General features: G+C 72.7%; 51 protein-coding genes and 2 pseudogenes (1 of these 53 running past the window's edge). 27 read left to right on the top strand and 26 right to left on the bottom strand.

Features of this window, described 5'->3' with window-relative positions; translation table 11 throughout:
• Positions 1–19 precede the first annotated feature (19 nt).
• A complete protein-coding gene (locus tag ACF09C_RS02925; RefSeq protein ID WP_392087932.1) occupies positions 20–1,057 on the top strand; it encodes an NUDIX domain-containing protein in 1,038 nt (345 codons plus the stop codon).
• A gap of 24 nt (positions 1,058–1,081) precedes the next feature.
• Here ACF09C_RS02925 and ACF09C_RS02920 read toward each other — a convergent pair whose 3' ends face one another.
• Both ACF09C_RS02920 and ACF09C_RS02915 read right to left on the bottom strand, forming a co-directional pair.
• The gene (locus ACF09C_RS02920; protein WP_392087930.1) at positions 1,082–1,762 is read right to left on the bottom strand and encodes an MBL fold metallo-hydrolase; all 681 of its coding nucleotides are present in this window, start codon (positions 1,760–1,762) and stop codon (positions 1,082–1,084) included.
• A gap of 93 nt (positions 1,763–1,855) precedes the next feature.
• A complete protein-coding gene (locus ACF09C_RS02915) occupies positions 1,856–3,220 on the bottom strand; it encodes a dipeptidase (RefSeq protein ID WP_392087928.1) in 1,365 nt (454 codons plus the stop codon).
• 109 nt (positions 3,221–3,329) lie between these two features.
• Here ACF09C_RS02915 and ACF09C_RS02910 point away from each other — a divergent pair, with 109 nt between their 5' ends.
• Positions 3,330–4,790, top strand: coding sequence for a geranylgeranyl reductase family protein (locus ACF09C_RS02910; protein ID WP_392087925.1), 1,461 nt, complete (start codon positions 3,330–3,332; stop codon positions 4,788–4,790).
• On the opposite strand, the gene ACF09C_RS02905 is transcribed toward ACF09C_RS02910, so the two are convergent.
• Positions 4,774–5,235 carry a nitroreductase family deazaflavin-dependent oxidoreductase gene (locus tag ACF09C_RS02905; RefSeq protein WP_392087923.1) on the bottom strand — a complete coding sequence of 154 codons (462 nt, stop codon included), beginning with the start codon at positions 5,233–5,235 and terminating at the stop codon, positions 4,774–4,776. The genes ACF09C_RS02910 and ACF09C_RS02905 overlap by 17 nt on opposite strands.
• Positions 5,236–5,382: 147 nt before the next feature.
• Between ACF09C_RS02905 and ACF09C_RS02900 the strand changes: the two genes are divergently transcribed.
• The 3 genes from ACF09C_RS02900 to ACF09C_RS02890 all read left to right on the top strand — a co-directional run bounded on the left by ACF09C_RS02900 (position 5,383) and on the right by ACF09C_RS02890 (position 8,391).
• A complete protein-coding gene (locus tag ACF09C_RS02900) occupies positions 5,383–6,108 on the top strand; it encodes a TetR/AcrR family transcriptional regulator (RefSeq protein WP_392087921.1) in 726 nt (241 codons plus the stop codon).
• 367 nt (positions 6,109–6,475) lie between these two features.
• Positions 6,476–7,714 (top strand): sensor histidine kinase, encoded by a 1,239-nt coding sequence (locus ACF09C_RS02895; protein ID WP_392087918.1) that lies wholly within the window; start codon positions 6,476–6,478, stop codon positions 7,712–7,714.
• An 11-nt stretch (positions 7,715–7,725) separates the two neighbouring features.
• Positions 7,726–8,391 carry a response regulator gene (locus ACF09C_RS02890; protein WP_392088679.1) on the top strand — a complete coding sequence of 222 codons (666 nt, stop codon included), beginning with the start codon at positions 7,726–7,728 and terminating at the stop codon, positions 8,389–8,391.
• A gap of 23 nt (positions 8,392–8,414) precedes the next feature.
• Here the strand turns inward: ACF09C_RS02890 and ACF09C_RS02885 are convergent, their stop codons facing one another.
• The gene (locus ACF09C_RS02885) at positions 8,415–9,176 is read right to left on the bottom strand and encodes a maleylpyruvate isomerase family mycothiol-dependent enzyme (protein ID WP_392088677.1); all 762 of its coding nucleotides are present in this window, start codon (positions 9,174–9,176) and stop codon (positions 8,415–8,417) included.
• A gap of 61 nt (positions 9,177–9,237) precedes the next feature.
• Positions 9,238–10,476 (bottom strand): MFS transporter, encoded by a 1,239-nt coding sequence (locus ACF09C_RS02880; RefSeq protein ID WP_392087916.1) that lies wholly within the window; start codon positions 10,474–10,476, stop codon positions 9,238–9,240.
• 291 nt (positions 10,477–10,767) lie between these two features.
• Between ACF09C_RS02880 and ACF09C_RS02875 the strand changes: the two genes are divergently transcribed.
• Together ACF09C_RS02875 and ACF09C_RS02870 are read left to right on the top strand one after the other, a co-directional pair.
• Entirely contained in the window at positions 10,768–11,994 is a 1,227-nt protein-coding gene (locus tag ACF09C_RS02875; RefSeq protein ID WP_392087914.1) for an ROK family protein, read from the top strand.
• 111 nt (positions 11,995–12,105) lie between these two features.
• Complete coding sequence (locus tag ACF09C_RS02870; RefSeq protein ID WP_392087911.1) at positions 12,106–12,870, top strand: SAM-dependent methyltransferase; 765 nt, start codon at positions 12,106–12,108, stop codon at positions 12,868–12,870.
• Here ACF09C_RS02870 and ACF09C_RS02865 read toward each other — a convergent pair.
• Complete coding sequence (locus ACF09C_RS02865) at positions 12,848–13,438, bottom strand: DUF4865 family protein (RefSeq protein ID WP_392087909.1); 591 nt, start codon at positions 13,436–13,438, stop codon at positions 12,848–12,850. The two genes, ACF09C_RS02870 and ACF09C_RS02865, sit on opposite strands and share 23 nt — an antisense overlap.
• 29 nt (positions 13,439–13,467) lie before the next feature.
• Entirely contained in the window at positions 13,468–14,055 is a 588-nt protein-coding gene (locus ACF09C_RS02860; RefSeq protein WP_392087907.1) for a TetR/AcrR family transcriptional regulator, read from the bottom strand.
• Positions 14,056–14,238: 183 nt separating this feature from the next.
• Here ACF09C_RS02860 and ACF09C_RS02855 point away from each other — a divergent pair, with 183 nt between their 5' ends.
• Genes ACF09C_RS02855 through ACF09C_RS02845 form a run of 3 tightly spaced genes read left to right on the top strand, consistent with a single transcriptional unit; the run spans position 14,239 to position 17,965 of the window.
• Positions 14,239–14,517, top strand: coding sequence for an SHOCT domain-containing protein (locus ACF09C_RS02855; RefSeq protein ID WP_392087905.1), 279 nt, complete (start codon positions 14,239–14,241; stop codon positions 14,515–14,517).
• Positions 14,514–15,416, top strand: a complete 903-nt coding sequence (locus ACF09C_RS02850; protein WP_392087903.1) for an ABC transporter ATP-binding protein — start codon at positions 14,514–14,516, stop codon at positions 15,414–15,416. The genes ACF09C_RS02855 and ACF09C_RS02850 overlap by 4 nt, the downstream gene beginning before the upstream one ends.
• Positions 15,413–17,965 carry an ABC transporter permease gene (locus tag ACF09C_RS02845; protein ID WP_392087900.1) on the top strand — a complete coding sequence of 851 codons (2,553 nt, stop codon included), beginning with the start codon at positions 15,413–15,415 and terminating at the stop codon, positions 17,963–17,965. The genes ACF09C_RS02850 and ACF09C_RS02845 overlap by 4 nt, the downstream gene beginning before the upstream one ends.
• 122 nt (positions 17,966–18,087) lie before the next feature.
• Here ACF09C_RS02845 and ACF09C_RS02840 read toward each other — a convergent pair whose 3' ends face one another.
• Positions 18,088–18,687, bottom strand: a complete 600-nt coding sequence (locus tag ACF09C_RS02840; RefSeq protein ID WP_392087898.1) for an ATP-binding protein — start codon at positions 18,685–18,687, stop codon at positions 18,088–18,090.
• Between the two features lie 250 nt (positions 18,688–18,937).
• Positions 18,938–19,264 carry a hypothetical protein gene (locus ACF09C_RS02835; RefSeq protein WP_392087895.1) on the bottom strand — a complete coding sequence of 109 codons (327 nt, stop codon included), beginning with the start codon at positions 19,262–19,264 and terminating at the stop codon, positions 18,938–18,940.
• 198 nt (positions 19,265–19,462) lie between these two features.
• Here ACF09C_RS02835 and ACF09C_RS02830 point away from each other — a divergent pair, with 198 nt between their 5' ends.
• Complete coding sequence (locus ACF09C_RS02830; protein ID WP_392087894.1) at positions 19,463–20,593, top strand: PLP-dependent cysteine synthase family protein; 1,131 nt, start codon at positions 19,463–19,465, stop codon at positions 20,591–20,593.
• Here the strand turns inward: ACF09C_RS02830 and ACF09C_RS02825 are convergent.
• The 3 genes from ACF09C_RS02825 to ACF09C_RS02815 all read right to left on the bottom strand — a co-directional run bounded on the left by ACF09C_RS02825 (position 20,553) and on the right by ACF09C_RS02815 (position 22,445).
• A complete protein-coding gene (locus tag ACF09C_RS02825) occupies positions 20,553–21,053 on the bottom strand; it encodes an SRPBCC family protein (RefSeq protein WP_392087892.1) in 501 nt (166 codons plus the stop codon). The genes ACF09C_RS02830 and ACF09C_RS02825 overlap by 41 nt on opposite strands.
• Before the next feature lie 139 nt (positions 21,054–21,192).
• Entirely contained in the window at positions 21,193–21,624 is a 432-nt protein-coding gene (locus tag ACF09C_RS02820) for an SRPBCC family protein (RefSeq protein ID WP_392087890.1), read from the bottom strand.
• Positions 21,621–22,445 carry a DeoR/GlpR family DNA-binding transcription regulator gene (locus tag ACF09C_RS02815; protein WP_392087888.1) on the bottom strand — a complete coding sequence of 275 codons (825 nt, stop codon included), beginning with the start codon at positions 22,443–22,445 and terminating at the stop codon, positions 21,621–21,623. The genes ACF09C_RS02820 and ACF09C_RS02815 overlap by 4 nt, the downstream gene beginning before the upstream one ends.
• Before the next feature lie 149 nt (positions 22,446–22,594).
• Between ACF09C_RS02815 and ACF09C_RS02810 the strand changes: the two genes are divergently transcribed.
• Entirely contained in the window at positions 22,595–25,105 is a 2,511-nt protein-coding gene (locus ACF09C_RS02810) for a hypothetical protein (RefSeq protein ID WP_392087885.1), read from the top strand.
• On the opposite strand, the gene ACF09C_RS02805 is transcribed toward ACF09C_RS02810, so the two are convergent.
• From ACF09C_RS02805 to ACF09C_RS02785, 5 genes are all read right to left on the bottom strand, one after another.
• Positions 25,075–27,522, bottom strand: a complete 2,448-nt coding sequence (locus tag ACF09C_RS02805) for a right-handed parallel beta-helix repeat-containing protein (protein WP_392087882.1) — start codon at positions 27,520–27,522, stop codon at positions 25,075–25,077. The two genes, ACF09C_RS02810 and ACF09C_RS02805, sit on opposite strands and share 31 nt — an antisense overlap.
• A gap of 82 nt (positions 27,523–27,604) precedes the next feature.
• Positions 27,605–28,213: a hypothetical protein gene (locus tag ACF09C_RS02800; protein ID WP_392087880.1), complete on the bottom strand. Its 609-nt coding sequence runs from the start codon at positions 28,211–28,213 to the stop codon at positions 27,605–27,607.
• A 97-nt stretch (positions 28,214–28,310) separates the two neighbouring features.
• The gene (locus ACF09C_RS02795; protein WP_392087878.1) at positions 28,311–29,135 is read right to left on the bottom strand and encodes an MOSC domain-containing protein; all 825 of its coding nucleotides are present in this window, start codon (positions 29,133–29,135) and stop codon (positions 28,311–28,313) included.
• A 36-nt stretch (positions 29,136–29,171) separates the two neighbouring features.
• On the bottom strand, positions 29,172–29,645 hold the full coding sequence (locus ACF09C_RS02790) for a DUF6643 family protein (RefSeq protein WP_392087875.1): 474 nt from the start codon (positions 29,643–29,645) through the stop codon (positions 29,172–29,174).
• A gap of 380 nt (positions 29,646–30,025) precedes the next feature.
• The gene (locus ACF09C_RS02785; protein WP_392087873.1) at positions 30,026–30,733 is read right to left on the bottom strand and encodes an alpha/beta fold hydrolase; all 708 of its coding nucleotides are present in this window, start codon (positions 30,731–30,733) and stop codon (positions 30,026–30,028) included.
• A 220-nt stretch (positions 30,734–30,953) separates the two neighbouring features.
• Between ACF09C_RS02785 and ACF09C_RS02780 the strand changes: the two genes are divergently transcribed.
• Complete coding sequence (locus ACF09C_RS02780; RefSeq protein ID WP_392087870.1) at positions 30,954–31,256, top strand: hypothetical protein; 303 nt, start codon at positions 30,954–30,956, stop codon at positions 31,254–31,256.
• A gap of 64 nt (positions 31,257–31,320) precedes the next feature.
• Here the strand turns inward: ACF09C_RS02780 and ACF09C_RS02775 are convergent, their stop codons facing one another.
• The gene (locus ACF09C_RS02775) at positions 31,321–32,538 is read right to left on the bottom strand and encodes a glycosyltransferase (RefSeq protein ID WP_392087867.1); all 1,218 of its coding nucleotides are present in this window, start codon (positions 32,536–32,538) and stop codon (positions 31,321–31,323) included.
• A 58-nt stretch (positions 32,539–32,596) separates the two neighbouring features.
• On the opposite strand from ACF09C_RS02775, the gene ACF09C_RS02770 reads away from it, so the two are divergent.
• On the top strand, positions 32,597–33,382 hold the full coding sequence (locus tag ACF09C_RS02770) for a glutamate racemase (protein ID WP_392087865.1): 786 nt from the start codon (positions 32,597–32,599) through the stop codon (positions 33,380–33,382).
• 219 nt (positions 33,383–33,601) lie between these two features.
• The gene (locus tag ACF09C_RS02765) at positions 33,602–34,177 is read left to right on the top strand and encodes a hypothetical protein (RefSeq protein WP_392087862.1); all 576 of its coding nucleotides are present in this window, start codon (positions 33,602–33,604) and stop codon (positions 34,175–34,177) included.
• Between the two features lie 45 nt (positions 34,178–34,222).
• On the opposite strand, the gene ACF09C_RS02760 is transcribed toward ACF09C_RS02765, so the two are convergent.
• The gene (locus ACF09C_RS02760; RefSeq protein WP_392087860.1) at positions 34,223–35,299 is read right to left on the bottom strand and encodes an O-antigen ligase family protein; all 1,077 of its coding nucleotides are present in this window, start codon (positions 35,297–35,299) and stop codon (positions 34,223–34,225) included.
• Positions 35,300–35,646: 347 nt separating this feature from the next.
• On the opposite strand from ACF09C_RS02760, the gene lnt reads away from it, so the two are divergent.
• The 4 genes from lnt (at position 35,647) to ACF09C_RS02740 (ending at position 40,779) form a co-directional block, all read left to right on the top strand.
• Complete coding sequence (lnt, locus tag ACF09C_RS02755; RefSeq protein WP_392087858.1) at positions 35,647–37,248, top strand: apolipoprotein N-acyltransferase; 1,602 nt, start codon at positions 35,647–35,649, stop codon at positions 37,246–37,248.
• Positions 37,249–37,389: 141 nt separating this feature from the next.
• The gene (locus tag ACF09C_RS02750; protein WP_392087856.1) at positions 37,390–37,872 is read left to right on the top strand and encodes an NUDIX domain-containing protein; all 483 of its coding nucleotides are present in this window, start codon (positions 37,390–37,392) and stop codon (positions 37,870–37,872) included.
• A 56-nt stretch (positions 37,873–37,928) separates the two neighbouring features.
• Positions 37,929–38,777, top strand: a complete 849-nt coding sequence (locus ACF09C_RS02745; RefSeq protein WP_392087854.1) for a 3-hydroxybutyrate dehydrogenase — start codon at positions 37,929–37,931, stop codon at positions 38,775–38,777.
• A 106-nt stretch (positions 38,778–38,883) separates the two neighbouring features.
• Positions 38,884–40,779, top strand: coding sequence for a helix-turn-helix domain-containing protein (locus ACF09C_RS02740; RefSeq protein ID WP_392087852.1), 1,896 nt, complete (start codon positions 38,884–38,886; stop codon positions 40,777–40,779).
• A 63-nt stretch (positions 40,780–40,842) separates the two neighbouring features.
• On the opposite strand, the gene ACF09C_RS02735 is transcribed toward ACF09C_RS02740, so the two are convergent.
• From ACF09C_RS02735 to ACF09C_RS02725, 3 genes are all read right to left on the bottom strand, one after another.
• Entirely contained in the window at positions 40,843–42,216 is a 1,374-nt protein-coding gene (locus tag ACF09C_RS02735; RefSeq protein ID WP_392087851.1) for an MFS transporter, read from the bottom strand.
• A 223-nt stretch (positions 42,217–42,439) separates the two neighbouring features.
• Positions 42,440–42,967 (bottom strand): GNAT family N-acetyltransferase, encoded by a 528-nt coding sequence (locus tag ACF09C_RS02730; RefSeq protein WP_392087849.1) that lies wholly within the window; start codon positions 42,965–42,967, stop codon positions 42,440–42,442.
• A 232-nt stretch (positions 42,968–43,199) separates the two neighbouring features.
• Positions 43,200–45,185, bottom strand: coding sequence for a galactose oxidase-like domain-containing protein (locus ACF09C_RS02725; protein WP_392087847.1), 1,986 nt, complete (start codon positions 45,183–45,185; stop codon positions 43,200–43,202).
• A gap of 342 nt (positions 45,186–45,527) precedes the next feature.
• On the opposite strand from ACF09C_RS02725, the gene ACF09C_RS02720 reads away from it, so the two are divergent.
• Positions 45,528–47,795: a Dyp-type peroxidase gene (locus ACF09C_RS02720; protein ID WP_392087845.1), complete on the top strand. Its 2,268-nt coding sequence runs from the start codon at positions 45,528–45,530 to the stop codon at positions 47,793–47,795.
• Between the two features lie 66 nt (positions 47,796–47,861).
• Positions 47,862–48,011, top strand: a pseudogene (locus ACF09C_RS02715) (3-hydroxyacyl-CoA dehydrogenase family protein); the annotation flags it as partial.
• 198 nt (positions 48,012–48,209) lie between these two features.
• Here the strand turns inward: ACF09C_RS02715 and ACF09C_RS02710 are convergent.
• Positions 48,210–48,818: an SMI1/KNR4 family protein gene (locus ACF09C_RS02710; protein ID WP_392087843.1), complete on the bottom strand. Its 609-nt coding sequence runs from the start codon at positions 48,816–48,818 to the stop codon at positions 48,210–48,212.
• Between the two features lie 34 nt (positions 48,819–48,852).
• Between ACF09C_RS02710 and ACF09C_RS02705 the strand changes: the two genes are divergently transcribed.
• On the top strand, positions 48,853–49,422 hold the full coding sequence (locus ACF09C_RS02705; RefSeq protein ID WP_392087841.1) for an SMI1/KNR4 family protein: 570 nt from the start codon (positions 48,853–48,855) through the stop codon (positions 49,420–49,422).
• A 140-nt stretch (positions 49,423–49,562) separates the two neighbouring features.
• Positions 49,563–51,005, top strand: coding sequence for an NF041680 family putative transposase (locus tag ACF09C_RS02700; protein ID WP_392087839.1), 1,443 nt, complete (start codon positions 49,563–49,565; stop codon positions 51,003–51,005).
• 272 nt (positions 51,006–51,277) lie between these two features.
• Here ACF09C_RS02700 and ACF09C_RS02695 read toward each other — a convergent pair.
• Positions 51,278–51,352 (bottom strand): annotated as a pseudogene (locus ACF09C_RS02695) (GNAT family N-acetyltransferase); the annotation flags it as partial.
• 100 nt (positions 51,353–51,452) lie between these two features.
• Between ACF09C_RS02695 and ACF09C_RS02690 the strand changes: the two are divergent.
• Together ACF09C_RS02690 and ACF09C_RS02685 are read left to right on the top strand one after the other, a co-directional pair.
• On the top strand, positions 51,453–51,638 hold the full coding sequence (locus ACF09C_RS02690; RefSeq protein ID WP_392087837.1) for a hypothetical protein: 186 nt from the start codon (positions 51,453–51,455) through the stop codon (positions 51,636–51,638).
• Positions 51,639–51,692: 54 nt separating this feature from the next.
• Entirely contained in the window at positions 51,693–51,905 is a 213-nt protein-coding gene (locus ACF09C_RS02685) for a hypothetical protein (protein ID WP_392087835.1), read from the top strand.
• A 119-nt stretch (positions 51,906–52,024) separates the two neighbouring features.
• Here the strand turns inward: ACF09C_RS02685 and ACF09C_RS02680 are convergent, their stop codons facing one another.
• The gene (locus ACF09C_RS02680; RefSeq protein WP_392088675.1) at positions 52,025–52,855 is read right to left on the bottom strand and encodes an NAD(P)H-binding protein; all 831 of its coding nucleotides are present in this window, start codon (positions 52,853–52,855) and stop codon (positions 52,025–52,027) included.
• A 96-nt stretch (positions 52,856–52,951) separates the two neighbouring features.
• On the opposite strand from ACF09C_RS02680, the gene ACF09C_RS02675 reads away from it, so the two are divergent.
• Complete coding sequence (locus ACF09C_RS02675; protein WP_392087833.1) at positions 52,952–53,974, top strand: AraC family transcriptional regulator; 1,023 nt, start codon at positions 52,952–52,954, stop codon at positions 53,972–53,974.
• Between the two features lie 352 nt (positions 53,975–54,326).
• Here the strand turns inward: ACF09C_RS02675 and ACF09C_RS02670 are convergent, their stop codons facing one another.
• Positions 54,327–54,659, bottom strand: a complete 333-nt coding sequence (locus tag ACF09C_RS02670; RefSeq protein ID WP_392087832.1) for a hypothetical protein — start codon at positions 54,657–54,659, stop codon at positions 54,327–54,329.
• 235 nt (positions 54,660–54,894) lie between these two features.
• Between ACF09C_RS02670 and ACF09C_RS02665 the strand changes: the two genes are divergently transcribed.
• Positions 54,895–55,556, top strand: the 5' end (the start) of a protein-coding gene (locus ACF09C_RS02665) for a hypothetical protein (RefSeq protein ID WP_392087830.1). It continues 1,150 nt past the right edge of the window; 662 of the gene's 1,812 nt are visible here — the first part of the coding sequence; the start codon lies at positions 54,895–54,897; its stop codon lies beyond the right edge, outside the window.

Raw genomic sequence — 55,556 nt, 5'->3', positions numbered from 1 at the left:
CTACCGAAGAGGGGGAATCGTGATCGTCTGGATCAACGGTGCGTTCGGCGCGGGCAAGACCAGCACCGCGCGTGAGCTGGTCGATCTGATCCCGAACAGCACGTTGTACGACCCCGAGCTCACCGGCGGCCTCCTTGACCTGCTGCTGCCGAAGGAACGGCGGGAGGAGGTGGACGACTTCCAGGACCTGCCGATGTGGCGCCGGATGGTGGTGGACACCGCCGCCGCGCTGCTGGCCGAGGTGGGCGGTGTCCTCGTCGTCCCCATGACACTGATCCGGCAGGAGTACCGGGACGAGATCTTCGGCGGCCTCGCGGCGCGCCGGATCGAGGTGCGGCACGTGGTGCTCACCCCCGAGGAAACGATCCTGCGTGCCCGCCTCGACAGCCGGGCCGCGGGCGAGGACGATCCGGAGGGCGCCGAGCGCGCCCGGCTGTGGTGCCACGCCAGGATCGAGCCCTTCCGCGCCGCGCTCGGCTGGCTCGCCGCCGACGCCTACGCCGTCGACAACTCGCTCCTCACGCCCGCGGAGACCGCCGAGGCCGTCGCCGAGGCCGTCCACGCGGGCCTCGCCGCCCCCTGCGGCATCGTCCAGACGCCCGAGCCCACCGGGGAGACGCTGGCCGCCGGCGTCCTGCTCTTCGACGAGCAGGACCGTTTCCTGCTCGTCGACCCCACGTACAAGCCGGGCTGGGAGTTCCCCGGCGGCGTCGTCGAACCCGGCGAGCCTCCCGCCCGCGCGGGCATGCGCGAGGTGGCCGAGGAGATAGGGATAGAACTCGACGCCGTCCCCCGGCTGTTGCTCGTCGACTGGGAGCGCCCCCAGCCTCCCGGCTACGGCGGTCTGCGGCTCCTGTTCGACGGCGGCCGGCTCCCCTCGGCGGAAGCCGACCGCCTCCTGCTGCCCGGCGCCGAACTGCGCGGCTGGCGCTTCGTCACCGAGGACGAGGCCGCCGAACTCCTCCCCCCGGTCCGCTACCGCCGCCTCCGCTGGGCCCTGCGCGCCCGCGAACGCGGCACGGTCCTCAATCTGGAGGCGGGTGTCCCGGTCGGCTGAGCCCCGCCGCACCAGCGGGGTGAACTAGCCCACGGCATCCGCCAGTTGCCGCGTCGTGTCCTGGGTCACCGGGGTGCCGTGTCCGCAGCACAGGATCGAGGGCTTCAGGTCGGCCAGCCGGCGCATCGACTCCATGGCGCGGTCGCGGTCCACATGGAACACGCCGAAGGTCACGCCCTGCACCGAGGCGACGGTGTCGCCGGTGAACAGGACGCCGTGTTCCGGCAGATGGACCGCGATCGAACCGGGCGTGTGGCCCGGGGTGTGGACCACGAACGCGCCGCCGCCGAAGTCCAGCTCCTCGCCGTCCGCCAGCTCCCGGTCGACCCGGGTGGGCGGTGCCTCGGGGACGGTCAGGCCCTGCTCGTACAAGGGGAGTTCCCAGTCGAGCAGGTCGGGTTCGGGGACCGGGGCCTCGCCCCGGATCACCGGCGCGTCCAGGCCGTGGGCCAGGATCCGCGCCCCGAAGCGGTCCGCCAACTCCTGCGCGGAGCCCACATGGTCGCGGTGGCAGTGGGTGAGCACGATCCGGCGGATACGGGCGGGGTCCAGGCCCACGCCCCGTACCGCCGTCTCGATCTCGTCCGCCGAGCCCACCCAGCCGGCGTCGATCAGGGTCAACTCCTCGCCGTCCCGCCACAGATAGGCCTGGCCGACGGAGAAGTGCAGCAGGTGCAGTCGCGGGGTGATCTCGCTCAGTTCCATGCGGCGAACCTACGGAACCCCGCAGGTCCGCCGCCTCGGACTACGCTCTCGGCGAGCTTCGCCCAACGCTGAAAGCCGCTGTCGGGCAGCCGATCAACCCTGCTTCGAGCGGGCGTAGTTCTGCAGGAAGTGCGCCTCCGTCACCGCGAGCCGCTCCAGCTCCTCCGGCGACACCGACTCGTTCACCGCGTGGATCTGCGCCTCCGGCTCGCTCAGGCCGATGAGCAGGATCTCCGCCTCGGGGTAGAGCGAGGCCAGCGTGTTGCAGAGCGGGATCGAGCCGCCCATGCCGGAGGTCTGCATCTCCTGACCGGGGTACGCGATCCTCATCGCCTCCGCCATCGAGACGTACGCCGGGCTCGTCACGTCCGCCCGGAACGCCTGGCCCTGGCCGACCTGCTCGAACGAGACCCGGGCGTTCCACGGGACGCGCTTCTCGATGTGCGCGTACAGCAGCTTCGTCGCCTCGGCGGCGTCCTGGCCCGGCGGGACCCGCAGGCTGATCTGCGCCCGCGCGGTCGACGGGATCGACGGCGTCGCGCCGGCCACCGGGTGGCAGTCGATACCGATGACGGTCACGGCCGGACGGGCCCAGAGCCGGTCCGCGACCGTACCGTCGCCCGGCAGACCGACACCCGCCAGGACCTTGGCGTCCGCGCGGAAGTCGTCCTCCGGGTACTGCAGGCCCTCCCACACCGCGTCCGCCGGCAGACCGTCGATGACCGTCGAGCCGTCCTCGGCGCGCAGCGTGTCCAGGACCCGGATCAGCGCGGCCAGCGCGTCCGGCGCCGCGCCGCCGAACATGCCCGAGTGCAGGTTGCCTTCGAGCGTGTCGATCTGGACCCGGATCATCGTCATGCCGCGCAGGGTCGCGGTGACCGTCGGCAGACCGAGCCGGAAGTTGCCGGTGTCGCCGATCACGATCGCGTCCGAGGCCAGCAGTTCGGGGTGGGCCTCGGCGTACCGCTCCAGGCCGCCCGTGCCCTGCTCCTCCGAACCCTCCACGATCATCTTGACCGTGACGGGCACTCCGCCGTTCGCCTTGAGGGCGCGCAGCGCGAGCAGGTGCATGATGAACCCGCCCTTGCAGTCCGCCGCGCCACGCCCGTACCAGCGCCCGTCGCGCTCCGTCAGCTCGAACGGCGGCGTGATCCACGCCGACTCGTCCAGCTTCGGCTGCACGTCGTAGTGCGCGTAGAGGAGGACGGTGGGCGCACCGGCCGGGCCGGGCAGCAGACCGTAGACCGACTGGGAACCGTCCGGCGTGTCGAGCAGCGCCACGTCCTGGAAGGACTCGGCGCGCAGCGCGTCGGCCACCCAGTTCGCCGCACCCTCGCACTCACTGCGGGGAGCCACCGCCTCGTCCGCCACCGACTCGAATGCCACGAGCTCCGTGAGCTCCGTCTTGGCGCGGGGCATCAGGCCTGCGACGGTCTCGGCGATCGGATTCGCGGTCATGGGCACGCTCCTGGTGGGTGCGACGTTGTCAGGGTGTCGCCGTATGTCGGTGGGACGGCGAACGTATTGCCGATCCTACGGCGCTGGGTCCCGAGGGCCGCGCCGTAGGATGCCCCGAGAGCTTGGATCATCGTCGGATCAGGAGCAGAAGCACATCGTGAGCAGCGAGAACGCAGACGCCGAAGAGGTACGCGCGGAAGAGCCGCAGGACGCGGCGACGGTCTGGGACGTGGTCGTCGTCGGGGCCGGTCCCGCCGGCGCGTCGGCGGCGTACGCGGCCGCGGTCGCCGGCCGCCGGGTGCTGCTCCTGGAGAAGGCCGAACTGCCCCGGTACAAGACCTGCGGCGGCGGCATCATCGGCCCCTCGCGGGACGCGCTCCCGCCCGGCTTCGAACTGCCCCTGCAGGACCGGGTGCACGCCGTCACCTTCTCCCTGAACGGCCGCTTCGCGCGGACGCGCCGCTCGCGCCGCATGCTGTTCGGCCTCATCAACCGGCCCGAGTTCGACGCCGGCCTCGTCGAGCAGGCGCAGAAGGCGGGCGCGGAGCTGCGCACCGGTGTCACCGTCTCCCGTGTCGAGCAGCACGGCCCCGCCGTGCCCGACCGGCGCACGGTCGCCGTGGTCCTCGCGGACGGCGAGACCCTGCTCGCCCGGGCCGTCGTCGGCGCCGACGGCAGTGCGGGCCGGATAGGGGCTCATGTCGGCGTGAAGCTGGAGCAGGTGGATCTCGGCCTGGAGGCGGAGATCCCCGTTCCGGCGTCCGTCGCCGAGGACTGGAAGGGACGGGTGCTCATCGACTGGGGTCCGATGCCCGGCAGCTACGGCTGGGTCTTCCCCAAGGGCGACACGCTCACGGTCGGCGTCATCTCGGCGCGCGGCGAGGGCGCGGCGACCAAGCGCTATCTGGAGGACTTCATCGCCCGGCTCGGGCTCGCGGGCTTCGAGCCGGCCGTCTCCTCCGGGCACCTCACCCGCTGCCGCAGCGACGACTCGCCGCTGTCGCGCGGCCGGGTCCTGGTGTGCGGTGACGCGGCGGGGCTCCTGGAGCCGTGGACCCGTGAGGGCATCTCCTTCGCGCTGCGCTCGGGGCGGCTCGCGGGGGAGTGGGCGGTACGGATCGCCGAGTCGAACGATGCCGTCGACGCGCGCCGACAGGCGCTGAACTACGCCTTCGCCATCAAGGCGGGCCTCGGCGTGGAGATGGCCGTCGGGCGGCGGATGCTCGCCCTGTTCGAGCGCAGGCCGGGGCTGCTGCACGCCGCACTGACGGGCCTGCGCCCGGCCTGGAACGCCTTCGCGGACATCACGCGGGGGTCGAGTTCGCTGGCCGGGCTCGTCCGTTCGAACGGAGTCGCCCGGCGTGCGCTCGACGTCCTCGACCGCCGCATGGCCCCGACGGGCGGCACGACCCTGCGGGGTGTGGCGGCGCAGTCGGACTTGGTGCGGTCGGTCGATGCCGAGCCGGACGTCCTGGAGGCGCCGGAGGTGCCCGGTCCGGTGCGGGCGGACGCGTCCGAGTCGCCGGACGGCTCGGGTTCTTCGGACTCCGGGGTCACGCGGTCGGAGTGATGCGGAAGACCGGGTGCTTGGGCGCGATCGCGCGCAGCTCGGCGTCCGTGGAGTCCGGTCCGACCCCGCCGAAGAAGACACCGACCTCCGCCTTCCAGCGCTTGAGGTAGGCGCGCAGGAGGGCGGGCTTCTCGTCGTCGGTCAGCTCGACGGCGGTGAACGGCTGCACCTGCTTGCCCAGGTGCAGCTCGCCGCCGCCGGCCGCCCGCATGTTGTGGGTCCACTGCACATGGCCGCGCGGCGCCACCAGGTACTGCGCGCCGTCCACCGTCAGCACGTTGACTGGGGTCGTGCGCCACTCTCCGCTCTTGCGGCCGCGCACGGCGAGGACGCGGGAGCCCCAGACGCTGAGGCCCCGGCGGGTGAGCCACGCGACGGTCCGGTTCACGACGTTCACGGTGAACCAGCCGGGCTTCATGGCGTGGGCGCTGGGCTGAGCGGACATGGCGGCCTCCGAGGCGATCTCTGTTCCCGAACCGAAAACTGTGAGCACTGCTCTCTCTTGAGATCAGTGTGCACGGTTCGGCGCCACAAAGCAAGAGCAGCGCTCTCGTTTCAGTGCGGTGCTCCGAAAGGTGGCAGACTGCTCTCCATGACCAGCGTCCAAGGAGCCCGCGCCCGCGCCCGTATCGAGATCACCGCCGCCATCAAGGACGAGGCCCGCGCTCAGCTCGCCGCGGAAGGCGCCGCCAAGCTCTCCCTGCGCGCCGTCGCCCGCGAGGTCGGCATGGTGTCGTCGGCGCTCTACCGCTACTTCCCCAGCCGCGACGACCTCCTCACCGCCCTCATCATCGACGCCTACGACGCGGTCGGCGCCGCCGCCGAGCAGGCCCTCGCCGACTCCCGTGCCGCCACCGCACCCGACGACCACCTCGCCCGCTGGACCGCCGTGTGCCGCGCCGTCCGCGCCTGGGCCGTCGCGCACCCGCACGAGTACGCCCTGATCTACGGCTCCCCGGTGCCCGGCTACTCCGCCCCGCAGGACACCATCGGGCCCGCCTCCCGCGTCGCGCTCGTCCTGATCGGCATCCTTGGCGAGGCCCTCGCCGCCGAGGGCGTCGCCCCGCCGCCCGTCCCTGCCGCCCTGCGTCCGGAGGCGGAACGGATCGCCGCCGAATTCGCCCGCGACCTGCCGCCCGCCCACGACCTGCCGCCCGCCCTCGCCGTCGCCATGGTCGCGGCCTGGTCGCAGCTCTTCGGGCTCGTCTCCTTCGAGGTGTTCGGACAGTTCAACCGGGTCGTCGAGGACAGGGAGACGTTCTTCGCGACGGCCGCGGACCGGCTCGGCCGGGAGATCGGGCTGCTGGCCCGCTCGTAGCAGCGGTGGCGCCCCTACGCGCGGCCGGGGCGGCCGAACGGATCGCACTGCCACGGGAGTTCTCATGCAACTGCACATCCACGCACGCGTAGTCGAACTGTTCCGCGATGTAGGCGAGTTGGGTGAAGGTCTTGAACGTCGTCGAGGAGAGCGTGAGTGTGATCGGCTCCCCGCGCGCCGTCTTGCGAGACAAATTCTGTGCACGCTTCTTGCGCATCGACAGCCCCCCGTGGCTCGATCCTCCGCGCAGCCTGCCACAGCGGCTCCGACGGCGGAGCGAGTCGGCGGGTGTACTCCGCCGGGAGTACACCCGATCACCACGCTCGGCTGACGCTCCCGCCGCCCGGTCGCGTCTAGCGTGGCGGGCATGGACGAACAGCGCAGACACGGACACGGCGGTCCGCCCTGGGCGGGAGGCGCCTCGGACGGACCGCCCTGGCCGTTGCGCTGGGCCGATCGCGCGCCCGGCAACGGACTGCCGTGGCGGTCGACACTGCTGCTCGCCCTCTTCGTCATGGTGGGTTCCGGCTTCGCGGCGAGGAACCAGCCGGACCGCGAGTCGCTGGACGCCCTCGGCCGCTCGCTGCTGCTCCTCGGCTGCGCCCTGCTCCTGCTCCGCGACCGCCACCCGGTCCCCGTCGTCTTCGGCACCGCCGCCGTCACGCTCGTCTACTTCGGCGCCGGTTACGCCTACGGGCCGGTCTTCCTCGTCGTCGCCGTCGCCTGCTTCGCGGCCGTCGTGCGGGGCCACCGGCGCGCCGCCTGGTGGGCGCTCGGTCTGCTGTGGGCGGGGCACCTGCTGATCGCCCACTGGCTCTACCGCCACCTGCCTCCCGCCGGTGACTCCGCCGCGCCCTGGGGACAGGAGATCCCCGTCCTCGCGTTCGTCGTCGCCATCCTCGCCGCCTCCGAGCTGGTCCGGGTTCGCCGCGAGCAGTGGGCCGCCCAGCGGGCCGAGCGCGCGGCGGCCGAGCGGCGCCGCGCCGACGAGGAACGGCTGCGGATCGCCCGTGAGCTGCACGACGTCCTCGCCCACTCGATCTCCGTCATCAACGTCCAGGCCGGCGTAGGCCTCGCCCTCCTCGACACCGACCCCGAGCAGGCCCGCGCCGCGCTGACCACCATCAAGGCGGCGAGCAAGGAGGCGCTCGGCGAGGTCCGCCAGGTCCTCCACACCCTGCGCGCCCCGGGCGAGGCCCCGCGCACCCCGGCGCCTGGCCTCGACCGCCTCCCGGAGCTCGTCGAACAGGCGGCCTCGGCCGGACTCACCGTACGGACGTCGACCGAGGGGGAGCCCGTGCCGCTCCCGCCCGGCACGGACCTCGCGGCCTTCCGGATCGTCCAGGAGGCACTGACCAACGTGGTCCGCCACTCCGGATCCCGTACCGCGCGGGTCGTGCTCGGCTACGCGCCCGGCCGGCTGGAGCTCCGGGTGGACGACGACGGGCCCGCGACCGGCGGCGACGCCGGCGGCAGCGGCAACGGACTCGCGGGGATGCGGGAGCGGGCCACCGCGCTCGGTGGCACCATCGAGGCGGGCACCCGCCCGGACGGCGGGTTCCGCGTGCGCGCCGTCCTGCCCGTCCGCCCGAAGGAGACGCCGTGACGGGAGATGCCGTGATCCGTGTGCTGCTCGCCGACGACCAGTCGCTCGTACGGGCCGGCTTCCGGGCGCTCCTGGACGCCCAGCGCGACATCGAGGTGACCGGTGAGGCCGCCGACGGCGAGGAGGCGGCGGCCAAGGCCCGCGAACTGCGCCCGGACGTCGTCCTCATGGACATCCGGATGCCCCGCCTCGACGGCCTTGCCGCCACCCGCGCGATCACCGCCGACCCCGGGCTCGGCGCGGTGAAGGTGGTCATGCTGACCACCTTCGAACTCGACGAGTACGTCTTCGAGGCGATCCGCTCCGGCGCCTCCGGCTTTCTCGTGAAGGACACCGAACCGGAGGAGCTGGTACGGGCGGTCCGCGCGGTCGTCGACGGCGACGCCCTCCTCTCGCCGGGTGTGACACGGCGGCTCATCGAGGAGTTCGCGGCCCGCTCGAAGCCCCCGGCCGCCGTGCGCGGTCTCGCCGAACTGACCGAGCGGGAACGGGAGGTGATGGCCCTGGTCGGCGTCGGCCTGTCGAACGAGGAGATCGCCCGGCGGCTGGTCGTCAGCCCCCTGACGGCCAAGACGCACGTGAGCCGCGCCATGGTGAAGCTCGGCGCTCGCGACCGTGCCCAACTCGTCGTGCTCGCCTACGAGTCGGGTCTGGTGCGGCCGGGCTGGCTGGGCTGACGCGTGCCCCGGGGCCGTGACCGCTACGACCAGGTGATCGCCGACGTCTCCCGCCACAGCCGGGCCAGGGCGGCGTCACCCGCCATGGTCACCGCGCTGTCGGGCAGCCGGTTCCAGAGGGTGAGGTAGAGCCGGTCCGCGGGGCCGCTGAGCTCGCAGTCGGCGGCGGTTGCGGCGGTCGGCCCCGACCCGCCCCGTTCCGTGACGGGTGCCTCCGGAGACAGCCGTACGGTCCATACGTCACCGGTGTCCACGGCCCGCACCCGCAGGACGCGGGGCTCGGGCGTCCTGACCCGGCTGCGCTCGCGGGCGTGGAAGGAGCGCAGCAACTCGTCGATCCCGTCCGCCGCGAGGGCCGCGTCCACGGGCGCGGCCCCGTGCGCGGGCAGGGCGGACTCGGCGTCCACGCGGTGGACCGTCGTCTCGTGCGCCTGACGGCGCGCCCAGAAGGCGAGGGGGGACGCGCCGGGCAGGAACGTCCAGCACTCCAGGGACGCGGGCGCCGCACGGAGTGCCTCCACCAGGCGGGCGTGGCCCGCGCGGAAGTGGGCGAGCAGCTCCGCGCCGTCGAGTGCGGGCTCGGCGTCGCCGGGGCGGTAGGAGGTGTACCCCTCGGCGACGAAGCCCGTCGCCCAGCGGTGCACCATCGCGGTGTGGCGCAGGAGGTCCCGTACCCGCCACCCGGGACAGGTCGCCACGACGGCGTCCGGTCCGGCCGCGGCGGCGGCGTCCGCGAGGGCCTTGCCCGCGGTGTCGACAGCCGCGATGTGCTCGTCCACTGTCATGAGGTCCATGGCGCGGATTCTGTCAGCGGCGGCCGGGCGGCGGGCCCGGAACAGGGATCGCTCATCCGGCCGTCGGGGCCTGGGCGTTCCGGGCCGCGTACCCGATGACGGCGGCGCCCGCCGCGAGGACGGCGACGGTGGTCAGGGCGACGGGCAGGGAGAACCAGTCGGCGAGGAAGCCGATGGACGGCGGTCCGAGCAGCATGCCGCCGTAGCCGAGGGTGGAGGCGGTGGCCACCCCGCTCGGACCGGCGAGGGCGCCCGCCCGTGCCACCGCGACGGGGAAGATGTTCGCCAGGCCGAGGCCGGTGACCGCGAAGCCGAGCAGGGCGGCCCAGACGCTGGGTGCGAGGGCGCCGAGCAGCATCCCGACGGCCGCCGTCGCCCCACCCGCCACGAGGGTGCGGGTCTGGCCGAGCCGCTCCAGGAGGGCCGTGCCGGACAGCCGGCCGACGGTCATCGTGAGCGCGAAGAGCGAGTAGCCGGCGGCGGCGAGGCCGGGGTGCGCGTCGAGGTCCTGCTCCAGGTGGAGCGCGCCCCAGTCGGCCAGGGCGCCCTCGCCGTACGCGGTGCAGAGCGCGATCACCCCGAAGACGACGACGAGCCCCCGCGAGCCGGACGTGCCCCCTGGCCGGGTGCCGTTCGCGGCCGTGGTGGCCCGAGCGGTGGTGGCCTCCGGCGGGGCGGGGGAGGGTTGCCGGAGCAGTACGGGACCCGCGAGCGCCGTCAGGAGCAGGCCGACGACGGCCAGGCCGAGGAGGTGCGCGGTGGGCGACACGCTCCCGGCCACGAGCCCGCCGAGGCCCGCGCCGAGCATGCCGCCGAGGCTGAACGCCGCGTGGAAGGACGGCATCACGGGGCGGCGCAGCGCGGCCACCAGATCGACGGCGGCGCTGTTCATCGCCACGTTGATGCCGCCGTAGGCCGCGCCGAAGACGAGCAGGACGAGGCCGAGGGCGAGCGGGGATCGGGTGAGCGCGGGCAGGGCGATGGAGAGCGAGAGCAGGACCGCGGTGGCGACGGTGACGGCGTGGCTGCCGTGACGCCGGCAGAGCCGGCCCGTGAGGGTCATGGTGACGACCGCGCCGGCCGACACCCCGAGCAGCGCGAGCCCGAGGTCGCTGGCGGAGGCACCGGTCTGCTGCTTGATGGCGGGGATCCGGACCACCCAGCCGGCGAACAGGAAGCCGTCGAGGGCGAAGAAGAGGGTCAGGGCGGAGCGGAGGCGGGACAGGGAGGGGGCGGTGTCTCCGCCAGGGCCCCCCGGAACGACCGTCCGTACTTTGTTTAGTAGCGGCACAAACTCAGGATAGGGGCGGACCGGCACGGATTTCAACCGCCCGTCCCTGCCTGTCCCCGCCCGTCCCCGGCCCCCGACTCGGGGATCCGCCTCCATCGGCCGGGGGCCGTACGGCGCCCGGCTTTGATCTGTCCCCGTCCGCGTGGACCGCGACGTGCCCCGGCCTGCACCCGCGGCCGTCGGCGTGGACCGCGCGGTTTCCGCCGGATCCGTCGGCGCGGTACGTGCGGATCCGGCCCGTCTCCGCCCGCGCAGACCGCGCGACGGCTCGATCATGGGAGACTCGCCCCCATGAACGGCAAGGCGACCACGACCAAAACACGGCTGGACAGGGGGCGCGGCGCGCTCGGGCCAGCGCTGGAACTGGTGCACACGGGTCGAGCGCCGACCCGTGCCGTGCTCACCGCGGAGCTGGGCGTCACCCGCGCCACGGCCGGCGCCGTCGCCGCCGAACTCGAAGCCCTCGGCCTGATCCGCGTCGACTCCAACCCCGGCGCCGCCGCGGGCTCGCAGGGCCGCCCCTCGCACCGGCTCGCCGTCGACGACAAGGGGCCCGTCGCCCTCGCCGCCCAGGTCCACGCCGACGGCTTCCGTGCCGCGCTGGTCGGCCTCGGCGGCACGATCGTCGCCACCGCGCCCGGCTGTGTCACCGTCTCCGCCGACCCCGCGCAAGTCCTCGGCGCCGTCGTGGACGCCGGCGCGGCCCTGCTGCGCGAGAGCGGACGCCGTTGCGTGGGCGCCGGGCTCGCCGCCCCGTCGGCGGTCGCCGAACCAGAGGGCACCGCCCTCAACCCGCTCCACCTGGCCTGGCCCGCCGGTGCGCCGGTACGGGAGATCTTCGCCGAACGCGTCCGTGCCGCGGGAATCGAGGGCCCCGCCTTCACCGGCAACGACGTCAACCTCGCCGCCCTCGCCGAACACCGGCACGGGGCCGGGCGGGGCGCCAAGGACCTGCTCTGCGTGGCCACCGGTCACCGGGGCGTCGGTGGCGCGCTCGTGCTCGACGGGCGCCTGCACACCGGCAGTTCGGGGCTCGCCCTGGAGGTCGGGCACGTGACGGTCAACCCGGAGGGCCGTCCGTGCCACTGCGGCAGCCGGGGCTGCCTCGACGTCGAGACCGACCCGCTGGCCTTCCTGACGGTGGCGGGCCGCGACCCGGGCCCCGAGGTGTCGTTGCTCCAGCAGGCCCGTGACCTGCTCCGTACCAGCCCGGACGAACCGGGCGTGCGGGCAGCCGCGGAGGAGCTGATCGACCGGCTCGGCCTCGGCCTGGCGGGCCTGGTGAACATCCTCAACCCGGACCGGATCATCCTCGGCGGCCTCCACCGCGAGCTGCTCGACGCCGACCCCGACCGGCTCCGCGCGGTCGTCGCGGACCGCAGCCTCTGGGGCCGCAGCGGCGGAGTGCCGATCCTCGCGTGCACGCTCGACCACAACAGCCTGGTGGGCGCGGCGGAGTTGGCCTGGCAGCCGGTGCTTGACGACCCGCTCTCCGCCCTGGGCCGCGCGGCGGCCTGACGCCCCGCCCCCGAACCCCGCCCCGGCGTTGATCGGAGGCCGGGGGGCCGGGGGCCCACCGATCCGGGAACCACTCGGCAAACGGCCCGTGGGGAGCTACCGTTCCTCGACATGACCGAATTCGATCTTCCTCCGCGCCTCGGCAGTCTCACCTTCCACGGGCCCCTCTCCGAGGCCCGTGCCGTCCGGCTGATCCAGCGGATCGCCGACAGTGAGCCGACCACCGTGCTTGACATCGGCTGCGGCTGGGGCGAGTTGCTGCTCCGTGTCCTGGAGGCCGCCCCCGGCGCGACCGGTGTCGGTCTCGACATCAACGCCGAGGACCTGGCCAGGGGGCGGGAGGTCGCCAAGGAGCGCGGGCTCGACGAGCGCGTCGCGTTCGTGGAGGAGTCGGCGCTCGGCACCACGCGCGGCCCGGTCGACGCGATCCTCTGCCTCGGGTCCAGCCAGGCCCTGTGCGACCCCGAGCAGCCCCATGACCCGGCCGCCGCCCTGCGCGAGTTGCGCCGACTGGTCCGGCCCGGGGGCCGGGTCGTCCTCGGTGAGGGATTCTGGGAGCGCACCCCCACGGACGAGGAACTCGCCGGGATGTGGCCCGGTGCGCATACCGGTGACCACCTGCGCCTCGGCGCCCTCGTGGACCTTGCGATCGCGGAGGGCTTCCGCCCGGCGTGGATCGAGACGGGGAGCCGGGAGGAGTGGGAGGAGTTCGAGTCCGGCTACCGCCACGACACCGAACTCTGGCTCGCCGCCCACCCCGACCACCCGCTCGCCGCCGAGACCCGCGAGCGCGTCGACCGCCAGCGGTCGTCGTGGCTGAACGGCTACCGCTCCGTCCTCAACATGGCCTATCTCACCCTCGTTCCGGTCGGCTGACCAGCAAGTCCCGCTCGGGCGCGGAGAGATGGAGCACCTGGAAGCGCTCGCCCGCGTCCGCGGGGACCGGCGCCCCTTCCGCCCAGAGCGTGAAGGACAGCAACTCCCAGTGCCGGGGATCGATCGCGAGCGCGCTCGCGACGACACCGTCGCGCCGGGAGGCGAGCCCGTGCTCCGTGAGCGCCTCCGATACCGCGTGGCCCGGTGCGATGTCTCCCGGTACCGGGGCCGTCCGCCGGGTCGCGGTCGCGGTAGCGGCCGCGGCCGCCGGGCCCTCCTCGTACGCGAGGCCCGTCCAGTGCTGCACCACCGGTCGGCCGAAGTCGTTCACGATCCCCTGGAAACCCGGGCCCCACAGGAAGGAGTTCATGCCTTCCGGGGTGTTCCAGAGGTAGAACGGCGCGTACTGGGCGACCGGCGATCCGTCCGCCCGCTCCCGCATCAGATACGCCTTGAGGCCGAGCCCGGGGAAGTCGTCGAGCAGATGGCCCCGGGTCGCGACCCGCCTGCGGATGATCTCCATGTCGTAGTCGGCGGGCAGGGTGATCTCGTACTGCATCGCGTGCATCGGACGGTCTCCGCTTCTCGTGAGCGTGCTCAGTCGGTACGGGACGACAGCGGGCGCAGCAGGCCCAGCAGACCGTGGACCGCGCTGTCGAAGGCGGCGGGCGAGCCCGAGGCGCGGGCCAGGACGTAGCCGCCCTGCACGGTCGCCACGACCGTGGCCGCCAGCTCGGCCGGTTCGAGGGAGGCGGTCGACTCGCCGCTGTCCAGGCCCTCCTGGAAGACGGACGTCAGCCGGCCGCGCAGCCAGTCGAGGGTCTCCTCGATCGGCGCGCGCAGCTCCTCGCTCGCCATGACGTCCGGGTCCATCGTCAGCCGGCCGACCGGGCAGCCGCGCAACACCGCGCGCTCGCGCAGCAGATACGCCTCCACGCGCGCGTACGCCGACCCTCCGCCGCTGAGGGCCGTCTCGGCCGCGGCCCGCATCTCGTCCGCCGTGCGGCGGATCGCGGCGAGCGCCAGATCCGGCTTCCCGGCGAAGTGGTGGTACATGCTGCCCTGCCCCGCCCCGGCGGCCTGCTGGATCGCCTTGGGGCTCGTCCCGACGTAACCGCGCTCCCAGAGCAGCTCGCGGGTGGCCTCGATCAGTCGGTCGGACGTCGTCATACGGTCAGTGTACATACCAGTAGGTACAGAAGTCCGCCACGGTGCTGCTCCCGCCACGGTGCTGCTTCCGGCACGGGGCCGCGTACTCCCCTCGGCGTACGCGCGAAGCCGCTGGCCGTACGACGACCCGGGCCCCCTCCCCGAGCGAGGCTCGAACCATCGACAGACGCGACACCCACGCACGAGGAGCTGAGCCCCATGAACACCCTCGCCCACGCCGGCCCAGGCCCCTGGGCCCTGTTCTTCCCCCTCGTCTGGGCGGCCGTGATCCTCACCGTCGTCACCGTGCTGCGCCGCACCGGATGGCGCGGCAGGCGCGGGCCGGGACCCCGTCCCGGTCACGACGAGCAGTCCCCGATCGCGCTCCTCGGCCGCCGGTTCGCGGCCGGCGAGATCGACGAGGACGAGTACTGGCGGCGGCTGACGGTCCTGGAGGAGCAGTTCGGCCGCACGGGACCCCAGGGGAGTACGCGATGACGAGCACCGCCCCCGGCACCGTCCCGCGTTCCGCCGCCCGCGCCGCCGCCCGGGTCGTGGCCGCCGTCAAGGTCTACGGCGGCGGAGACACCGAGGTCAGGGCCCTGGACGGGGTGAGCGTCGACTTCCCGGCCGGCAGCTTCACCGCGATCATGGGCCCCTCCGGGTCCGGCAAGTCGACCCTCATGCACTGCGCCGCGGGCCTCGACACCCTGACCTCCGGGTCCGCGATCATCGGCGACACGGATCTGTCCACGCTCGACGACCGGCGGCTCACCCTGCTGCGCCGCGAGCGGATCGGCTTCGTCTTCCAGGCGTACAACCTACTGCCCACCCTCACCGTCGCCGAGAACATCACCCTCCCCCTCGACCTCGCCGGAACCGTCCCCGACCGGGCCTGGCTCGACGCCCTCGTCGACACCGTCGGCCTCCGCGACCGGCTCCGTCACCGGCCGAGCCAGCTCTCCGGCGGGCAGCAGCAACGCGTCGCCGTCGCACGGGCCTTCGCGGGCACCCCCGACGTCGTCTTCGCCGACGAGCCGACCGGCAACCTGGACTCGCGCTCGGGCGAGGAGGTGCTGCGGCTGCTCGGCCGGACCGTCCGGCAGACCGGCCGTACGGTCGTCATGGTCACCCACGACCCGGTCGCCGCCGCCCACGCCGACGAGGTGGTCTTCCTCGCCGACGGCCGGCTCGTCGACAGGATGGCGGAGCCGACCGCCGAACGCGTCCTCGACCGCATGAAGGCCTTCGACGGCGCCCCGCGCACACCGGACGCCCCGCGCTCACCGGGCGACACGCCCACGCAGGGCAGCGCGCACCCGGACGACGGCTCGCGCGCACCGGACGACGGCGCGCGCCTGCCGGGCCGGACGCGACGAGGGGCGGTGCCGTCATGAACGCCGCCCTGAGACTCAGCCTGTCCGCGCTCCGCGCCCACAAGCGGCGCTTCGTCGGCACGCTCACCGCGATCCTGCTCGGGGTCGCCTTCCTCACCGGCACCCTCGTCATGGGGGACACCCTGCGGACGAGCTTCGACACGCTCTTCGGCAACGCCACCAGCGGCACGGACGCCGTGGTCCGCAGTACGAGCGTGGTCACCGTCGAGGGCGAGAGCCAGGGGACCCGTGACTCCGTCCCCGCCTCCCTCGCCGACCGCATCGCCCAGGTGCCCGGCGTCGCCGCGGCCGTCCCCCGGATCGAGGGGGCGGGCCAGCTGATCGGCGCCGACGGCGAACCCGTCGGCGGCCAGGGCCCGCCCACGCTCGCGGGGAACTGGACCGAGGACGCCGCGCTCAACCCGTACGCCCTGGCCGAAGGCCGCGCGCCCGAGCGGTCCGGCGAGGTCGTCGTGAACCGCGGCGCCGCGAAGAGCGGCGACCTCGCCGTCGGCGCCACCACCCTGCTGCGCACCCCCGACCCGGTGCGGGTCACCGTCGTGGGCCTGGCCACGTTCGGCGGTGCGGACGGCATGGGCCAGGTCACCTACACCGGCATGACCCGCGCCGACGCCGAGAAGTACCTGACGCCGAAGCCGGGCGACGCGTCCGGCATCCTCGTCCGGGCGGGCCCGGACACCTCGCAGCGGGAACTCGTCGCCGCACTCGCCCCCGTGCTCCCCACCGGCGTCGAGGCGATCACCGGCGAACAGTCGGCCCAGGAGAACACCGACATGATCGCCGGCCAGTTCCTCACCCTCTTCACCACGTTCCTGCTGGTGTTCAGCGGGGTGGCGCTGCTCGTCTCCGTCTTCTCCATCCACAACACCTTCGCCATCGTCGTCGCCCAGCGGACCCGCGAGAACGCGCTCCTGCGCGCCCTCGGCGCCTCCCGCCGGCAGATCGTCGGCTCCACGCTCGTCGAGGCCGTGGCCGTCGGCCTGGTCGCCTCCGCGGCCGGGCTCCTCGGTGGCATCGGTGTGGCGGCCGGGCTCCAGGCGCTCTTCCCGGCGATCGGGTTCCCCTTCCCCGAAGGGGAACTGGTGATCAGCGCCCTGTCCCTGGCGGTGCCCTTCGCCGTCGGCCTCCTGGTCTGTGTCGGCTCCGCGCTGCTGCCCGCCGTGAAGGCCGGGCGGACCGCGCCCCTGGCCGCCCTCCGCGAGACCGCCGTGGACGACTCGGGCGCCTCACGCGCGCGTGCCCTGGCCGGTGCGGGGCTGCTGCTGGCCGCCGTCGCCGTGGTGCTCACCGGGGTCCTCGCGACGCCGTCGCTGTGGCTCGCCTCGGCGGGCGCCGTCCTCGCGCTCGCCGCGTTCGTCGTCCTCGGTCCGGTGGCCGCCTCGTACGCCGTGCGGCTCCTCGGCGGGCCGCTGCGCGGCGCCAACCGGGGGCTCGCCCGGCGCAACGCCCTGCGCAGCCCGAAGCGGACCGCCGCCACCGCGACCGCGCTGATGATCGGCGTCGCCGTCGTCTCGCTCTTCACGGTCTTCGGCGCCTCGCTGAAGGCCACCATGGACCAGACGGTCTCGCGGTCGTTCGCCGGAGACGTGGCGGTCAGCACCCCGGCGTTCGGGGCCGGAGGCAGCGGACTCAGCCCTCGGCTCGCCCCGGCGCTCGTGGCGCTGCCCGATGTGGAGACCGCCGTCGGCCTCGGCCAGGGGGTCGCGGAAGTCGACGGCGAGGGCCGGGCCCTGACCGTCACTGACCCGGCCGCGCTCGCCCGCGCCTTCGACCTCGGTGAGGTCAGGGGCTCGCTGGACGCACTCGGGACCGACGGCATCGCCGTCGCCGACACGGAGGCCGGCAAGTCCGGCCTGAAGCCGGGCAGCACGACCGAACTCGCCTTCACCGACGGCACCCGGCGCACGTTCACCGTGAAGGCCGTGTACGAGCAGTCCGAACTGGCCGGGGAGTACGTCGTCACCCGCGAGGCCTGGGCACCGCACCGCGCCCAGGACTCCGACCGGCTCGTCGCCGTCGGCTTCGCGGACGGCGTCCCGGCGGAGGCGGGCAAGGCGGCGGTGGCGGACGTCGCGGCCGACTACGGCAACCCGGAGGTGCAGACGCGCGAGGAGTACGCCGAGTCCTCCGCGGGCGGCATCGACATGATGCTGACCCTCGTCTACGCGCTGCTCGCGCTGGCCGTCCTCATCGCCCTGCTCGGGATCGCCAACACGCTGACCCTCGCGATCCACGAGCGCACCCGCGAACTCGGCCTGCTGCGCGCCGTCGGCCAGACCCGGGCCCAGCTGAAGGCCATGGTCCGCTGGGAGTCCGTCCTCGTCGCGGCCTTCGGCACGGCCGGTGGCGTCCTGCTCGGCGGCTTCCTCGGCTGGGTCCTGGTCAAGGCGTCCGACGGAGCGAGTGACAGCGCGTTCGCCTTCGCCCTCCCGCCGCTCCAGCTGGCGGTCGTCGCCCTGGTCGGCCTCGCGGCGGGCGCGCTCGCGGCCTGGCGCCCGGCCCGGCGGGCCGCCCGCCTGGACGTGCTGCGGGCGATCGCGACGGAGTGACGCGGCCGCCCGGCCCGGGAGCCGCGCCGTGGACATCGGATCATGGATCACGGACATTGGATCCAAGATCCAAGATCCATGATCCGATATCCAATATCCGCTGTCCGCCCGGACGGCCGCGTTCAGCCCGCCAGGGCCGAGCGGGCGACCGCCGGGGAGTGGGCCGGCACCTCCGGCGTGCCGAAGGGAACACCCTCCAGGCTCGTGCCGTGGGCGCCGTGGAAGCGGGTGTGGCCGACGAAGGGGCCGTCGGTGGTCGCCCCGTACACGGCATGCGCCCGCGAGGGGACGGCCACGGCGGGGGTGGGTGCGGGAAGGGTGAACCAGATGACCTTCCCGGTGTCGTGCGGACGGATGCCCCAGCTCTCGCTGACGGCCTCGATGATGGCCAGACCGCGGCCCGAGGTGGCGCACTCGTCCACGTCGTCGGGGTGGGGGAGCCCGGCCCGGCCGTCGACGTGCGGTATCCGCGGGTCGTGGTCGTGGACCGAGACGGTGAGGCGATCGAGCAGCAGCTCGATCTCGACGGTGCACATCTTGTCCGGCTGTGCGTGCCGGTGAACATTGGTCAGGAGCTCGGTGACACCGAGCGCCGCATGGTCGATCAAGGCATCGAGATGCCAGTAGCGCAGATGCGCTGAAACGATTCTGCGGACCTGACCGATCCGCGACGGCAGGGCCTGGAGCTCCACCGTGCAGTGCCTGCTTGGCTCGCTGATCACGGCTGCGACTCCCCGAAGTTGAGGTCCGGAAGAAGACGAAGATACGGATCTGTCATGCGTACAGCAGGGCGGCGGGCTGGATCACAGCGTCACCGCCGGTGAACCCTCGGTGAGGTGGTTTCCAGGGTGAACCAGTGGTGACCGGCCCGCAACTCGCGGCGACCTCTCGCAGGTCACCGCCTTCCGTCCGCCACGGCGTCTCCTCCGTCGTGGCGCCCCCTCCGTCGTGGTGGCGCTTCCGCCGCGCGGATCAGCTCTCGCCGCGGCCCTTGGTGGCCCGCTTCAGGGCTTCGAGGAAGCCGCCGGGGCCGGACGCCCGGTCCTTCGGCCCGCGCGCGGGTCCGTCCATGGTCAGGCGGTAGCGCGTCCCGTTCACCGTCGCGACCGTCTCGTCCGGCTTCGCGAACCACGGACGTCCGGCCCGGACCGAGGTCACGGGGGCGCTGTCGATCTCGCTGCCGTAGCTGGTGAGCAGGGAAAGGCGGCCGTCCTCGATCCGGACCTCGCCCGCCCGCGTCAACGAGCGCGGCCACCGCTCGATCCGTACACCCTTGGCCGTGAACTGCGGCTCCGTCATCTCGCTCCGCCCCCTTCGCGCCGGTTGCTCCGTCCAGTGTGCCGGGCGGGCGGCGACCGCACCAGGGGCCCTGGCCACCGACGGGCGCAAGGCCGCTCCCAAGGGACTCCTATGGACCCCCAAAGCGATCGTTTGCGCAGGTGAGCGAGTTATCGTCGGCAGTGGGGGACCTGTTGGGCCGGATGAGGAGAAGGACGCATGAGCACCACGGAGAACACGGCGCGCGCCGCGGTCGCGACCGTCGACGTCGACCGGAGCGACCCGGCGTACCGCGCCTGGTTGAAGGAGGCGGTCCGCAAGGTGCAGGCCGATGCCAACCGCTCCGCCGACACCCACCTGTTGCGCTTCCCGCTCCCCGATGCCTGGGGGATCGACCTCTATCTGAAGGACGAGTCGACCCACCCCACCGGCAGCCTCAAGCACCGCCTGGCCCGCTCGCTCTTCCTCTACGGTCTGTGCAACGGCTGGATCCGCCCCGGCAAGCCGGTGATCGAGGCGTCCAGCGGCTCGACGGCCGTCTCCGAGGCGTACTTCGCCAAGCTGATCGGCGTGCCGTTCATCGCCGTGATGCCCCGCACCACGAGCGCCGAGAAGTGCCGCCTGATCGAGTTCCACGGCGGCCAGTGTCACTTCGTCGACGACTCCGGCGCGATCTACGAGGAGTCCGCCGCCCTCGCCGAGCGGACCGGCGGGCACTACATGGACCAGTTCACCTACGCCGAGCGGGCCACCGACTGGCGGGGCAACAACAACATCGCCGAATCGATGTACCAGCAGCTGCGTCTGGAGCGATACCCGGAGCCCGCGTGGATCGTCGCCACCGCCGGTACCGGAGGCACGTCCGCGACCATCGCCCGCTACGTCCACTACATGCAGCACGACACCCGTATCTGCGTCGCCGACCCGGAGAACTCCTGCTTCTTCGACGGCTGGACGAACCACGACCCGGACGCGACCGCCGACTGCGGCTCGCGCATCGAGGGCATCGGCAGGCCCCGGATGGAGCCCAGCTTCGTGCCCGGCGCCATCGACCGGATGATGAAGGTGCCGGACGCCGCGAGCGTGGCCGCCGTCCGCGCGCTCGAGGGCGCGATCGGCCGCAAGGCGGGCGGCTCCACCGGTACGGGGCTGTGGAGCGCGCTGAAGGTCGTCGCGGAGATGGTCGAGCAGGGCCGTACGGGCAGCGTCGTCACCCTGATCTGCGACCCGGGCGACCGCTACCTGGACAAGTACTACTCCGACGCGTGGCTGGCGGAGCAGGGCCTGGACATCGCGCCCTACGCCGCCGCTATCGACCGCTTCCTGGCGACGGGTGTCTGGCCGGAGTGAGCCGCAGGTCGAGGCGGCGCATCGCGTCCCGGAACGACCTGCCCACGCCCGGCCGGCCGAGCCGCAGGGCGAGCCGGCAGGGCGCGCCGCCGTCGACCGCCATCGTCCAGCCGACCCGGGTCCCCGATCCCGCCGGGGCGAGGGTCCACTCCTCGACGAGGGCGCTGACGCCCGGCGCGTTGGTCGCGTCGACGCGGTACGCGTAGCGGGTGTCGGGGTCCTGGGCGAGGATCGTCTCCTCGAAGACGATCCCGCCCCGGAGCCGGACCGTGCGTCCCGCGCCCTCGCCGGTCGGGGTCGCGGAGGTGACCGCCGTGAACCACGAGGGCATGGAGCCCAGTTCGACAGCGAGGGAACGGAACACGGCCGACGGCGGAGCCGCCAACTCGGCCGAGAACACCAGCCGTACGGGTGCGTGTGCGGCGAAGTCGAGTTCCACGAGCCTGAGTCGGCGCTGCATGAACCGTCCCTCCCGAGGCATGGATCCGAGGATCGGGTCCAAGGATCGGGTGCAAGGATGGGTCCGAGGACCCGGTCCGAGGAGCGCCCACCCTAGCTGACATACCGTCAGTTGCACAGGAGCGGAGCGCCCCAGGCCGTCAGAGCAGCCCGTCCACCACCCGGCCGAACACCCTCCGCCCGGCCAGGGCCAGCAGAGGATCCAGCGCGCGCGGCACCCCGCGCACCCGCAGCTCCTCCACCCACACCGCGCGGGCGCCGCCGCCCTCGTCCGCGTACACCTCGATCACCGCGTGACCGAGCACCACCCGGCCGCGCTTCTCCAGCCGGCACCGCCCCGGACGCCCCGGCGCGGGCGGCTCCCAGACGACCACCTCCATGGGGTCGTCGAAGCCGAGCCGCCCGATCCCGGTCCGGGCCACGAACCGGGTCCCCACGCCCAGGGGCCCGGGCGTGAGCGTCCGGGACCGGGTCAGCGGCACCAACTCGCCGTGCGCGGCGAAATCGGTCAGCCGCCGCCAGACCTCCTCGACCGGCAGCCCCGAGCGGCGCTCGACGCGGAAGAGGCTCACTCCTCCTCGCCCGCCACCACCAGGCCCGGCAGGTGCTCCGCCATCTCCGCACGGGTCTCGTCGGACAGCCCGCCGTCCGTCACCACGGTGTCCACCTCGTCGAGCCGGCCGAACGAACCGAGCCCCACCGTCCCCCACTTGGTGTGGTCGGCGACCACCACCACGCGGCGCGCCGAGCGCATCAGCCGCCGGTTGGTCTCCGCCTCCGCCAGGTTCGGCGTCGAAAGCCCCGCCTCCACCGAGATCCCGTGTACTCCGAGGAACAGCACGTCGAAGTGGAGCGAGCCGATCGCCTGGTCGGCCACCGGCCCCACCAGCGCGTCGGACGGGGTCCGCACCCCGCCCGTGAGGACCACGGTCGCCGTCCCCCGCCGCCCCTCGCGCGCAGCGGCGACCTGCTGGGCCGTGTGGAAGACGTCGGCGACCCGCACCGAGTTGGTGACCACCGTCAGATCCGGCACGTCCAGGAGCTGCCCGGCCAGCGCGAACGTCGTCGTACCGCCGGACAGGGCGATCGCCGAACCCGGCGCCACCATCCGCGCCGCCGCCCGGGCGATCTCCTCCTTCGCGCCGAGTTCGAGCGCCGACTTGGCCTCGAAGCCCGGCTCGTGCGAACTCGTCTCGGCCACCGGCACCGCGCCGCCGTGCACCTTCGCGACGGCGCCCTGGCGTGCGAGCACGTCCAGGTCCCGGCGGATCGTCATGTCCGAGACGTTGAGCCTTCGCGTCAGCTCGTTGACCCGTACACCGCCGCGCCGCCGCACCTCGTCCAGAATGAGGGCGCGCCGCTGCTCCGCGAGGAGATTCTGATGGTCGCTCACCACCGGGGCCGGTCCTTCCGAAGGGAACTGGTGAATAGGAGCGCGGATTCCGTGAGAGCCCCTGCACCTTCGCACGGCCTTCCGCGATCCTGATTGCCTACCTGACTGCCTGCCGTCGAATCCTCCCACCCAGAGAGTGAGGCACCGAAGTGGCCCCTGCCCCTCGCGCCCCCCACAGCGGCGGCGCGGCGCTCGAACTCCTCGTCCACGGCGTCGGCGGAGCCACCCCGCAGGACATGCTGGGCGATCCCCGCACGGTACGGATCACCGGTGACGCCACCGCCGCGATGCACCGGCGCACCGACGACGCCGACGCGGAGGATCACCCCGAGCGGTACGCCGAACGGCCGGTCCCTGAGGCGTACGTCTGGTCCAACCTCACCTCCGGCAACGGCGCCCGCGCCCTGTGGCTGCTGCTCCTGCCGTTCATGGTCGTCAACCTCGCGCACTGGATGCGCCCGCCGGCCAAGGGGCACCCGAGGCTGGTGCGGCTGTACGGGACGCTGGTACGGCTGGTGGCGCTCACCCTGACCGTGCTGCTCACCGCGGCCGCCTGCGAGGTCGCGCTCGATCTGACGGCGTGGCAGTGCGCGGGCTCGGCCGTCTGCACGGAGGACCGCTCCTGGCTCGGCTTCCTCTCCGCCGAGCGCGGCGGCTGGTGGTCCCAGCCGGGCCGCAGGCTCGCCCTCGCCGCCGTGGTCCCGGCCGCGCTGGTCGCGCTGCTCTGGTACCTCTCCCACCGGACCTGGAGCGCGTACGAGGCCCAGCGCCCGCCCACGGGCTACGACGAGGACGCCCGCGAGGCACCGGCCACCCCCGCCGACCCCGACCCCGAGGCCGACCCCGAGGCCGACTTCGCATCCGACCCCGACTCCGAGCCAGACAACGACTCCGGCCGAGAATCCGGCCCAGAATCCGGCCCCGACTCCGGCCCCGTCTCAGGCCCCGAACCCGGATCCGCCGCCGAAGTCCGACCCGCGCTCGGCCGCCCGGGGTTCTGGTACGGCCGTCGCCTCGTCGCCCGTCTGCGCGCCGCCCACACCGCCGCGGGGCTCCTGACCGTCGCCGCCGCCCTGACCGGAGCCGCCGCGCGCCACGACCGGGAGGGTGCCGGTGCCCTGCTCGACGTCCTCGGCCGCTCGCTCCAGTCGGCCTATGTCGTCCTGGGCGCCGTCGTGGTCTGGGTCGTCTGCCGGAGAGGCCGAAGCGAGAAGCGCCTCGACCTCCGCCTCGAACGCGCCCTCGTCTCCTGGCTGCCCGCCGGCTCCCTGATCCTGCTCGCCCTCGCCGTACTGCACGCCGGCTGGTCCCGCCCCGACTGGCGCTCCGCGGGAACGCTCCCCGGCGACGCGACCTTCGGCGTCCTGACCCTCGCTCAGGGCGCGCTCGTCGTCGCCCTCGGGGCCGTCGCCGTCCTGCTCCACCGCCCCGGCAAGGACGACCGCACCGCGCTCCACGGGCTCGGCGGCCCCGCCGTGGCGATGCTCGCCTGCGCGCTGGGCGGCGTGATGTCCGGTGGCGTCGCCCAGCGCGTGGCCGACTGGCTGGACGGGCCCGGGACGCCCGGCATGGGCGCGGGCTCCGCCATCGCCCCGCCCGTGCTGCTCAGTTGGCAGGCGTCCGTCATCCCCGTCCTGCTCCTCCTGCTGCTCGCCCCGGTGGTCGTCCTCGCCGTACGGACCGCCCGCGCGGCCCGCAGGCTCGGCCCGGTCGTGGAGGCCGACTACGGCACGGAGGACCCGGACCCGGTCCGTACCGGACGGATCGCCGCCGCCCGCGCCACCGCGTCGCTCACGGACGCCGCGCCCGCCCTCGTCGGCACCGTCTCCGGCGCCACCCTGCTGCTCGGCGCCGGTTCCGTGGCGGGCGCCTGGGCCAGCGGCAACGTACCGGGAAGGGCCTTCGACGGCGCCCACCCGGCGATCGCGTCCGCCGCCGCCACCGCCCAGTCCCTCGGCTCCTGGATGATCGGCTTCGGCTTCCTCCTCTTCGTCACCTGGGGCCGCCGCGCCTACCGGGACGCGTCCGCCCGCCGGACGATCGGCATCCTCTGGGACGTGGGCACGTTCTGGCCGCGCGCGGCGCACCCCTTCGCCCCGCCCTGCTACGCCGAACGGGCCGTCCCCGACCTCACCTGGCGCATGAGCTCCTGGACCCGGCACACCGGCGGCCGGCTCGTCATCTCCGGCCACTCCCAGGGCAGTGTGCTCGCCGCGGCCGCCGTCTGGCAGCTGCCGCCCACGACCCGCCGACGCGTCGCGCTGCTCACCTACGGATCCCCGCTGGAGCGGCTCTACGGGCGCTGGTTCCCCGCCTACTTCGGCCCCGGGCCGCTGCGCGGCCTGTACGGAACCCTGCACTGCTGGAGCAACCTCCACCGCCCCACCGACCCGATAGGCGGTCCCGTGCGGGTGCCCGCCGTCGGCGACAAGCCGGCCGTGGACCGCGCCGCGCTGCTCGACCCGGTCGGCTACGGACGCACCCCCGAACACCCGCTGCCCGAACCGATCCTGGGCCACTCCGACTACCAGGCCGACCCGGCGTTCGCCGCCGAACGGGCCGTACTCCTCGACCGGTTGCCGCCCACGCTGCCCCGCCCGCGAACATCAGGCGCCGACCGGCCCACGGATCAGGGCAGTTCGGGCAGGTCCTCGGGGTAGAGCAGGGTCAGGTCGTCCGTGCTCGCGTCGGCGAGCACGGCGACCCGGCCCGCATGCCGCTCCACCATCGACTCGAACGTCTGCCGGGCCGTACGGCCGTTGCCGAACGCCGGGCCCTTGGGCAGCTCCGTGAAGTACTTGCGCAGCGCCTCGTCGGTGCCGGCCGCCAGCCGGTACTCGTGCTCGTCCGCCTGCTGCTCCACGATCCGCAGCAGCTCGTCCGGGACGTAGTCGCTGAAGTTGATGGTCCGTGAGAAACGGGACGCCACACCGGGGTTGACCGTCAGGAAGCGCTCCATCTCGTGCGTGTACCCGGCGACGATGACGACCACCGCGTCCCGGTGGTCCTCCATCAGCTTCACCAGCGTGTCGATCGCCTCGCGCCCGAAGTCGCGCCCCGAGTCCTCCGGCGACAGCGCGTACGCCTCGTCGACGAACAGGACCCCGCCGCGCGCCCGGTCGAACGCCTCCTGGGTACGGATCGCCGTCGAGCCGATGTGCTCGCCCACCAGGTCGACCCGGGAGACCTCGACCAGATGGCCGCGCTCCAGTACGCCGAGCGAGGCGAGGATCTCGCCGTACAGCCGGGCCACCGTCGTCTTGCCGGTGCCCGGGTTGCCGGTGAAGACCAGGTGGCGGCGGACCGACGCGGCCTTGAGGCCCGCCTCCTGCCGCCTGCGGCCGACCTCGATCATGTTGGTCAGCGTCCGCACCTCGTGCTTCACGCTCTCCAGGCCGACGAGCCCGTCGAGTTCACCGAGGACGTCCTGGGAGGAGCGCGCCTCCACCACCACCGCCTCGGCCGCGGGCCCGGGAACGGACGGAGGAACGGACGCGGTGGCGGGGGAGCGCGGCGGCGGCACCGTGCCGAGCAGGCCCGCCGATGCCGGGGCCGCCGTTGCCGCCGCTGTCAGCACCGTCCCCGGGTCGGTGCCGCGTGCGCCGCGCACCCCGCTCTCGTCGCTCGTGCAGTCCTCCGCGACCGGACCGTCCTCGGGGAACTCGTACCCGCCGCGCGCGCACCGCTCCGTGCGGCACTTGCGCAGACTGGTCCGGCAGCCGTCCATCACATGGAAGCCGTACCCGCCGCTGCCGGTCACCCGGCAGCCGTGGAAGGAGCCCCGCCCCTCCGCCGAGACGTAGAACCCGGCCTCGGCCGGGGAGGTGACGGTGCACCGCTCGATCGTGGGGTCCGCCCCCTTGGTGACGATCACCCCGGTCTGCACGGCGTCGATCGTGCACCCGCCGAGCGTTCCGCCGCTGCCGTGGTCACGGAACCAGGCGCCGGTGGACGCCTCCCGGATCCGGCAGTCGTCGAGCTGCGCGGTCGCCCCGTCGCTCACCGACACCGCCGTGTTCCGCACCTGCGACAGATCGCTGTCGACGACGTCCACCCGCGAGCCGCGGTCGAGGACGAACAGCGCGTCCGGCACGTCGTGCACCCGGCACGCGTCGAGGACCGCGGTCGCCCCGTCGCTGACCCACACCGCCGGGTAGTCGCCCGTACTGTCGTGGATCTCGCACTGGTTGGCGTCCACCCGGGTGCCCGGGTCCCACACCGAGAGCCCGTTGCGGCCGAAGCGGCGCACGGTCGAGCGGGTGAGCGTCAGCACCGAACGGGACCGCAGGTCGACCGCGTTCTCGGGGATGTCGTGGATGTCGCAGTCGGAGAGCGTGAGAGCCGCGTCCGTGTCGAGCGTGATGCCGTCCGCCGAGGTGCGGTGCACGGAGGAATCCGTCAGATGCGCGGTGGCCCGGGCGGCGATCTGCAGACCGGTGCCCTTGACCTCGTACACCTCGCAGCCGATGCCCTCCAGGCCGCTGCCCTCGCCGGTGACGCTGATCCCGGCGCCGGAGGCGTGATGGACCCGGCAGCGTTCGAGACGCGGATGCGCGCCGCCGCGCACCGAGACCCCGGACTGCCCGGCCGCGACGATCTCGCACTCCTCGAACACCCCGCCCGCGCCGTCGAGCACGGCGATGCCGACGCCCGCCGGATTGTCGACGGTGATCCGGCGGACCGTGGGGCGGGCCGCGCCGCGCACCTCGAGGCCGGCCGCCGAGCGCGTCACGATGCGCAGATCAAGGAGTTCGGGGGTGCCGTCCTCGACGAGCAGGGCGGGCGCGGCCGAGTCCTGCCCCTCCACGTGCAGGTCCTGCACGGTCGCCGACGCCCGTACGGTCAGCGGTACGCCGTCCACGGGCGCGATCCGGACCGAGCCGACCCCGCCCTCGGGGCCGCGCAGGGTGATGGCGCGCTGGATGACGAGGTTCTCCCGGTAGGTGCCGGGCGCGACGGTGAGGACGTCGCCGTCCCCGGCGGCCTCCAGAGCCGCGGCGAGGGAGGCGTACTCACCCGTGCGGCGCCGCCACCGCGATGTGCCGGTGTGCGTCACCTGGACCGTGCCCTGTGCCATGGGTGTGCTCTGCCCCCGCCTCATGCGTCGCCGCTGATCCGATGCCCCACCGTAGCGCGCGCGAGGGCGCCGGGTTGACGGGTCAGCTGCCCGCGCCCGTACGCCCCCAGTCGGGACCGGCCTTCGCCCACGCGCGGTCGAGGCACCGGTACCGCCGGTGTACGAGCCGGCGTACGACAAGTCTGCGGGCGGACTCCACGAACACGCCCGCCAGGGTCGCCGCCAGCAGGCCGACGACGAGCGCGTGGGCGTGGGCGGTCTCGGGCCGCATCGGGGCGGACACCGGCCGCCCGCCGCGGTCGGTCCACAGCCGGAAGGTGTCGCCGGGATCGGAGAGTTCCCGCCGGGTGGCCACCGTGCCCGTGCGGTCCGTGCCGTCCGGGGCCGTCCAGCGCGCGACGACCGCCCGGCGGGCCGGCTGCTCGCCGGCGGCCTCGGGGCTCTGCAGGCCGGGGGCGGGTGCGTCGGAGAGCCGGACCACCCGTGCCGTGGTGGGCAGCCGCTGGAGGCTCTGGGCCCGCACCGCGCGCTGGAGGGAGGCGTCGGTGCGCTGGCCCGCGATCCAGCCGGCCGCGGGGACGGCGAGCGCGAGCAGCACGACCGCCGCGAGGGCGACCCACGCCTCGATCAGGTCCGTGGTCCGGCGCAGGGGATTGCGCCGCCAGCGCCAGACTCCGGTGGCTGCGCGCACGTGCCCACACCCCCTCGTCGTCCGTGGACCTCCCAGGTCCTCCCAACGAGTCTGCCCCGGGGCCGGGTTCCCCGCCTCCCGGGAACGGAGCAGGGTGTCAGTCGAGGATCTTGATCTCGTCGCCGACCCTGACGGTGCCGGGGTGCTCCGGAACCAGGTTCTGGCCGAAGATCAGCCGCGAGCCCTGCCTGCGGTGCCGGGCGAGGGTGCGCAAGGGCTCCTTGCCGCGCGCGGCGGTGAGCTGGTCGGTCGTGGTCACGACGCAGCGGCCGCAGGCCTTGGCGACCCGGAACGTGACCTCGCCGATCGCGAGCCGGGTCCAGCCGTCCTCGGCCCAGGGCGAGGTCCCCTCGACGACCACGTTCGGCCGGAAGCGGTTCATCGGCAGGGGGGCCTCGTCGGCGTGGTCCCCCTGGGCGATCAGGGCGTTGAGGGCGTCGAGGGAGGAGGCCGTGGTGACCAGCAGCGGATAGCCGTCCGCGAAACTCACGGTCTCGCCCGGGAGTGCGTACTCCGGGTCGATGGGTCGCCGACGCGCCGGGTCGTCCATGTGGACGAGCCGGGACTCCGCCCCGAGGAAGTCGCTCAACCAGGCGTCGGCGGCCGGGCCGGCCGGGACCGCCTCCACGGGGGTGTCGAAGACCTCCACCCGGATCGTGGACGACGGCCGCGGTTCCTCGACCTCCAGCGTGCGGTGGCCGGCGGCGGACAGCCTGATGCCGCCGCCCGGCAGCGGTTCGGCCGCGGCCAACGCCATCCGAGGGTGACGGCGTTGGGTCACGACCGTGCCCGACGCGTCCACCACGGCCCAGCGGCGGTCACCTGCCAGTCCCCATGGCTGGACCTCCGCCTCGGCGAGAGCGTGACCGCGCAGCGCCTTGACCGGGTGGACATGGACGGAGCGGAGGCGAGGAGTCGACATGCCGTCATCCTGCCAGCCGCTCGGCGTCCGGGTCGGTCAGTACCCCTGGCCCTGGTACGGGCGCTGGTACGGGTCCTGGTACTGCGCGGGAGCCGGTGCCGGGCGCGCGGCCGCCGGGCGCATCGCCTCGTAGCCGGTGGCCGCCGGACGCTGCATCTGCGGCTGCTGCTGCGGACCCGGGTAGCCGCGCACTCCGGCGGGCTGCTGCGGGATGTACGGCGCGGGGGCGTGCTGCAGCGGCACGGGGGCCATCTGCTGCGCGCCCTGCGGGTAACCGTACGAGCCGCCGCCGTTGTAGGAGGGGGCAGGGCTGGGCGCCGCCGGGAGGGCGGGCAGGGCCGCGGGCAGTGCCGGCAGGTAGCTGTTGCCGGTGTCGTACGCGGCAGGCACTCGGATCGGGGCGATCTGAGGCGTGCCCCGTTCCGCGACCAGGGAGTCGTAGATCGGGGTGTCGGGGAACGACGGCGCGGTGTAGTAACCGCCTCCGTAGGTGGAGCGGGGGGAGGTCATGGCCATAAGTTAAGCCCACGATGTGCCGGTTGGGGAGCCCCATTCTCGGGGTCATCCGATTTACGCTGGTTTTGTCCACCTGACCTGCCAAAACAACGTTAAAGACGCCGTTAACCGCGGGGGTATTTCCGCTGGAGCGCGCACGGTCGGGGAGAGTGGCCGACATCGGCGCGGAGCGGCGGAAACTCAGGACGATCGCCGGATTACCGACAGTAATCGCGGTCGGTCGTCCGCCCGCTTCACAGTTGTCCGCGTGAGGAGAAACCGACTTTTCCGAGCACCCTCCGCAGATGCCATTCGACGGTTCGCTCCCGCGCCTCCGACGCCCCTGCTGCGTGCCCAGGCGGGCGGCCGCACCCAGGGACTCCGTGAGACGGCGCCTACGTGAACGTGCCCTTCCGAGAGCCCACCGACCCGAGCGCGATCCGCGCCAGGAGAGCGGCGAGTTCCACCGGCTTCGACAGGAACGGCGAGTGGCTGGTCGCGATCCGGTGGACCGTCGCAGACCGAGCCGCCATCACCTCCTGGGTCCGCGCGGGCACGGCTTGATCGTCCTCGCAGACGATGTACGTCGACGGAACGGTGCGCCAACCCGCCGCGGTCAGGACGTCGCCGGCGGACCGCGAACTCTGAGGTACGAGACGGCTCACCGCCTCCTCGGCCACGCCCACCGGCACATCGCCGTAGAACAGGGGGACGGGATCGTCCGGTACGGCGTCGAGCCCGTCCGTCCCCGGTGGAACCGACACCCCGAGGAACCCCAGGAGGCTTTCGCCCACGTCGAGTTGGAAGGCCGCCAGGTGGACGATGTGCGCCACGTTCCGCGCCTCGGCGACGGCCTCGCTGACCGGTATGCCGCCGTACGAGTGCGCGACGACCACGACCGGGCCGTCGATGGACTCCAACTCCCGCAGCAGCGCCCGCGCGTCGTCCCGCACGCCGGCCGGCGAACCGGCGCTCGGCAGGTCGACGGTCCGGGTCCGCCAGCCGTCGCCCTCCAGCGCCGACGTCACCTTCTCCCAGCACCACGCCCCGTGCCACGCCCCGTGCACCAGGAGCAGCGTCGGTGGTAAGCCCTCGTCAGTCATCGTTCGCTCGCCCCTCCTCCTTGAGTACTGTCACCCGATTGTCCGATGAGCCGGTCCTGGTCCGCCGTCGGGACCCCAGGGCCGCCAGCCCTCACACCCGACCGGCCGCGTCCGTGGCCGCGTCCGCACCCGTCCGGGGGCGGCGCGGGCACGAACGGCCTTCCCTGGTTGCCGACTCGCCGCGTGTGGCCAACCGTGGGCACGACGAGAGGAGTCGCGCATGAGAGTCATGCTGAAAGCCCACGTCGACACCCGCGCGGGCAACGAGGGGATCAAGACCGGTGTCCTGCCGCAGACCGTGAAGACCCTGATGGAGTCCCTCGAGCCGGAAGCCGCCTACTTCGGTGTGGACGAAGGCGTACGGACCATGTGGATGGTCTTCGACCTCCAGGACAGCGCGCGGATGCCGCCCCTGCTGGAGGACCTCTTCATGGAATTTAACGCGGAGGTCTCGGTGGTGCCGGTGATGAACGCCGAGGACCTGGCCAACGGCCTGTCGCAGATGAAGGCGACCCGCGGCTGACCCGGGCCTTCCCCCGGCCCTTCCCCCCGGCCGTCCGTCCCCGGCCCTTCCGTCCCCGGCGCGCTCACCGGTCGGGCGCCGCCTCGGGCCGGGAGTAGGTCCGCCCCTTCCAGGCGGCGCCCCGGCCCCGGTAGTGCTGCACGGCGGAGTCGACCGTCATGAGCAGGTAGAGCAGCGCCGTGAAGGGGAGGGTGGGCGCGAGCCACAGCGGCTGCCGGTAGTGGTGGAGCATCGGGGCGTACGTCCCCGCCATCACCGCCCACGCGAGCCCGCCCGCCCAGCCCGCCACCGCGTCCCCGCCGAGCAGCCCCGCCGCCAGGGCCACGGGCGGGACGAGGTAGACCAGAGCGAGCCCGGCGACCGTACCGGCCAGGACGAGCGGGTTGTGCCGGAGTTGGGCGTACGCGCTCCGCGAGACCATCCGCCAGAGGTCGGCGAGGCGCGGGTACGGGCGGACGGAGTCCACGCGCTCCGCGAGCCCCAGCCAGATCCGTCCACCGGCCCGCCGCACCGCACGGGCGAGTGACACGTCGTCGATCACCGCCTGCCGGATCGACTCCGGCACGCGCGCCCGCTCGGCCGTCTCCGTCCGCAGCAGCACACAGCCCCCGGCGGCGGCCGTCGCCCGGGGCCGCCGGCTCCGGTTGATCCAGCGGAAGGGATAGAGCTGCGCGAAGAAGTAGACGAAGGCCGGCACGACCAGCCGCTCCCAGGCGCCGACCACCCGGAGCCGCGCCATCTGGGACACCAGGTCGAGATCGTTCCCGACCGCCCCGGCCACGAGCAGTCGCAGGCTGTCCGGTTCGTGCGCGATGTCGGCGTCGGTGAGCAGGAGGAACTCGGGGCCGCCGCGTTCCCCGTGCCGCGCGCACTCCAGGCCACGCGCGCGTGCGAGGGCGATGCCGTGGCGGAGGGCCCACAGCTTGCCCGTCCACCCGGGCTCGGGCTCGCCGGGGGACGTGACCGTCAGCGGCAGCCCGCCGTACCGCGCGGCCAGCTCGCCCGCCAGCTTCCCCGTGCCGTCCGTACTGCCGTCGTCGACCAGCAGGACCTCCGCCTCGCCCGGATAGTCCTGGACGAGCAGCGACGGCAGGCTCAGCGGCAGCACCTCGGCCTCGTCGCGCGCCGGTACGACGACGGCGACCCGCGGCCAGCTCTCCGGCTCGCTGTGGGCGGAGCCGGCCGGCAGGCGTTGGTCGGTACGCCAGAAGAACCCCTGACCCAGCAGCAGCCACCCCCAGGCGGCAAGCGAACCCACGGCGATCCAGGCAATGGCGCTCATTTGCCGCAGTCTGCCCCAGATCGGCGGCGACGCAAGGGCGGTCGGCTAGGGTGACCGGGTGAAGATCGCGCTCATGGACTCCGGAATCGGCCTGCTCCCGGCGGCGGTCGCGGTTCGCCGACTGCGGCCGGACGCGGACCTGGTTCTCTCCAGCGACCCCGACGGCATGCCGTGGGGCCCGCGCACCCCGGAGGACCTCACCGAGCGCGCCCTGGCCGTCGCCCGGGCCGCCGCCGAGCTGGAGCCGGACGCGCTGATCGTCGGCTGCAATACCGCCACCGTGCACGCCCTGCCGGCGCTGCGCGCCGCACTGGAGCCTCGTATCCCGGTCATCGGGACCGTTCCGGCGATCAAGCCCGCCGCCTCGGGCGGCGGGAAGGTCGCCATCTGGGCGACGCCGGCCACCACCGGCAGCCCGTACCAGCGCGGACTGATCCGGGACTTCGCCGACGGCGCCGAGGTCACCGAGGTGCCCTGCCCCGGGCTCGCCGACGCGGTGGAGCACGCGGACGCCGAGGCCGTCGAGCGAGCCGTGGCCGCCGCCGCCGAGCTCACCCCGCGCGATGTCCGCGCGCTGGTGCTCGGCTGCACCCACTACGAGCTGGTCGCCGAACAGATCCGGGCGGCCGTGCAGTCCGCCGACCTCCCGCCCGTGGTTTTCCACGGCTCGGCCGGGGCAGTCGCGGCTCAGGCGCTGCGCCGCATCGGCGCCGAGCCCGCGCCCGCCGCCGTCCCGTCCGGCGGTCTGACCGTCCTGCTCAGCGGCCGGACCGGCGAGCTGCCGCCCGCGGCCCTGGGATACGCCGAAGGCCGACTGCTCCGGACCGCCGCCGCCGCGCACTGACGCGGCGCGCCGACGTCGCGGACCGACGGCGCGGTCGCACATCGCGTATCGATGTCGCGCACCGATGTTGCCGGCCGACGTCGCGGACCGACGCCTCGGCGCGGAGACGCTAGACGGAGGCGCCGGACGCAGGCGCCGGACGCAGGCGCCGGACGCAGGCGCCGGACGCAGGCGTCGGACGGAGCGCCGTCCGAGCGGAACGTGAGTAGGCTGCGACGCATGAGGGACCCTTCCCGTCACCCCCGCGATCGCCGTCCCCCGGGCACGGCCGCGCCGTTGCCCGAGGTGTGGACGGGCCGCGCCACCAACCGGATGCAGTGGGTCGCGGCGGTGGCCGGCGCGGGCTGCATGGCCCTCGGCATCACTCTGGCGGTCGAGTCGCCGTGGACGTCCGGGATCGCGCCGCTCCTGATGGCCGTGATCGGCTGTGTGGCGGCCGGGCTGCTGGTGCTGTTCGGCACGCTCGCCTTCGTGCACGTCGAGGTGAAGGTGGACGACCAGGCCCTGGAGGTCCGCTGCGGCCACATCGGCGTACCCCGATGCCGCATCCCGCTCGCCCAGGTGGAGGGCGCCGAGTACGTGCGGCGGGTGACCCCGCACGAGTGGGGCGGCTGGGGCTACCGCTGGCGCCCCGAGAAGGGCAAGGCGGTCATCGTCCGCCGGGGCGAGGCGCTGCTGTTGCGGCTGAAGGACGGCCGTACGTTCACCGTCACCGTGGACGACGCCGAGTCGGGCGTACGCGTCATTCTCGACCGTCTCCGTCCCGCCACCCCGAGCGCCCCACCCGGCGTCTGACCGGCCGGCCGCCGACGACGACGCACCGACTCGTGGCTCGGCGGCTCAGCCCGCCGCGTCGTCCGCCGAGTAGATCACCGGGTCGTCCACCGGGCTCGTCCTCCCGCCCGCGCCCGCCGTCGCAAGCCCCGCGAGCAGGCCCGCGCAGGCGGTCACCGGAGTGAAACTCAGCGCGTTGCCGACCGTGGCCAGGGCGGCCAGCGCCGTCAGGGCCGCGCCCGCAGTGAGCACGACCGCCGTCGGGCGGGGCGAGCGCCACAGGCCCCACAGCAGCCAGCCGTACGCCGCGCCCAGCAGGGCCACACCCGGCAGCCCCTGCTCCGCCGCCTGCTGGAGCGCCGCCGAGTGCGGTTTGCCGTCGGCCGCGAAGGTCTCCCGGGCCGTCGCGCTCCGTGCCCCGAACCGGTCGGGGCCGACCCCGAGCACCGGGTTCTCCTTCGTGAGCGCGACCGCGTCCTGCCACAGCAGCACCCGGTGCCCGGTCAGCCCGCCCTCCAGGGAGACCGCGAGCCCCTCGGGCAGCCGCTCCTCCGCCACGGCCCACGAGGCGCCCACCATCAGCACCGTCGCCAGGGCGAGACCCACCAGGCCGAGCAGCCGGCGACGCATCCGTACCGCCGCGAGGGAGCAGAGCAGGACCGCGGCCGAGGCGACGAACCCGGCGACCGAGCCGATCGCGAGCGCAGACCCGGCCACGGCCGCGGCGAGGAGGCCCGACAGCAGCCGGCCGGGCCGAGAACCGGCCGCCGCGGCCGCGCAGCAGGCGGCCCCGGCGGCGAGCACGAGCAGCGCCGCCGCCGCGCCCGTATGACCGGTCGGTACGGAGCCGACAGGGGTGGCTCCGGGGACGCCAGGAGCGGAGGCGAGCGCGAGGCCGAGCGCGACCAGGGCCGCCACGAGGGCGGCGGTCACCGGAAGGAGCGAGCCGGTGATCCGGCCGCAGGCGTACCCGGCGGTCAGCGCGAGCACGGCGAGGAGGACGCCCTCGGGGCGCGCCTCCCGGCTGCCCGCGCTGATGAGCGACCACGCCACACAGGAGCCGAGGACCAGTACCCCGGCCACGTCCAGGCCCCGGCTGCCGCGCTCGCGCACGACGGCCACCCGCGCCGCAGATGCAGCCATCCCCGTCGCCCCCCGCTCCGTCTGGCCGACACCGTAACGGCGCGGCAGTGGTTTGGGGAGCGGATGCGCAGAAACGTTGTGGCAGAAGTGAAGGAAGGGTGTCGACCGGCGCCCCCGGCCGGGAACCGGCAACCGGCACACCCGCGCCCGCCCCGGCCGGGAACCGGAACCGGCAACCGGCACACCCGCGCCCGCCCGGCCGGGAACCCGGAACCGGCAACCGGCCCACCGCGCCCGCCCCGGGCGGAACCGGCAACCGGCACACCCGCGCGCCCCCGAACCACCCGCGCCGGCCGGGGCGGGGTCGCCCTGCTCGGGCCACAGGTGCGCGCCGTAGACTCCGCAACGTGAGCACCACCATCACCCCCGTCGACGCCTCCGGCCCCGCAGCCGACCCCCAGCCCGGTCCCGCCTGGCTTCGACGACTCGCACGGCCCGGCGCGGCCGTGCTGTCCGGGGCGCTGCTCTACCTGAGCTTCCCGCCCCGCCCGCTGTGGTGGCTCGCGCCGGTGGCCTTCGCGCTGCTCGGCTGGACCCTGCGCGGCCGACGGCTGCGCGCGGGCTTCGGTCTCGGCTACCTCGCCGGTCTCGGGTTCCTGCTGCCGCTGCTGATCTGGACCGGATCCGAGGTCGGCCAGTTCCCGTGGATCGCGCTGTCGGCCGTCGAGGCGCTCTTCATCGCCGCCGCGGGACTGGGTATCGCCGCGGTCTCCCGGCTCCCCGCCTGGCCGGTGTTCGCCGCCGCGGTGTGGATCCTCGCCGAGGCGGCACGCGCGCGTGTCCCGTTCGGCGGCTTCCCCTGGGGAAAGATCGCCTTCGGCCAGGCGGACGGCTTCTTCCTGCCGCTCGCCGCGGTCGGCGGCACCCCGGTGCTCGGCTTCGCCGTCGCCCTGTGCGGCTTCGGGCTGTACGAAGTGACCCGCCAGGTCCGCGCCTACCGCGCCACCGGCACCGTCCCGCGCGGCCCGCTCGCGGGCGCAGCCCTCACCGTCCTGGTCCCGGTCACCGGAGCCCTCGCCGCCCTTCCGCTGGTGGACGACCGGGCCGAGGACGGTACGGCGACCGTCGCCGCGGTCCAGGGCAACGTTCCGCGCCTCGGACTCGACTTCAACGCCCAGCGGCGCGCGGTCCTCGACAACCACGTGGCGCGCACCGAGGAGCTGGCCGAGGCGGTGGCCCGCAAGGAGGAGCCGCAGCCCGACTTCGTCCTGTGGCCCGAGAACTCCTCCGACATCGACCCGTACGCCAACCCCGACGCGGCGGACGCGATCGACCAGGCCGTGAGGAAGATCGGCGTGCCGACCGTCATCGGCGCCGTCGTCTCCCCGCCCACGGGCAAGCTGCGCAACACGCTCATCGAATGGGACCCCCAGAAGGGCCCTGTCACCACCTACGACAAGCGGCACGTCCAGCCCTTCGGCGAGTACATCCCGATGCGGTCCTTCGTCCGCATCTTCAACAGCAACGTGGACCGGGTCAGCCGCGACTTCGGCCCCGGCGACAAGATCGGCGTCTTCGACCTCGCCGGCACCAAGGTCGGCCTCGCCACCTGCTACGAAGCCGCCTTCGACTGGGCCGTGCGCGACACCGTCACCCACGGCGCGCAGCTCATCACGGTCCCGAGCAACAACGCGACCTTCGGCCGCAGCGAGATGACCTACCAGCAGCTCGCCATGTCGCGGGTCCGCGCGGTCGAGCACAGCCGTTCCGTCGTCGTGCCGGTCACCAGCGGCGTCAGCGCGATCATCGCGCCCGACGGCCGGATCGTGGAGCAGACGAAGATGTTCACCCCGGACGTCCTCGTCGAGAAGGTGCCGCTGCGCTCCTCGCTGACCCCCGCGACCCGCATGGGCACCCTGCCCGAGGCGCTGCTGGTGGCTGTCGCGGCGGCCGGGCTCGGCTGGTCGGCTCTGCGTTCCGTACGGGCGCGCCGGAGCCGCGCAGCCTGAGCGCGGTCGGCCGGGCCCTCTGCCCGAGGGCGGTCGGCCGGGCCCTCTGCCCGACGCCGGTCGGCGGGCCCTCCCCCCCCTCGAGGGCACGTGCCATGGCCGGGGCGGCGGAGCTTGATCCACCGCAGCTAGGGTCGCGGCATGGGCACTCCTGACTTCATCCGCGAGATCCGGGCCACCGCCGGGCACCAGCTGCTCTTCCTGCCGGGCGTGAGCGCCGTCGTCCTCGACGACCGGGGCCAGGTGCTGCTGGGCAGGCGGGCCGACAACGGCCTGTGGGCCATCATCGGCGGCATCGTCGAACCCGGGGAGCAGCCGGCCGCCTGCGCCGTCCGCGAGGTGTACGAGGAGACCGCCGTGCGCTGCGAGCCCGAGCGGGTCGTGCTCGTCCAGACCCTGCGCAAGCCGATCGTCTACCCGAACGGCGACACCTGCCAGTTCATGGACGTCACCTTCCGCTGCCGCGCGGTCGGCGGTGAGGCCCGGGTCAACGACGAGGAGTCGACAGAGGTCGGCTGGTTCGACGTGGACGACCTGCCGCAGATGAAGCGGTTCTCGCACTTCCGGATCGAGCAGGCGCTCCGCGACGAACCCACATGGTTCGACCCCATGCCGAACGGCTGAAGTATGGCTTCAGCACACATCGGTTGAGGGTGGGGACGCTTCATACAGTGCGGAGCATGAGCGCCCCCACCACATCCGGTCCCGCACCGGCACCGTCCGTCGTGGCTCCCGTACCCGCCACGAACCCCGCGCCCGGCTCCGTCCGGCTCGACCTCGCCGGGCGCACCGCGCTCGTCACCGGCGCGGCCGGCGGCATCGGCCGGGCCTGCGCGCTCCGGCTCGCCGCCGCGGGGGCCGCCGTGAGAGCCGTCGACCGCGCGGCCGACGGACTGGCCGCGCTCGCCGAGGCGGCGGACGGACTGCCGGGCACCGTCGAGCCGCAGACCCTGGACCTGACCGACCTGGACGCTGCCGAGCGGGCCGCGGCCGGCGTCGACATCCTCGTCAACAACGCCGGACTCCAGCTCGTACGCCCCATCGAGGAGTTCCCGCCGGAGGTCTTCCACACGGTCCTGACGGTGATGCTGGAGGCGCCGTTCCGGCTGATCAGAGGCGCGCTGCCGCACATGTACGAGCAGGGCTGGGGGCGGATCGTCAACATCTCCTCCGTCCACGGGCTGCGCGCCTCGGCCTTCAAGTCCGCCTATGTGGCCGCCAAACACGGTCTCGAAGGGCTCTCGAAGACCGCCGCGCTCGAAGGCGCCCCGCACGGCGTCACCTCCAACTGCGTCAACCCCGGCTATGTACGCACGCCCCTGGTCGAGCGGCAGATCGCCGACCAGGCCGCCGCCCACGGCATCCCCCCTGAGCGGGTCCTCACCGAGGTCCTCCTCAAGGACTCGGCGCTCAAGCGGCTCATCGAGCCGGAGGACGTCGCGGAGGCGGTGCTCTACCTCTGCGCACCGCAGGCCTCCTTCATCACCGGCGCCTCCCTGACCCTCGACGGCGGCTGGACCGCGCACTGACGGTCCTCCGGTCGTCCACAGCTGTCCACCGCCGGCCACAGCCGCGCGCCGAGAGCTTTTCCACAGGGCTGGTGCTCCGACCCGTACGGCAGGTATCCCTGTGTCCATGTCGCAAGAACCGGTCTCCTACCTGGAGCTCCTCGCCCGAGGCGCCGCGGTGGAGGCGTACGACCGGCCCGTGCTGCTCGCCCGTGCGAGCGGCGCGGGCCCCGAGGCGCTGGCCGAACTGGAGCGGGCCAAGCAGCTCGCGCTGCGCGTCCGGGCCGAGCTGGAGGGCAGACGGCGCCGTGAGGCGGAGCTCTCCGCGCTCTTCGAGACCGCCCACGACCTCGCGGGGCTGCGCGACCTCGACGCGGTGCTCCGCGCCATCGTCCAGCGGGCCCGCTCCCTGCTCGGCACCGAGGTCGCCTACCTCAGCCTCAACGACCCGGCCGCAGGCGACACGTACATGCGCGTCACCGAGGGCTCGGTCTCGGCCCACTTCCAGCAGCTCAGGCTCGGCATGGGGGAGGGCCTCGGCGGCCTGGTGGCCCAGACCGCCCTGCCCTACGTCACCGAGAACTACTTCGACGACGCCCGCTTCCAGCACACCCGCACGATCGACTCCGCCGTCGGCGACGAGGGTCTCGTCGCCATCCTCGGTGTCCCGCTGACCCTGGGCAGCCAGGTCATCGGCGTGCTCTTCGCGGCGGACCGGCGCGCCCGGGTCTTCGGCCGGGAGCAGGTCGCACTGCTCGGCTCCTTCGCCGCGCACGCGGCGGTGGCCATCGACACCGCCAACCTGCTCGCCGAGACCCGCTCGGCCCTGGCCGAGCTGGAGCGCGCCAACGACATCATCCGCGAACACAGCGGAGTCATCGAGCGGGCCTCCGAGGTCCACGACCGGCTCACCGAACTCGTGCTGCGCGGCGGCGGGGTGCAGGACGTGGCCGCCGCGGTCTCCGAGGTTCTGGGGGGCCGCGTCGAGTTCATCGAGCAGGGCCACGGACCGGGCCCCGCCCGGCTCGCCGACGGCCACGCCCTGCGCGAGGGCGACACCTGGGTCGCCGCCGTCGCGGCCGGCGGCGAGTGCCTCGGTGCCCTCGTCCTGCACGGCCAGCCCGACCTCGACCCCGTCGACCAGCGCACCCTGGAGCGCGCCGCGCTGGTGACCTCCCTGCTGCTGCTCGCCCGCCGCTCGGCCGGAGAGGCAGAACAGCGGGTACGGGGCGAACTCCTCGACGACCTCCTCGACGCCCCCGACCGCGACCGCCGTCTGCTGCGGGAGCGCGCGGCCCGGCTCCGTACGGACGTCGACGCGCCCCACGTCGTGCTCGCCGCCCGGATCGACCGCGCGGGAGCCGGAGGCGAGACCGACGGCGGCGGACGGGAGAGCGCGGACCGGCAGCGCCTCTGGTCTGCCGCCTCGCATCTGGCCGCCACCCGACAGGGCCTGGCCTCCGCGCGCGACGGCGGGACAGTCCTGCTCCTCCCGCTCGGCCCCGGCGAGGACGCCGCCGAACTGGCCCGCCAGACCGCCAAGCACCTCGGCGGCGCCCTGCGTGAACCGGTCACGGTCGGCGCCTCGTCGCCCGTCCCCTCACCGCTCGCCGCCCCGGACAGGGTCGCCTCCGCGTACGAGGAGGCCCGCCGCTGCCTGGACGCCCTGCGCCTGCTGCACCGCTCGGGCGAGGGCGCGGCGGCCGAGGACCTGGGCTTCCTCGGCCTCCTGCTCGCCGACACCCGGGACATCGAGGGCTTCGTCGACCGCACGATCGGCCAGGTCGTCGCGTACGACCGGCGCAGAGGCACGGACCTGGTGCGCACGATGGACGCGTACTTCGCGAGCGGGATGAGCCCGGCGCGTACGAAGGACGACCTGCACGTCCATGTGAACACCGTGGCCCAGCGGGTCGAGCGGATCGGTCGCCTCCTCGGCCCGGATTGGCAGTCACCGGCCCGCGCCCTGGAGATCCAACTGGCCCTGCGCCTGCACGCGATGTCGGCGGCGGTCGCCCGCTGAGCACACGACGGAAGGCGCCGGCCCCCGCGAGGGGAACCGGCGCTTTCGTAGGACGTGGCGCGGTCAGGCGTCGGCGCGCACGGCGGCGGGGGTGTGGGAGGGCGTGTCCTCGTCGACCTCGGAGAGATCGCGGTTGCGGGTCTCCTGGGCACAGGCGATGGCGACGACCGTGAGGAGCGCGGCGGCGATCACGTACAGCGAGATCGGGGTCGAGGAGCCGTAGTCGCTGAGCAGCGCGGTCGCGATGAGCGGCGCGGGGGCGCCGGCGGCGACCGAGGAGAACTGGGCGCCGATCGAGGCGCCGGAGTAGCGCATGCGGGTCGCGAACATCTCGGAGAAGAACGCGGCCTGCGGCGCGTACATCGCCCCGTGCAGGACCAGTCCGACGGTGACGGCGAGCAGCAGCGCACCGAAGGTTCCCCGGTCGATCAGGTTGAAGAAGGGGAACATCCAGGCGCCGACACCGACCGCGCCGATCAGGTACACGGGCCGCCGGCCGATCCGGTCGGACAGCGCGCCCCAGGCGGGGATGACGGCGAAGTGGACGGCGGAGGCGATGAGGACGGCGTTGAGCGCGGTCTGCTTGGAGAGGCCCACCTGGGTCGTCGCGTAGACGAGGATGAACGCGGTGATCACGTAGTAGGAGATGTTCTCCGCCATACGGGCGCCCATCGCGATCAGCACGTCCCGCCAGTGGTGCCTCAGGACGGCGACCAGCGGCATCTTCTCGACCTGCGCGGCCGCGGCCTTGCGCTCCTCGGCGGCGGCGAGCGCGGCCTTGAAGACGGGCGACTCGTCGACGGAGAGCCGGATCCACAGACCCACGATCACCAGCACACCCGAGAGCAGGAACGGTATGCGCCAGCCCCATGACAGGAAGGCGGAGTCGGAGAGCAGCGCGGTGAGCGCGGAGAGCACACCGGTCGCGAGCAACTGCCCGGCCGGCGCCCCCGTCTGCGGCCACGAGGCCCAGAAACCGCGCCGCTTCGCGTCCCCGTGCTCCGACACGAGCAGCACGGCCCCGCCCCACTCACCGCCGAGCGCGAACCCCTGCACGAGCCGCAGCGCGGTGAGCAGCAGCGGCGCGGCGGAGCCGACGGTCGCGTGCGTGGGCAGCAGACCGATCGCGAAGGTGGCGCCACCCATCAGCAGCAGGCTGAGCACGAGCAGCTTCTTGCGCCCGAGCCGGTCACCGTAGTGCCCGAACACCAGCGCCCCGAGCGGCCGGGCGGCGAAGCCGACGGCGTAGGTGAGGAAGGAGAGGAGGGTGCCGACCAGCGGGTCGGAGTCGGGGAAGAAGAGCTTGTTGAAGACCAGCGCGGCGGCCGAGCCGTACAGGAAGAAGTCGTACCACTCGATGGTGGTGCCGATGAGACTGGCGGCGACGATGCGCTTGAGGTTCGAGGGGGCGGGTGGAGCAGTCGCGGGGGAGGACATCGGCACCACTTCCAGGGAGGACCGGGGACGTTTTCGTGTTGCCACACCGTAGAAACGCGCTGGTCACCGGCGTATGTGGTGGGACACCATAGTTCAAGGAGCCAGAGTGCGTGAGCCCACCATGAGAGTGGTGTCGGGGCCGCGCGGTGGCCTGGAAGGGTCGCGAGTAGGGGTGCCGGATTTGCACTCTTCGGGCATCACACGTTCAGTGGTGTCGCCCAGGTCAGCGGGGAGGGAGTGGCTGCAGTTCCTCCGCCAGCAGGTCCATCAGAAGCCCGTCGTGCCAGCTGCCGTCGGCGCCGCGCTCGTACTGCCGCATCACGCCCACCGGCCGGAAGCCGGCCTTCGTGTAGCAGCGGATCGCGGGGGCGTTGTCGGCGGCCGGGTCGATCACCAGGCGGTGGAAGCCCAGGTCGTGGACGAGGTGGCGGGCGAGGGTGCGTACGGCGTCGGTGCCCAGCCCGCGCCCGTGCACGGACGGGTCGAGGAACAGGTCGATGCCCGCGTGCCGGTAGTCGGGGTCCTTCTCCTCGTACCACTGGATCATGCCGACGATCCGGCCCGCGGTGCGGACGGTCAGGCAGTGGGTGTCCGGGTCGGCGAGGTCCTCCTGGATCTCGGACGCCAGGTCGGGCCCGCCGCGCCAGCGTTCGAGCACCTCCGGAGTGGCCCGGATGGCGGCCAGTGCGGGTACGTCGTCGGGCACGGCCGGGGTCAGTACCAGGGCCTCGCCCCGGAGTACGACGGTCATGACCCGGAAGCGTAGGCCACCCCGCCGGCCGTCCCCGTTCCGGCGGAGCGCTGAGTCGCCACACGCGCCGGGCCCCGCCGGCTCTGGGTACCGGCCATGGGCTTTCCGTGGTGGCCGCCCGTGCGATCGCCGCCTACGGGAGCGGAGATCAGCCCGGCACTCGGTTCAGGTCCGTCGGCTGAGGCCCCAGCCCCGCGTGACCAGGGCTGGGAGCCCACCCGATGTCGGCGGGTCAATCGCCCGCCGTGGCCTTGGCGGAGGTGACGTTGGTCGTCGCCGAGGGCTTGAGCTGGACCCAGCCGGCCTTGCTCGGTGCGCCCTCCTCGTTGAGGAGGAAGAGCATGTAGTGGCCGGGCGGGGCCGCCGCCGCGCTCGGCGGGGCCTGGAGCTCCAGGAAGTTGCCACCGCGGCTCTTGATGCGCAGTTCGAGATGACGCTGGCTGGTGTTGACCGAGTGGGTCGCGGTGGTCGGGGCCAGCAGCACGGCGCGGGTGACCTCGGTGGGCGTGTTGGTGCTGACCGTGATCTTCTCGTTGTAGCCGACGCTGGGGTTGAAGATGATGCCGAGCGCGGGGCGGCTGCCCTGGTGGAGGTAGGCCGGCTCGTAGATCTCGATGCTGCCGTTGTTGTTGTCGGTGATGTCGGGGTCGTTGGCGAGCTGCTGGAGCTCGTCGCCCGTGATCATGACGCGGCCGTCGGGGAGGACCACGGCGTTGGAGTGGTAGCCGCGTGGCAGCCGCTGGACGGGGCCGAGCTTCCAGTCGCCGTTCTCGTCGCGGAGTTCGACCTGGCGGTACTTCAGGTCGGCGTTGGGGTTGTACGGTCCGTTGCCGTAGTCCCGGATGTCGAAGGCGCCGTTGACGCTGAGCAGGTTGCCGTTCGGCAGGAGCAGCGTGTCGTCCTGGGTGCGGCCGAAGGCGCGGGGCTTCTCGGTGCTCCACTTGCCGCCGGCCAGCCGGTAGGTGTTCGGGTCGTTGCGGTCGCCGCCGAGGACCAGGACGGAGTCGGGGCCTCTGAAGCCGGCCGGCAGGGGCACCGCGGAGCCGTAGTTGCGCCTCCACTCGCCGCCGTCCGGGCCGGGCTTGTCCTTGTTGACGTCCGGGCGGTTCGGCAGGTCGGTCTTGGTGTCGGCGGCGGTGTCGAAGAGCCATTGCTGGTCCACCGAGCGGCCGAGCCCGTAGATCTTCCCGTCGCGCAGCGAGAACAGGTGCGGATAGTCCCATTTGAACGGGGCTTCGGTGTTGAGCTTGTCCATCCCCCAGCCGAGGGGCTTGACCGTCTTGTCGAAGGGCACCGCATGGTTCGCGGCGGGGAAGCGCTCGACGAGCGGGGTGGGGGTGCCCCAGCCGAGCTCCGACTGACCGGACATGATCACCTGACGTCCGTCGGCGCCGGTGACCACGCTCGGGTACCACCGGCCGACGGACATGTCCTTGTTCAGGTACCACTCCTCCGCCCAGGGGTCGAAGACCAGGGACAGCTTGGCGCCGGAGCCTCCGTTGCCGCCGAGGTTGCCGCCGAAGACGCCGAGCATGCCGTTGGGCAGGTAGGAGTGGCCGGCACAGAAGAACGGGGCCGGTCGGGGCTCGTTCTTGCCGTCGGGCATGTTGATGACCGGTGGCTTCTTCTCGGTGAACGCTCCGGCGCCGGTCCCCTTGGCGGGGTCCCAGATCCAGGCGCGGCCGGCGTTCTGCTTACCGATGGTCTGGGTGGGGGCGGGCTCGATCTGCGGGTTGGTCTCGATCCGCTCGAAGGAGAACAGCAGGACCTTGCCGGTGGGCAACAGGGCGATGTGGGCCGCGAAGTCCGGGGACTGGAAGTACTCCCGGAACCGGCCGAACTCGGCGGCGTCGAAGCCGGCGTTGGCCTTCTCCTGGGAGGCGGTCAGCGCCTTGAGCCGTTCCGTACGGATGGTGTTCGGGTACTCGCCGACGTCGGCCATGGCCCTCCTCGTACGGGCGTGCTCCTCGGCGTGCTCCTTGCCAAGGGTCGCCGCCTCCGCCGGGTCGACGGTGACCGGTGCGGTCGCCGCCCGGGCGGCGGGGGCGTACGGGAAGGCATCGCCGTGGTCACCGTCACCGGTGTGGGCGAGCACGGGGCTTGCCGACGCCAGGGACGCGGCCATCGCGGTGGCGGCGCAGAGCGAGATCGCCGTGGCGAGCCTCCTGCGGGCGGGCAGGGGCGGATTGCTGCGGGACAGCGGATTACCGCGGGACATGGGACTCCTTGCTGCGGAGAAGGGGCGCAGCGGTGCCGATCGGGGGACGCGTCGGAGAACGGGCTGCGCCGGGACTGCCACATGTTCACTCACAGTGACGAGCTTCAGTCTTCCGGCGTGTCGCCCGACTGTCACCCCGAGACATGCAGGCGGGTGATCCATGCCGCCCGAATGCACCTGAACACCCCTCACGCGCCTCTGATCAGCGCAGTCGTGATGGGTGAACGGGTGACGGGCGGCCTCGTCGGCGGCTCGGTCGACGGAAGGATATGCGAATGCCGCGTACGTTATCGATTACTCTGCGCTACATCGGTGTGGAGGAGTCGATCAACGGGAGAGAGCATGGTGGACGATCTCAAGCTGCGGGAGAGCGACGACATCCAGGGCGATGTGATCGCCGGCTTCAAGAAGGACCAGATGACCTTGCTGTTCCTCAAGTTCGAGGACCCGGCAAGGGCTCGAACCTGGGTCAAGGCCCTGGAACCGCAGATCTCCACGACGAGACAGGTGGCGACCTTCAACGCCGCCTTCAGCAAGGCCAGGAAGGCCTCGGGCGGCGACGACCCGAAGGCGCTGAGGGCCACCTGGATCAACGTCGGTTTCACCTGCGCGGGCCTGCGGGAGTTGACCGGAAAGGACCCGCTGCCCTCGGTCGAGCCCGGCAGCGGCCTGGAGGCCTTCAAACAGGGTTCGGACAAGCGGGCGCTCGGGGACACCGGCGACAGCTCGCCGGAGATGTGGCTCTTCGGCAACGGCAAGGGCCAGATCGTCCACGCCGTGCTCACCGTCGCCTCCGACACCGTCCAGGACCTCCAGGCGACGGTGAGACAGCAGCGTGAGGCGTGTGCCGCGGCCAAGATCGTGATCGTCTTCCAGCAGGACGCCGCCACACTGCCCGGCAACCGGAGAGGCAAGGAGCACTTCGGCTTCAAGGACGGCGTCAGCGAGCCAGGCGTGATCGGCTTCGACGAGCCGGACCCCGCGAAGCCCGAGTACGTCAAGGGGCATCACGGCACCCGGCTGATCCCGCCCGGCGAGTTCGTCGTCGGCCACGAAAGGGTCGGCGGCGTCCCGCACGAGACGCCCGACTGGGCCGACAACGGCACCTTCCAGGTGGTGCGGCGGCTGGGCCAGGACGTCCCGGGCTTCTGGTCCCAGGTGGCCCGGCAGCTGAAGGTGCTCAAGGAGGCCAAGGTGGTGCCGCCCGAGGCCACCTCGGAGTGGCTGGCGGCCCGCCTCGTCGGCCGATGGCGCTCTGGCACCCCCGTCGCCACGTGCCCCAACGCCGACCGGCCCTCCAACGCGCTGTCCGGCGAGGACAACGACTTCGGCTACCGCAACGACCCCGAGGGCTTCATCACCCCGCTCTTCTCGCATCTGCGCAACACCAACCCCCGGGACGGCCTGCAGGAGAAGCCGGGCGATCCGCCGTTCGACGAGAACCCGGTGATGGACCGCCGCCGGATCATCCGTCGCGGCGCCCCGTACGGCGCGCCCTTCGACCCGGCCGCGGAAGGGCCCGGCGGTCCCGACGAGAAGCGCGGCCTGCTCTTCGTCTGCTACCAGTCGGACCTTGTGCAGCAGTTCGAGTTCATCCAGAAGGCGTGGATCGACAGCCCGGACTTTCCGCCCAACCGGCCCGCCAAGCCGGGCCCCGACGGCATGGTCGGCGCGGCCGGCACGCTCAGCTTCGAGACCCCGGGCAAGACCACTCGGCTGAGCATGAGCCAGTTCGTCGTCACTGAAGGGTCCGTCTACGCCTTCGTACCCTCACTGACCCTGCTGCGGCTGCTCGGTGACGGCCGGCTCACCGACAAGCCGCCCGTCGGCGTCCGGCCGACCGACGCCTTTCTGCCCATCCCCGACATGCAGCGGGACAAGGGCAAGAGCTGGTACTGGGCGTACGGGAGGGGCGGCGACGGCGGCGCCGTCTGCCGGACCCTCTCCATCGCGGACGGCGACGAGCACCAGGACGTTCGGGAACGCCCCGATCGGCCGCTGACGACGTGGCCGTGCTACGCCGGGGTGACGAAGGTCGACGCGATCCTGCCCGTTCCGGACGAGCAGCGGATCAACGGCCGGAGCCGGTACTGGCTGTTCCACACCGTCGAGGGTCGGCAGGTCTACCGGCTCATCTCGATTGCCGACGGCGCCGAGTCCGGACTCCCGCCCGAGCAGGCCGCCGCGATCGACCGCCCGGACCGTTCGCTCTCCGCCTGGGTCTCGTTCAACGGCGTCGAGAGGGTGGACGCCTTCCTGCCGGTCCCCGACATGCAGCGTGTCAACGGCAAGAGCTGGTACTGGGTGTTCCATACCCTGATGGGCCATCAGGTCTACCGGCTCGTCTCGGTCGCCGACGGCAGGATGCACCAGGACACCCTCGAACGCGGCGACCGCGGCCTCGACCTGTGGCGATCGCTGCACGGGATCACGAGGGTCGACGAGTTCCTCGCGGTACCGGACATGCAGCGGATCAACGGCATGAGTCTGTTCTGGGTGTTCCATCAGGACAAATACCGCATCATCGTGATCCGTGACGGCAGGGGGCACGAGGACCAGATCACCATCGAGGACCGACCTCTGACCATGTGGACGTCCCTGACTGGTTGACCGCCCCGCCCCGAGGGGGCGGCTTCCATACCGGCCGCCCCTCGGGCCCGGCCCCACGACCAAGACCTGCGACCGGCCGACCTCATCGGCCTCGACACGGTCCAGGCCATCGCCGGATCGATGGACGCGGAGTTCAAGGAGCCGCTCTACGCCGCTCCTCCGCTGCTCCAACGCATGGTCGCCGCCGGGCGTCTGGGCCGGAAGTGCGGGCGCGGCTCTACGCGTACGAGGCCTGAGGCGGGAAGGCACGCTCTCCTCGTGCTCGCCGTACTCACCACCGCGGTCGCATCAAACGCTGACCATGATGGCCCACGCAATCGCAGAGGGCGTGACGCCCAAACTGGACGGCGGGCGCGCCGCTTTGGAGTGCTCGAGGCTCTGACCGCCCGTGCTCGGTGGGTCCGACTCCGGGGCTCAGATTGCTTCCTGCGCTGTGCGCTCCGCATGGCGCAGCCAGTCGAGGTACCAGTGCGCGAAGGTCGCCGGCTTTCCGTCGCTGCCGAGGAGCGGTGTGAGGTCGGCGTCGTCCACCCGGGAGTCCGACCAGATCGTGCCGCGGTGGCTGCCGCTGATGATCAGCCACTCCCGCTGGGCGCACCCCAGGTGGCAGATCACGATCGCGCCGACTGTCCGCTCGGGGGCGAACATGACGGCGTCCCACCGTTCGTCCCATGCCTCGATGGCGTCGTCGAACTCCTCAGTCTCGTCGAAGTCCTCTTCCTCGGGACGTTCGGCAAGGAGCGCTTCGACGAGCCCGGGGTCCGGGCCCTGCTCGGGAAAGGACTCGGCAAGCCGGGACAGGTCTGCCATGTCCGCGCCGTCGCCCTCCCACCGCCAGCGGCCTTGCACGCGCCGCACCGGGAACACCCCGTAGGCGGGACCAGCGCCACCCGCGCCGACATCACGGAGGAATGTTCGGAATTCCTCCGGCAGCCGCACCTTCAACTGTGCCTCGAGCTCCGCGAGCTCAGCGTGGCTGAGCTTGTCCTTTAAGGTCTGAGCCTGCGCAGGGCCTTCGGCCAAGGGATGTCGGTCACTCGTACTACAGTCCCGGATCGTGACCGATGCTGCCTACCGCACTGATGCGGATGATGACGCGCTGCTGGAGAGGTTGCACGCTCTCGCGTGGGGTGCGGAGGGTGTGGCGTCTTCCCCGGGCTGCCTCCCGGACCAGCCTTTCCCCCCGCTTGCGATGGCCGAAGTCGAGCGCGCGGAACGGAAGCTCGGGTATCGGCTGCCCCAGTTGCTCCGGCGCATCTACACCGAGATCGGTGACGGGGGGTTCGGACCGGAGGGTGGCCTTGCATCGCTGACGCCGCGCCGCGTTCCGCACTGGCATGTACCGGACTGGCCTTGCGCGACGACCATGAACACCGATCGGCCGGGGTGGGGGTCGTCGGCGTCGTGGTTCTTCCTGACGGGCGGCGGCTGCACTATGGAGTGGTACGTCTCGCTGATAGCGGTTGATCACCCGGTGCTGCTCTGGGATGCCGACGGCTGGGTACCGGACTGGGGCCAGGATCCTCACGACGGCCTGCGGTACGCGGCGCCGTCGCTGCGCCAGTGGCTGTGGACGTGGGTAGACGGAGGCAACCTGTGGGATGAGCTGCTGGCACAACCCGAGTAGGCGCCTGGCATCTACGGTCCGGGCTCGAACAGTGATTCGCGCACCGTCACCCACCTGGGCATTCGCCGGACGGGCCGACGACCCTCGCGCGATCATGTGCTCCGCGACAGAGACACGTGATCGGTACGAAGGCCGCAGGGGTGAGTCTGCTGCAACAGGATGTCCAGCGGGAAGCGTTCGCGGAGGCGTCACGCTTTCGGGACGGCTTCTACGCCTGTCTGACCGCACGAGGTGACGAGCTGTTCGAGCTGGCCGACGCTTTGTTGTGCGCGGACGGACCGGTGACCTCCCCTGTGCATCTGACGCTGGTGGCCGAGCACCGGCGCGGGCACGGCGCGATGTACGACGCGCTCAACCACGGCCGTATCGACGCCGACCAGCTGCGGCGGGCGCTGGCCGGCCTGCCGCAGCCGCGGGCGGCCGATGATCGGCTCGTGCTGGCCGTGGACGTGAGCAACTGGCTGCGGCCCGACGCCGAGTGCAGTGCGGACAGGCTGTTCTGCCATACCTTCGGCCGCGGCCGGGACCAGCACCTGATGATCCCGGGCTGGCCGTACTCGTTCGTCGCCGCGCTGGAGTCCGGCCGCACATCGTGGTGCCAGCTGCTGGACGCGGTCCGCCTGGGCCCGGCCGACGACGTCGCCGAGGTCACCGCCGTCCAGGTCCGCCGCGTGGTCAAGGACCTGATCGCCGGCGGGCAGTGGTGCGAGGGCGACGCCGACATCGTGGTCGTCTTCGACGCGGGCTACGACGCCCCGCGCATGGCCTACCTGCTTGAGGGCCTGCCGGTGGAGGTGCTGGGCCGCCTTCGGTCGGACCGCGTGATGCGTAAGCCCGTACCCAGGCCGTGGATCTGCCCGCCGCAGGGCGGGCGCCCGCCGAAACACGGCAAGGAGTTCCGTTTCGCCAAGCCGGACACCTGGGGTGACCCGGACGCGGCGACCGTGCAGGTCACCGACCGCTACGGCACCGCGCAGACGATGGCCTGGGACCGCATCCACCCCCGCCTCACCACCCGCTCCGCATGGATTGACCACGACGGCGAACTCCCTCTCATCGAGGGAACCCTGATCCGCTTGGAGGTCGACCACCTGCCCGGCGGTGGAGAGCCGCTGCCCCTATGGCTGTGGTCCTCGAAGACTGGTATGAGCGGAGAGGGAGTCGATCTGCGCTGGCAGGCATTCCTGCGGCGCTTCGATCTGGAGCACACCTTCCGGATGATTAAGCAGACCCTCGGCTGGACCCGCCCGAAGACCCGCACCCCCGAGGCCGCGGACTGCTGGACGTGGCTGATCATCACCGCCCACACCCAGCTCCGCCTCGCCCGTCCGCTTGCCGAGGACCTGCGTCGCCCCTGGGAGCGACCAGCGGAGCCTGGCCGGCTCACCCCGGCCCGGGTCCGCCGTGGGTTCCGGAACATCCGCGCTCAATTGCCATGCCCGGCCCGTGCACCGAAACCCAACCGACCCGGCCCCGGCCGCCCCCTCGGGTCAAAGTACCAGCGACCCGCCACCCGTTACGACGTGGGGAAAACCGTCAGGCGACCCGAGACGATCACCGAACGCAACCAGACGAGACCATAAAGAACAAGCTGAGTGGCTGTTCCAGAACCCATCTGTGCCCCAAGGCCCCGAACACTTCGCTGCTCGCGGGGGACGCCCCCAAAGCCTCGACCCGCTGACGGATGCCCGCCCAATGCTGATCACTCATGGGGCCCAAGGTAGGTGCGGCCACTGACATCGAGGTCGACCGGCCCCTCCTGGAAGCCAGGTGGGGCCGGTTCAAACCGTTGCTGTCCGGGGCCAGATGAAAAGCTGTCACAGCGGGGGCCACGAAGACCGTCCTGGACGCCCATGAGCATCACGGCACACAAGGGGGAGTCGGCGAAGGGTTGCCGGTTGCCGACCTTGCGGTAGCCCCAGCTCTCGTAGGTCCTGTACGCGGGGGACTCGCGCTCGCCCAGCGGCGCAGGGAAGCTTGACGGCGGCTACGTGGCGCGGTGCCATGAATACGGACCGAGGGGGTGCGGGATGATCGACGAGGACAGCGACACCGCGAGCCAGGGCGACGTTCCACGGCGTCCGGGTTTCTCAGATTTCCCAGGCACGTTCTGGACCGTGCTGCTCGCGCTGCTCGTGCTGGGGCTGTTCCTCTACGGCCTCACACGGGGTGAGGGTAGCGGAGGGCACCCCGACGGGTACTCCGGTTGGCACTGAGCGGAGGCCGCGCCCACGAAGTGCGGGTTCCTGAAGGCGGGCGGCGAGCGGGCCGTGGACGAAGCACTCGGTGACCGCGCGGTGTTGTTCCTGCGTCCCGGCGTGACCCTCGGCCGCAGCGAGTATGTCGGCCGCCTGTCCTGGTGGCTGGCCCGAGCCGCGCGGCCGGCCGATCCTCGCACCGTCCCCGAGAAGGAGGCCAGGTCCGCGGCCGCCCCGCCCACCACCCGGACCGAGAACCCGAACTCCCCTCCCACACCGTCGTGAAGGTCGTCCACCACGCCCTGGCCGTCGCGCTCCGAGGGGTCCAAAGCCTGCTGAGCCGACGCCGGGACCAAGAGCGTGGAGTGAAAGACCCGCAGCTCAACTCATGGTGAATCGATCAGCTAGTGGCGCCAGGCACCGGCGGCCGCGGCCTCCTTCACGAACAGTGCGAACGAGCGAGGCGACCGGCCGAGTGCGGTCTGCACGCCGTGGGACAGGCGGCTGTCCATGTTCCGCCGGATCGGGCCGACCGCGTCGGCGTAGTCCTCGGCGTCCGCCAGGGACCAGCCCTCGGCGACCAGCTCGGCCACGAAGTCCTGCGGTGCCAGGGGCGTGTAGCGCACCCTGCGGCCGGTGGCGCTGGAGATGAGATCGGCGACCTGGCCGATGGTCAGCGCGCTCGGCCCGGACAACTCGTAGGTCTGGCCGACGTGCTTGTCCTGGGCGAGAGAGGCGACCGCGACTCCAGCGATGTCCTCGGCGTCCACGAAACTGACAGCGCCGTCACCCGCGGGCAGGCGCAGTTCCCCGCCTAGTACCAAGTCGCGGAACAAGCCCTCGCTGAAGTTCTGCGCGAACCATGTCGGCCGCACGATGGTCCACTCCAATCCGCTGGTGCGTACGGCGTCCTCGCCGTCGATGTGGGTCCTGCCCGCGATGCTGTCTTCGCCGGCGTAACCGGGGACGTCGGCGCCGCGGCCCGACAGCAGCACGACGCGTTCGACGCCCAGCTCCTTCGCGCGCTGCACGAACGGCCGTGTCAGCTTCTCGCCGTCGTGCGGCACGATGAAGACCTTCTTCACGCCGTCCAGAGCGGCGTCCCAGCTGCTGTGGTCCGTCCAGTCGAAACGGGGGTCGCCAGAACGCGATCCCACGCGCACCGCGACACCTTTCGCGCCGAGTTGGGCCGCGGCGCGTCCGCCGACCTTGCCCGTACCACCAGTGATCAACATCGGATGCTCAGTCATGAGGCAACCAAACCCTTCGGCGCCGGGCCCGGGCCATGGCTGAGACACCCAGGTCGATGTTCGTGCCTCTACGGTGGAGGGATGGACACGCTGGCGGAACTGCTTGACGGCGTACGGGCACGCGGTGCCGTGTTCACCCGGACGGTCATGAGCCCACCATGGTCCCTGCGCTTCGCGAGCGGAGCCCAGCTGACCTTGGCCGCCGCTTTGAACGGCCGGGTCTGGATCACGCCCGCCGACGGCGAGCCGATGGAACTCGGCTCCGGTGACATCGCCGTCCTGCGGGGCCCCGCCCCGTACACCGTCGCCGAGGATCCCGCCTCGCCGCCCGGCCGCGTCATCACCAGCGCGGACTACTGCGCCCGAACCGCGCGAGCGGTCGCGGCCGGCGAGCCGGCGCCCGCACCGCGTACGTGCGGTGTCGATACGCCGGGTGCGGTTCTTCTGATCAGCGGCGCGTACGAAGGCCGGAACGGCATCAGCGACCGGCTCCTTGATGCCCTGCCGGACGTCCTCGTCGTACCGGAGGCCGACAGTGACCGTACGCTCCTCGCCCTGGTCGCGGAGGAGGTAGGCCGTGACCAGTCGGGCCAGCAGGCCGTCCTGGACCGGCTGCTCGACCTGATGCTGGTCTCCGCGCTGCGCTCCTGGTTCGACCGCCCCCGCGACCATGCACCCGTTTGGTACAGGCCCACGGACGACTCCGTCGTCGCGAGCGCCCTGCGGTTGTTGCACGAGGACCCGGCGCACCCATGGACCGTCGTGGGCCTCGCCGCCAAGGTGGGATCCTCCAGGTCGGGTCTGGCCCGCGACTTCGCTCGCCACGTAGGTCAGCCACCCATGACCTACCTGGCCAGGTGGCGTGTCGCCCTGGCGGCCGATCTGCTCCGGGACACCGGCGACACGGTGGGCGCCATCGCCCATACGGTGGGGTACAGCAACGCCTTCGCGCTCAGCCACGCCTTCAAGCGCTTCCGCGGTATCACCCCCACTCAACACCGTGCGGCCGTTGTGCACAGCCGAGGACGGAGCGCTCGACCGGAGGCCAGGACCCGGCCCAGCCCGCCCCCTCCGCCGGCCGTGGACGGCCGCATTGGCGGCTGAAGCCGGCGCGGAGCCCAGGTGTGTGTCCCGCGCGGTCGCGGCGGAGGTGGGCGTCGCTCCAGTCTTGGACACGGATCTCGTCCGCGAACGGCTGCGCGATGTTGCTGAGGGCCGCTGTGCCCTCCGGCCGGACGGCCTGTCACCCCCCCCGACGGGGGCGAACCAGCCGGTTCCTGGCCCCACGACGCGCGAGTTCATGCACGCGGAGGGCGGACGTTCCCGGTGACGCGTATCGCGTCCCGACGGCCGCATCGGGGGGCCTCGAACGTCCGCAGCGTCGACTGCGAGGAACGAGAACACGAGAAGGGGCCGCACCTCACGGTGCGGGCCCTTGAACTCGTCTACGACCAGGTCACCTGCGCGAGAAGATCGCGAGCCCCGCAGCCCCGCTCCACGCCGCCGAGGCGAGCGCCATGAGCGCCTGCGCCTCGTTCGCCTCGCCGAGCAGGAACATGACGCCGGCCGCGACGAACGCGATGGCCCCGATCACCGCGAGGCCGGCGGAGGAGATCGACGTCGTTGCGCGCACGACGCGCAGGTGCAAAGTCTGCTCCTTCCGGCGCTCACGCCGCAGAGAACGCCGCAGGGCACGGGCCTGACGGCGGCGGCACTTGGCCTCGTGTTCGATCTGGGCCAGCAGCTCCTCCGTCGTGGTGCTCAGCAGCGGCGAGTTGGGCGTAGGCACGGAACCTCCTGGGGCGAGCGGATCGTTTGGAAACTCACCGTGATGGATGGTCTGATTGTTCGCCTCAGCTGACCGGTATCCCCCAGGTGACCGGTCAAAGATCGGGGACAACGGGCCCGTTGTCCGCTGGACAAGTGAGTCGGGGGACAAGATGGGGCGGCCACTGGGCGAGCTGCGGGGGCGGACCCCGCAGGCCAACGCGCTCGCGACATGGCTCCGAAGTATCACCGCCGGCTTGAAGGTCCGGGAACTGGAGAGCCAGTTCCCCTACTCGAAGGCGATGTGGACCGAATACCGCAACGGCGGCAAGCTGATCCCCGACAGTCTGCTGGACAGTCTGGTCACCGAGCTCATCCCCGAGCCGGCCATGCGCGAGCGGCTGCTCGAGAAGGGCAGGGGACTGCTGGCCGAGGCGAAGGATGCGGCCGCACAGCAGGAGAGGGGCGAGGCGGCACCCGTCGTCCGACGACCTGGATCAGGTGCTCCTGCGGCTGAGGTCTTTCTGCGGCTCGACGACGCACGGCTGCAGCAGATCGAAGCGATGCGCAAGCTCGCAGCCTCCGAGAAGCGGTGCTCCCAGCTGGAGGAGATGGTTTCGGTACTCAAGACGCGTTGCGTCGAGCTCGAGGGCAATCTCGACCGCGCGCGTGAGGAGATCCGAGCCGAGGTGCAGCGCGACCTGGACCTGTCGGTCGAGTACCGCCGCCAGGCCGACCGACAGCTCGAGCACGCCCGCCGCGCCAACCGGGAGGCATACGAACTTCGGCTGGCCGCGGAAGAGAAGGTCGCCCGGGAGCAGCTCGCTGTGCGGCAGGTGGTTGAACAGGCAGCGGATGCCGGTTCGGCGTTCGTCCCCCAGCCGTCCGCCCACGCTGATCACGAGACGACGACTCCCTC

Origin of the sequence: Streptomyces sp. NPDC014870 (assembly GCF_043081505.1) — a bacterium.
Taxonomy (GTDB): domain Bacteria; phylum Actinomycetota; class Actinomycetes; order Streptomycetales; family Streptomycetaceae; genus Streptomyces.
Note: the sequence above shows the minus strand (reverse complement) of the source record. Positions and strands in the feature narration are given on the sequence as shown.

Coding starts and splice junctions, on each gene's coding strand:
- ACF09C_RS02920 (WP_392087930.1), bottom strand. CDS start 1,762: ATGGAACTGAGCGAGATCACCCCGCGACTGCACCTGCTGCACTTCTCC.
- ACF09C_RS02915 (WP_392087928.1), bottom strand. CDS start 3,220: ATGACCGCGAATCCGATCGCCGAGACCGTCGCAGGCCTGATGCCCCGC.
- ACF09C_RS02910 (WP_392087925.1), top strand. CDS start 3,330: ATGCCCCGAGAGCTTGGATCATCGTCGGATCAGGAGCAGAAGCACATC.
- ACF09C_RS02905 (WP_392087923.1), bottom strand. CDS start 5,235: ATGTCCGCTCAGCCCAGCGCCCACGCCATGAAGCCCGGCTGGTTCACC.
- ACF09C_RS02900 (WP_392087921.1), top strand. CDS start 5,383: ATGACCAGCGTCCAAGGAGCCCGCGCCCGCGCCCGTATCGAGATCACC.
- ACF09C_RS02895 (WP_392087918.1), top strand. CDS start 6,476: ATGGACGAACAGCGCAGACACGGACACGGCGGTCCGCCCTGGGCGGGA.
- ACF09C_RS02885 (WP_392088677.1), bottom strand. CDS start 9,176: ATGACAGTGGACGAGCACATCGCGGCTGTCGACACCGCGGGCAAGGCC.
- ACF09C_RS02875 (WP_392087914.1), top strand. CDS start 10,768: ATGAACGGCAAGGCGACCACGACCAAAACACGGCTGGACAGGGGGCGC.
- ACF09C_RS02870 (WP_392087911.1), top strand. CDS start 12,106: ATGACCGAATTCGATCTTCCTCCGCGCCTCGGCAGTCTCACCTTCCAC.
- ACF09C_RS02865 (WP_392087909.1), bottom strand. CDS start 13,438: ATGCACGCGATGCAGTACGAGATCACCCTGCCCGCCGACTACGACATG.
- ACF09C_RS02860 (WP_392087907.1), bottom strand. CDS start 14,055: ATGTACACTGACCGTATGACGACGTCCGACCGACTGATCGAGGCCACC.
- ACF09C_RS02855 (WP_392087905.1), top strand. CDS start 14,239: ATGAACACCCTCGCCCACGCCGGCCCAGGCCCCTGGGCCCTGTTCTTC.
- ACF09C_RS02850 (WP_392087903.1), top strand. CDS start 14,514: ATGACGAGCACCGCCCCCGGCACCGTCCCGCGTTCCGCCGCCCGCGCC.
- ACF09C_RS02845 (WP_392087900.1), top strand. CDS start 15,413: ATGAACGCCGCCCTGAGACTCAGCCTGTCCGCGCTCCGCGCCCACAAG.
- ACF09C_RS02835 (WP_392087895.1), bottom strand. CDS start 19,264: ATGACGGAGCCGCAGTTCACGGCCAAGGGTGTACGGATCGAGCGGTGG.
- ACF09C_RS02830 (WP_392087894.1), top strand. CDS start 19,463: ATGAGCACCACGGAGAACACGGCGCGCGCCGCGGTCGCGACCGTCGAC.
- ACF09C_RS02825 (WP_392087892.1), bottom strand. CDS start 21,053: ATGCAGCGCCGACTCAGGCTCGTGGAACTCGACTTCGCCGCACACGCA.
- ACF09C_RS02805 (WP_392087882.1), bottom strand. CDS start 27,522: ATGGCACAGGGCACGGTCCAGGTGACGCACACCGGCACATCGCGGTGG.
- ACF09C_RS02795 (WP_392087878.1), bottom strand. CDS start 29,135: ATGTCGACTCCTCGCCTCCGCTCCGTCCATGTCCACCCGGTCAAGGCG.
- ACF09C_RS02790 (WP_392087875.1), bottom strand. CDS start 29,645: ATGACCTCCCCCCGCTCCACCTACGGAGGCGGTTACTACACCGCGCCG.
- ACF09C_RS02785 (WP_392087873.1), bottom strand. CDS start 30,733: ATGACTGACGAGGGCTTACCACCGACGCTGCTCCTGGTGCACGGGGCG.
- ACF09C_RS02780 (WP_392087870.1), top strand. CDS start 30,954: ATGAGAGTCATGCTGAAAGCCCACGTCGACACCCGCGCGGGCAACGAG.
- ACF09C_RS02775 (WP_392087867.1), bottom strand. CDS start 32,538: ATGAGCGCCATTGCCTGGATCGCCGTGGGTTCGCTTGCCGCCTGGGGG.
- ACF09C_RS02765 (WP_392087862.1), top strand. CDS start 33,602: ATGAGGGACCCTTCCCGTCACCCCCGCGATCGCCGTCCCCCGGGCACG.
- ACF09C_RS02760 (WP_392087860.1), bottom strand. CDS start 35,299: ATGGCTGCATCTGCGGCGCGGGTGGCCGTCGTGCGCGAGCGCGGCAGC.
- ACF09C_RS02750 (WP_392087856.1), top strand. CDS start 37,390: ATGGGCACTCCTGACTTCATCCGCGAGATCCGGGCCACCGCCGGGCAC.
- ACF09C_RS02745 (WP_392087854.1), top strand. CDS start 37,929: ATGAGCGCCCCCACCACATCCGGTCCCGCACCGGCACCGTCCGTCGTG.
- ACF09C_RS02740 (WP_392087852.1), top strand. CDS start 38,884: ATGTCGCAAGAACCGGTCTCCTACCTGGAGCTCCTCGCCCGAGGCGCC.
- ACF09C_RS02735 (WP_392087851.1), bottom strand. CDS start 42,216: ATGTCCTCCCCCGCGACTGCTCCACCCGCCCCCTCGAACCTCAAGCGC.
- ACF09C_RS02730 (WP_392087849.1), bottom strand. CDS start 42,967: ATGACCGTCGTACTCCGGGGCGAGGCCCTGGTACTGACCCCGGCCGTG.
- ACF09C_RS02725 (WP_392087847.1), bottom strand. CDS start 45,185: ATGTCCCGCGGTAATCCGCTGTCCCGCAGCAATCCGCCCCTGCCCGCC.
- ACF09C_RS02720 (WP_392087845.1), top strand. CDS start 45,528: ATGGTGGACGATCTCAAGCTGCGGGAGAGCGACGACATCCAGGGCGAT.
- ACF09C_RS02690 (WP_392087837.1), top strand. CDS start 51,453: ATGATCGACGAGGACAGCGACACCGCGAGCCAGGGCGACGTTCCACGG.
- ACF09C_RS02680 (WP_392088675.1), bottom strand. CDS start 52,855: ATGTTGATCACTGGTGGTACGGGCAAGGTCGGCGGACGCGCCGCGGCC.
- ACF09C_RS02675 (WP_392087833.1), top strand. CDS start 52,952: ATGGACACGCTGGCGGAACTGCTTGACGGCGTACGGGCACGCGGTGCC.